The organism is Amycolatopsis albidoflavus (assembly GCF_039525725.1).
Classification (GTDB): domain Bacteria; phylum Actinomycetota; class Actinomycetes; order Mycobacteriales; family Pseudonocardiaceae; genus Amycolatopsis; species Amycolatopsis albidoflava.
On the sequence record NZ_BAAAHV010000015.1, the window covers coordinates 121,059 to 175,684 of the forward strand.

At 68.7% G+C, this 54,626-nt stretch carries 62 protein-coding genes (2 of these 62 cut by a window edge); 14 read left to right on the top strand and 48 right to left on the bottom strand.

Annotated elements, in window-relative coordinates; all coding sequences use genetic code 11:
- From ABD156_RS25190 to ABD156_RS25260, 15 genes are all read right to left on the bottom strand, one after another.
- Positions 1-317, bottom strand: partial view of an SRPBCC family protein gene (locus ABD156_RS25190; RefSeq protein WP_344278461.1) — the 5' portion only. It extends 73 nt beyond the left edge of the window; the window shows 317 of its 390 coding nt (coding positions 1-317); it begins with the start codon at positions 315-317; the stop codon falls past the left edge of the window.
- A complete protein-coding gene (locus ABD156_RS25195; RefSeq protein ID WP_344278464.1) occupies positions 317-502 on the bottom strand; it encodes a tautomerase family protein in 186 nt (61 codons plus the stop codon). The genes ABD156_RS25190 and ABD156_RS25195 overlap by 1 nt, the downstream gene beginning before the upstream one ends.
- A 12-nt stretch (positions 503-514) precedes the next feature.
- Positions 515-1,480, bottom strand: coding sequence for a 5-oxoprolinase subunit C family protein (locus tag ABD156_RS25200; RefSeq protein WP_344278467.1), 966 nt, complete (start codon positions 1,478-1,480; stop codon positions 515-517).
- Positions 1,470-2,360 (bottom strand): 5-oxoprolinase subunit B family protein, encoded by an 891-nt coding sequence (locus ABD156_RS25205; protein ID WP_344278470.1) that lies wholly within the window; start codon positions 2,358-2,360, stop codon positions 1,470-1,472. The genes ABD156_RS25200 and ABD156_RS25205 overlap by 11 nt, the downstream gene beginning before the upstream one ends.
- Positions 2,357-3,715, bottom strand: coding sequence for an acetyl-CoA carboxylase biotin carboxylase subunit (locus ABD156_RS25210; RefSeq protein ID WP_344278473.1), 1,359 nt, complete (start codon positions 3,713-3,715; stop codon positions 2,357-2,359). The genes ABD156_RS25205 and ABD156_RS25210 overlap by 4 nt, the downstream gene beginning before the upstream one ends.
- The gene (locus ABD156_RS25215) at positions 3,712-3,960 is read right to left on the bottom strand and encodes an acetyl-CoA carboxylase (RefSeq protein WP_344278475.1); all 249 of its coding nucleotides are present in this window, start codon (positions 3,958-3,960) and stop codon (positions 3,712-3,714) included. The genes ABD156_RS25210 and ABD156_RS25215 overlap by 4 nt, the downstream gene beginning before the upstream one ends.
- Before the next feature lie 44 nt (positions 3,961-4,004).
- On the bottom strand, positions 4,005-4,727 hold the full coding sequence (pxpA, locus tag ABD156_RS25220; protein ID WP_344278478.1) for a 5-oxoprolinase subunit PxpA: 723 nt from the start codon (positions 4,725-4,727) through the stop codon (positions 4,005-4,007).
- Positions 4,728-4,794: 67 nt separating this feature from the next.
- Entirely contained in the window at positions 4,795-5,130 is a 336-nt protein-coding gene (locus tag ABD156_RS25225; RefSeq protein ID WP_344278481.1) for a monooxygenase system ferredoxin subunit, read from the bottom strand.
- A 15-nt stretch (positions 5,131-5,145) separates the two neighbouring features.
- Positions 5,146-6,156: a 2Fe-2S iron-sulfur cluster-binding protein gene (locus tag ABD156_RS25230; protein ID WP_344278484.1), complete on the bottom strand. Its 1,011-nt coding sequence runs from the start codon at positions 6,154-6,156 to the stop codon at positions 5,146-5,148.
- Between the two features lie 7 nt (positions 6,157-6,163).
- Positions 6,164-7,150: a ferritin family protein gene (locus ABD156_RS25235; RefSeq protein ID WP_344278487.1), complete on the bottom strand. Its 987-nt coding sequence runs from the start codon at positions 7,148-7,150 to the stop codon at positions 6,164-6,166.
- The gene (locus ABD156_RS25240; protein WP_344278489.1) at positions 7,147-7,470 is read right to left on the bottom strand and encodes an MmoB/DmpM family protein; all 324 of its coding nucleotides are present in this window, start codon (positions 7,468-7,470) and stop codon (positions 7,147-7,149) included. The genes ABD156_RS25235 and ABD156_RS25240 overlap by 4 nt, the downstream gene beginning before the upstream one ends.
- A gap of 10 nt (positions 7,471-7,480) precedes the next feature.
- A complete protein-coding gene (locus ABD156_RS25245) occupies positions 7,481-7,735 on the bottom strand; it encodes a toluene-4-monooxygenase system B family protein (protein ID WP_344278492.1) in 255 nt (84 codons plus the stop codon).
- Positions 7,736-7,746: 11 nt separating this feature from the next.
- Positions 7,747-9,243, bottom strand: coding sequence for a YHS domain-containing protein (locus ABD156_RS25250; protein ID WP_344278495.1), 1,497 nt, complete (start codon positions 9,241-9,243; stop codon positions 7,747-7,749).
- Between the two features lie 21 nt (positions 9,244-9,264).
- Positions 9,265-9,972 (bottom strand): acetoacetate decarboxylase family protein, encoded by a 708-nt coding sequence (locus tag ABD156_RS25255; RefSeq protein ID WP_344278498.1) that lies wholly within the window; start codon positions 9,970-9,972, stop codon positions 9,265-9,267.
- 622 nt (positions 9,973-10,594) lie between these two features.
- On the bottom strand, positions 10,595-12,118 hold the full coding sequence (locus ABD156_RS25260; protein ID WP_344278501.1) for a PucR family transcriptional regulator: 1,524 nt from the start codon (positions 12,116-12,118) through the stop codon (positions 10,595-10,597).
- A gap of 181 nt (positions 12,119-12,299) precedes the next feature.
- On the opposite strand from ABD156_RS25260, the gene ABD156_RS25265 reads away from it, so the two are divergent.
- Both ABD156_RS25265 and ABD156_RS25270 read left to right on the top strand, forming a co-directional pair.
- Positions 12,300-13,253: a 5-oxoprolinase subunit B family protein gene (locus ABD156_RS25265; RefSeq protein ID WP_344278504.1), complete on the top strand. Its 954-nt coding sequence runs from the start codon at positions 12,300-12,302 to the stop codon at positions 13,251-13,253.
- Positions 13,250-14,230, top strand: a complete 981-nt coding sequence (locus tag ABD156_RS25270; RefSeq protein ID WP_344278507.1) for a 5-oxoprolinase subunit C family protein — start codon at positions 13,250-13,252, stop codon at positions 14,228-14,230. The genes ABD156_RS25265 and ABD156_RS25270 overlap by 4 nt, the downstream gene beginning before the upstream one ends.
- On the opposite strand, the gene ABD156_RS25275 is transcribed toward ABD156_RS25270, so the two are convergent.
- The 8 genes from ABD156_RS25275 to ABD156_RS25310 all read right to left on the bottom strand — a co-directional run bounded on the left by ABD156_RS25275 (position 14,214) and on the right by ABD156_RS25310 (position 20,907).
- Positions 14,214-14,957, bottom strand: coding sequence for a cysteine hydrolase family protein (locus tag ABD156_RS25275; protein WP_344278510.1), 744 nt, complete (start codon positions 14,955-14,957; stop codon positions 14,214-14,216). The genes ABD156_RS25270 and ABD156_RS25275 overlap by 17 nt on opposite strands.
- On the bottom strand, positions 14,941-16,281 hold the full coding sequence (locus tag ABD156_RS25280) for an MFS transporter (protein ID WP_344278512.1): 1,341 nt from the start codon (positions 16,279-16,281) through the stop codon (positions 14,941-14,943). Before ABD156_RS25280 ends, ABD156_RS25275 begins: the two co-directional genes overlap by 17 nt.
- A gap of 108 nt (positions 16,282-16,389) precedes the next feature.
- Positions 16,390-16,920, bottom strand: a complete 531-nt coding sequence (locus ABD156_RS25285; protein ID WP_344278515.1) for a flavin reductase family protein — start codon at positions 16,918-16,920, stop codon at positions 16,390-16,392.
- A 61-nt stretch (positions 16,921-16,981) separates the two neighbouring features.
- A complete protein-coding gene (locus ABD156_RS25290; RefSeq protein WP_037814846.1) occupies positions 16,982-17,326 on the bottom strand; it encodes a cupin domain-containing protein in 345 nt (114 codons plus the stop codon).
- Positions 17,323-18,783: a 4-hydroxyphenylacetate 3-hydroxylase family protein gene (locus tag ABD156_RS25295; RefSeq protein ID WP_344278520.1), complete on the bottom strand. Its 1,461-nt coding sequence runs from the start codon at positions 18,781-18,783 to the stop codon at positions 17,323-17,325. Before ABD156_RS25295 ends, ABD156_RS25290 begins: the two co-directional genes overlap by 4 nt.
- Positions 18,783-19,442, bottom strand: a complete 660-nt coding sequence (locus ABD156_RS25300; protein WP_344278523.1) for a DUF2848 family protein — start codon at positions 19,440-19,442, stop codon at positions 18,783-18,785. The genes ABD156_RS25295 and ABD156_RS25300 overlap by 1 nt, the downstream gene beginning before the upstream one ends.
- Positions 19,439-20,251, bottom strand: coding sequence for a carbon-nitrogen family hydrolase (locus ABD156_RS25305; RefSeq protein ID WP_344278526.1), 813 nt, complete (start codon positions 20,249-20,251; stop codon positions 19,439-19,441). Before ABD156_RS25305 ends, ABD156_RS25300 begins: the two co-directional genes overlap by 4 nt.
- A complete protein-coding gene (locus tag ABD156_RS25310; RefSeq protein ID WP_344278529.1) occupies positions 20,248-20,907 on the bottom strand; it encodes a GntR family transcriptional regulator in 660 nt (219 codons plus the stop codon). The genes ABD156_RS25305 and ABD156_RS25310 overlap by 4 nt, the downstream gene beginning before the upstream one ends.
- A gap of 827 nt (positions 20,908-21,734) precedes the next feature.
- Here ABD156_RS25310 and ABD156_RS25315 point away from each other — a divergent pair.
- Complete coding sequence (locus ABD156_RS25315; RefSeq protein ID WP_344278532.1) at positions 21,735-22,955, top strand: amidohydrolase family protein; 1,221 nt, start codon at positions 21,735-21,737, stop codon at positions 22,953-22,955.
- A gap of 236 nt (positions 22,956-23,191) precedes the next feature.
- Here ABD156_RS25315 and ABD156_RS25320 read toward each other — a convergent pair whose 3' ends face one another.
- The 4 genes from ABD156_RS25320 to ABD156_RS25335 all read right to left on the bottom strand — a co-directional run bounded on the left by ABD156_RS25320 (position 23,192) and on the right by ABD156_RS25335 (position 26,230).
- Positions 23,192-24,970 carry a glycoside hydrolase family 76 protein gene (locus tag ABD156_RS25320; protein ID WP_344278535.1) on the bottom strand — a complete coding sequence of 593 codons (1,779 nt, stop codon included), beginning with the start codon at positions 24,968-24,970 and terminating at the stop codon, positions 23,192-23,194.
- Positions 24,971-25,081: 111 nt separating this feature from the next.
- Positions 25,082-25,273 (bottom strand): hypothetical protein, encoded by a 192-nt coding sequence (locus ABD156_RS25325; protein WP_344278538.1) that lies wholly within the window; start codon positions 25,271-25,273, stop codon positions 25,082-25,084.
- A gap of 85 nt (positions 25,274-25,358) precedes the next feature.
- Positions 25,359-25,784 (bottom strand): DUF3237 domain-containing protein, encoded by a 426-nt coding sequence (locus ABD156_RS25330; protein WP_344278541.1) that lies wholly within the window; start codon positions 25,782-25,784, stop codon positions 25,359-25,361.
- A complete protein-coding gene (locus tag ABD156_RS25335; RefSeq protein WP_344278544.1) occupies positions 25,781-26,230 on the bottom strand; it encodes an ester cyclase in 450 nt (149 codons plus the stop codon). Before ABD156_RS25335 ends, ABD156_RS25330 begins: the two co-directional genes overlap by 4 nt.
- Positions 26,231-26,288: 58 nt before the next feature.
- Between ABD156_RS25335 and ABD156_RS25340 the strand changes: the two genes are divergently transcribed.
- Positions 26,289-26,885 carry a TetR/AcrR family transcriptional regulator gene (locus ABD156_RS25340; RefSeq protein WP_344278547.1) on the top strand — a complete coding sequence of 199 codons (597 nt, stop codon included), beginning with the start codon at positions 26,289-26,291 and terminating at the stop codon, positions 26,883-26,885.
- Here the strand turns inward: ABD156_RS25340 and ABD156_RS25345 are convergent.
- Positions 26,882-27,448 carry a TetR/AcrR family transcriptional regulator gene (locus ABD156_RS25345; protein ID WP_344278550.1) on the bottom strand — a complete coding sequence of 189 codons (567 nt, stop codon included), beginning with the start codon at positions 27,446-27,448 and terminating at the stop codon, positions 26,882-26,884. The two genes, ABD156_RS25340 and ABD156_RS25345, sit on opposite strands and share 4 nt — an antisense overlap.
- Positions 27,449-27,799: 351 nt before the next feature.
- Between ABD156_RS25345 and ABD156_RS25350 the strand changes: the two genes are divergently transcribed.
- Positions 27,800-28,645, top strand: coding sequence for a hypothetical protein (locus ABD156_RS25350; RefSeq protein ID WP_344278554.1), 846 nt, complete (start codon positions 27,800-27,802; stop codon positions 28,643-28,645).
- A 15-nt stretch (positions 28,646-28,660) separates the two neighbouring features.
- Here the strand turns inward: ABD156_RS25350 and ABD156_RS25355 are convergent, their stop codons facing one another.
- The 16 genes from ABD156_RS25355 to ABD156_RS25430 form a co-directional block, all read right to left on the bottom strand.
- A complete protein-coding gene (locus tag ABD156_RS25355) occupies positions 28,661-29,236 on the bottom strand; it encodes a dihydrofolate reductase family protein (RefSeq protein WP_344278557.1) in 576 nt (191 codons plus the stop codon).
- A 99-nt stretch (positions 29,237-29,335) separates the two neighbouring features.
- Positions 29,336-30,454, bottom strand: coding sequence for an FAD-dependent monooxygenase (locus ABD156_RS25360; protein ID WP_344278559.1), 1,119 nt, complete (start codon positions 30,452-30,454; stop codon positions 29,336-29,338).
- 13 nt (positions 30,455-30,467) lie between these two features.
- Positions 30,468-31,373 carry an MBL fold metallo-hydrolase gene (locus tag ABD156_RS25365; protein ID WP_344278562.1) on the bottom strand — a complete coding sequence of 302 codons (906 nt, stop codon included), beginning with the start codon at positions 31,371-31,373 and terminating at the stop codon, positions 30,468-30,470.
- The gene (locus ABD156_RS25370) at positions 31,370-32,752 is read right to left on the bottom strand and encodes an MFS transporter (RefSeq protein WP_344278565.1); all 1,383 of its coding nucleotides are present in this window, start codon (positions 32,750-32,752) and stop codon (positions 31,370-31,372) included. The genes ABD156_RS25365 and ABD156_RS25370 overlap by 4 nt, the downstream gene beginning before the upstream one ends.
- Positions 32,753-32,952: 200 nt before the next feature.
- Complete coding sequence (locus tag ABD156_RS25375) at positions 32,953-33,546, bottom strand: dienelactone hydrolase family protein (protein ID WP_344278568.1); 594 nt, start codon at positions 33,544-33,546, stop codon at positions 32,953-32,955.
- A 3-nt stretch (positions 33,547-33,549) separates the two neighbouring features.
- On the bottom strand, positions 33,550-35,175 hold the full coding sequence (locus tag ABD156_RS25380) for a thiamine pyrophosphate-binding protein (protein ID WP_344278570.1): 1,626 nt from the start codon (positions 35,173-35,175) through the stop codon (positions 33,550-33,552).
- Positions 35,176-35,188: 13 nt separating this feature from the next.
- Positions 35,189-35,977: an SDR family oxidoreductase gene (locus ABD156_RS25385; protein WP_344278572.1), complete on the bottom strand. Its 789-nt coding sequence runs from the start codon at positions 35,975-35,977 to the stop codon at positions 35,189-35,191.
- Positions 35,978-35,988: 11 nt separating this feature from the next.
- Positions 35,989-36,729, bottom strand: a complete 741-nt coding sequence (locus tag ABD156_RS25390; protein WP_344278575.1) for a 3-oxoacyl-ACP reductase family protein — start codon at positions 36,727-36,729, stop codon at positions 35,989-35,991.
- Positions 36,726-37,514, bottom strand: coding sequence for an alpha/beta fold hydrolase (locus ABD156_RS25395; protein WP_344278578.1), 789 nt, complete (start codon positions 37,512-37,514; stop codon positions 36,726-36,728). Before ABD156_RS25395 ends, ABD156_RS25390 begins: the two co-directional genes overlap by 4 nt.
- Positions 37,511-38,299 (bottom strand): aspartate dehydrogenase domain-containing protein, encoded by a 789-nt coding sequence (locus ABD156_RS25400; protein WP_344278581.1) that lies wholly within the window; start codon positions 38,297-38,299, stop codon positions 37,511-37,513. The genes ABD156_RS25395 and ABD156_RS25400 overlap by 4 nt, the downstream gene beginning before the upstream one ends.
- Complete coding sequence (locus tag ABD156_RS25405) at positions 38,287-39,213, bottom strand: VOC family protein (protein ID WP_344278584.1); 927 nt, start codon at positions 39,211-39,213, stop codon at positions 38,287-38,289. Before ABD156_RS25405 ends, ABD156_RS25400 begins: the two co-directional genes overlap by 13 nt.
- A gap of 16 nt (positions 39,214-39,229) precedes the next feature.
- On the bottom strand, positions 39,230-40,288 hold the full coding sequence (locus ABD156_RS25410; RefSeq protein WP_344278587.1) for a Rieske 2Fe-2S domain-containing protein: 1,059 nt from the start codon (positions 40,286-40,288) through the stop codon (positions 39,230-39,232).
- The gene (locus ABD156_RS25415; RefSeq protein ID WP_116204621.1) at positions 40,288-40,509 is read right to left on the bottom strand and encodes a recombinase-like helix-turn-helix domain-containing protein; all 222 of its coding nucleotides are present in this window, start codon (positions 40,507-40,509) and stop codon (positions 40,288-40,290) included. Before ABD156_RS25415 ends, ABD156_RS25410 begins: the two co-directional genes overlap by 1 nt.
- Before the next feature lie 71 nt (positions 40,510-40,580).
- A complete protein-coding gene (locus tag ABD156_RS25420) occupies positions 40,581-40,829 on the bottom strand; it encodes a hypothetical protein (protein WP_344278592.1) in 249 nt (82 codons plus the stop codon).
- 9 nt (positions 40,830-40,838) lie between these two features.
- Positions 40,839-41,777, bottom strand: coding sequence for a PDR/VanB family oxidoreductase (locus tag ABD156_RS25425; protein WP_344278595.1), 939 nt, complete (start codon positions 41,775-41,777; stop codon positions 40,839-40,841).
- A 12-nt stretch (positions 41,778-41,789) separates the two neighbouring features.
- Positions 41,790-42,308, bottom strand: coding sequence for a cupin domain-containing protein (locus tag ABD156_RS25430; protein WP_344278598.1), 519 nt, complete (start codon positions 42,306-42,308; stop codon positions 41,790-41,792).
- Between the two features lie 291 nt (positions 42,309-42,599).
- Here ABD156_RS25430 and ABD156_RS25435 point away from each other — a divergent pair, with 291 nt between their 5' ends.
- The gene (locus tag ABD156_RS25435) at positions 42,600-44,084 is read left to right on the top strand and encodes an aldehyde dehydrogenase family protein (RefSeq protein WP_344278601.1); all 1,485 of its coding nucleotides are present in this window, start codon (positions 42,600-42,602) and stop codon (positions 44,082-44,084) included.
- Positions 44,085-44,088: 4 nt separating this feature from the next.
- On the opposite strand, the gene ABD156_RS25440 is transcribed toward ABD156_RS25435, so the two are convergent.
- The 3 genes from ABD156_RS25440 to ABD156_RS25450 form a co-directional block, all read right to left on the bottom strand.
- On the bottom strand, positions 44,089-44,214 hold the full coding sequence (locus ABD156_RS25440; protein ID WP_344278603.1) for a hypothetical protein: 126 nt from the start codon (positions 44,212-44,214) through the stop codon (positions 44,089-44,091).
- Between the two features lie 300 nt (positions 44,215-44,514).
- Positions 44,515-45,093: a VOC family protein gene (locus tag ABD156_RS25445; protein WP_344278606.1), complete on the bottom strand. Its 579-nt coding sequence runs from the start codon at positions 45,091-45,093 to the stop codon at positions 44,515-44,517.
- Between the two features lie 394 nt (positions 45,094-45,487).
- On the bottom strand, positions 45,488-46,006 hold the full coding sequence (locus tag ABD156_RS25450; protein ID WP_116203116.1) for a MarR family winged helix-turn-helix transcriptional regulator: 519 nt from the start codon (positions 46,004-46,006) through the stop codon (positions 45,488-45,490).
- 73 nt (positions 46,007-46,079) lie between these two features.
- Between ABD156_RS25450 and ABD156_RS25455 the strand changes: the two genes are divergently transcribed.
- Positions 46,080-46,520 (top strand): VOC family protein, encoded by a 441-nt coding sequence (locus ABD156_RS25455; RefSeq protein ID WP_344278611.1) that lies wholly within the window; start codon positions 46,080-46,082, stop codon positions 46,518-46,520.
- A 188-nt stretch (positions 46,521-46,708) separates the two neighbouring features.
- Here the strand turns inward: ABD156_RS25455 and ABD156_RS25460 are convergent, their stop codons facing one another.
- Positions 46,709-47,176 carry an SRPBCC family protein gene (locus ABD156_RS25460; RefSeq protein ID WP_344278614.1) on the bottom strand — a complete coding sequence of 156 codons (468 nt, stop codon included), beginning with the start codon at positions 47,174-47,176 and terminating at the stop codon, positions 46,709-46,711.
- Between the two features lie 23 nt (positions 47,177-47,199).
- Here ABD156_RS25460 and ABD156_RS25465 point away from each other — a divergent pair, with 23 nt between their 5' ends.
- The 7 genes from ABD156_RS25465 to mmsA form a co-directional block, all read left to right on the top strand.
- Complete coding sequence (locus ABD156_RS25465; protein ID WP_344278616.1) at positions 47,200-47,808, top strand: TetR/AcrR family transcriptional regulator; 609 nt, start codon at positions 47,200-47,202, stop codon at positions 47,806-47,808.
- A gap of 260 nt (positions 47,809-48,068) precedes the next feature.
- On the top strand, positions 48,069-49,085 hold the full coding sequence (locus ABD156_RS25470; protein WP_344278617.1) for a LacI family DNA-binding transcriptional regulator: 1,017 nt from the start codon (positions 48,069-48,071) through the stop codon (positions 49,083-49,085).
- 108 nt (positions 49,086-49,193) lie between these two features.
- Positions 49,194-50,864 (top strand): ribulokinase, encoded by a 1,671-nt coding sequence (gene araB / locus ABD156_RS25475; protein WP_344278620.1) that lies wholly within the window; start codon positions 49,194-49,196, stop codon positions 50,862-50,864.
- Positions 50,864-51,541: an L-ribulose-5-phosphate 4-epimerase gene (locus ABD156_RS25480; protein ID WP_344278623.1), complete on the top strand. Its 678-nt coding sequence runs from the start codon at positions 50,864-50,866 to the stop codon at positions 51,539-51,541. Before araB ends, ABD156_RS25480 begins: the two co-directional genes overlap by 1 nt.
- Before the next feature lie 25 nt (positions 51,542-51,566).
- Positions 51,567-53,072: an L-arabinose isomerase gene (gene araA, locus ABD156_RS25485; RefSeq protein ID WP_344278626.1), complete on the top strand. Its 1,506-nt coding sequence runs from the start codon at positions 51,567-51,569 to the stop codon at positions 53,070-53,072.
- Positions 53,073-53,089: 17 nt separating this feature from the next.
- On the top strand, positions 53,090-54,196 hold the full coding sequence (gene chvE / locus ABD156_RS25490; RefSeq protein ID WP_344278629.1) for a multiple monosaccharide ABC transporter substrate-binding protein: 1,107 nt from the start codon (positions 53,090-53,092) through the stop codon (positions 54,194-54,196).
- On the top strand, positions 54,193-54,626 hold the 5' portion of the coding sequence (gene mmsA, locus ABD156_RS25495; protein ID WP_344278632.1) for a multiple monosaccharide ABC transporter ATP-binding protein. The gene runs 1,087 nt beyond the window's last position; 434 of the gene's 1,521 nt are visible here — the first part of the coding sequence; its start codon is at positions 54,193-54,195; its stop codon lies off the right edge, out of view. The genes chvE and mmsA overlap by 4 nt, the downstream gene beginning before the upstream one ends.

Genomic DNA, 54,626 nt, shown 5'->3' on the forward strand with positions numbered 1-54,626 from the left:
GGCGTGATTTCGGTGCTGTATACGACGATCGACCGGCCCGGGTCGATCTCCAGCACGTCTACGGTGCCGAGATGGGCGGTGATGGGGAGATCGCCGCCGGTTACCCGGTACTGCAGCCGCCGTTGGGCTGGGTCGTGGGTGACGACGGCTTCTTCCAGGACTGAGCCGTCCCCTAGGACCACAGCGCGGTGCTGTGGATCGCCGGTCGAGGACTTCATCGACGGGAACCACTCGGCGACCGACGCGACGTCGCCGATCACCTGCCACACCGCGTCGGCAGGGGCGTCGATGAGGACGTGAGAGCGAAGGGCGGCCATCAGCTGTCCGAGAAGAGCTTGCCCGCCCGCGCCCAGTTCGCGGTGTCGACGTCGGTGAACACGATGCCGACCGATTCCGGGGCGCAGTTTCCGATCCGGCAGATCTCGCGGGTCAGCACCTCGGCCAGCTCGCGTTTCTGTTCGGTGGTGCGACCGGGGAACCAGTCGATCTGAACGTGCGGCATGAGAACTCCTTGTCAGCTCAGGGAATCAGCGGCCTGCTGAGTGCGGGCACGGTAGTCGCGGCGAATCGCGAGGGCTTCGTCCAGGTCGACTGCCACGAAACGGGTCTTGGTATTCGGCGCGGACTGCGCCACCAGGTCCAAGTCTCCACTGAGGACGGTCCCGACCATCATGTACCCGCCGCCGGAGACCGCGTCTCGGTGCAGGATGATCGGTTCGACACCGCCGGGGACCTGGATCGAGCCGATCGGATAAGGCGCGTCCACGATGTTCGACGGGTCCTGCCCGGCGCCGAACGGAGGCGTGCGCGGCTTCGTTTCCAATTGCGCGCCCTGGTAACGGAAACCGACGCGGTCGGCGACCGGCGTGAGCGTCCAGTTGGTGTCCAGGAATGTCGCGCGCCCCGCGTCGGTGAGCACGTGGTCGTAAAGTCCCATCACCACGCGGACTTCGATTTCCTTCGACAAAGCCGGGCGCAAGGATTCCGGCAGCGAACGCCCTGGAACACCAGCGCCGGTGCCGACCGGGATGACATCTCCGGCAACCAATGGAGCACCGCTGATACCGCCGAGTTTGCCCAATCCGTAGGTGGATCGGCTGCCCAGCACCAAGGGGACATCAATGCCGCCGCTGACCGCGATGTACGCGCGAGCACCGCGTTTGCAGAACCCGAACGTGAGCACGTCGCCCGCCTTCACCGCGAACGCTTCCCACAGCGGCCGTTCCTCGCCGTTGAGCTTCGGCGGAAGCTCGGCGCCGGTGATCGCGATGACCGTGTCCTCGGTGAAGCGCAGCTCCGGTCCCAGGTAGACACATTCAAGTGCCGCCTCGCCGGGATCGTTTCCCACCAGGCGATTCGCGACCGAGTACGAGTACTGGTCGAGCGCGCCCGAGGGCGGGATGCCTACGTCGTAATAACCGTTGCGGCCGGCGTCCTGGATCGTCGTGGCCAGCCCGGGCTGGCGGACCTCAATCGGCATCGAGCACCTCCATCAGTCCCGCGGTGAAGCCGTCCGGATCGTCGAGGTACTCGCGCAGCCCGAAGTCGACCGGACGCGAACGGATCCGGAACGTCCCGGCCTCGACCTCCTTGACGCAGTCGTCGTAGGCGTCCCGGTCGATCGGCTTGAACCGCACGATGTCGCCGGGCCGGAAGAACACCATGAAATCGCCGAAGTCCGGAAGTTCCTGCGCCGGATCGTAAATCGGCGCGGGCGTGATGCCGAACATCTGATACCCGCCCGCCCCGCGAACCGAGTAAATACAACTGAAACAGCCGCCGTATCCGACTGTCTGCTTAGGAGTGTCCGTGCGCGGTCGCAGGTATTTCGGCACGACGATCTGCCGTTCCCGAGGCACCATCTGGTACATGAACGGCAGGCCGGCGACGAAGCCGACCATCGAGACGAACCACGGCGCACCGCTGTGTGCCGCGATGAATTCGTCGGCCCCGGCGTAGCCGTTGATCCGCGCGGCGTACTCGATATCGGTGGCATCCGGGTCCTGGTGCCGATCGCGGAATCGAATCAGCGTTTCGGTAGTCCACGGATCCTGGTACAGCACCGGAATCTCGACCACACGGGTAGCAAGGCTGAAGTCCGCCGCGTCGCCGACCTTCTCCTCGATATCGCGCAAATGCGCCATCAGCGTGCGCGGTTCGATGACGTCCGGGTTGTACCGGACCTGGTAAGACGCGTTCGCCGGGCAGATCTCCACGACGCCGTCCGGCCGGTTCTCGCGCAGCGACGTGGTGATCGCCATCGCGCGGAAGTTGGCCTGCAGGCTCATTTCCTCGGCCAGTTCGACGAAAATGTGCTCGTCTCCGCCCCAGCTGTAGCGGCCGGGCGTCGTGCCACTCATGCGCTCGCCTCCGCTCGCCGGCCGAGCCATTCTTCGAGCGTCCCGGTGGTGAACGCGCCGTCGGCGAACCATTGCTGCCCAAGGAGTTCGATGAGCAGCGTCGTGGTGGTGGGAACGCCTTCGACGACCAATTCGGACAGTGCCCGCTTCGCCCGGCGCAACGCGGTCGTCCGGTCGTCGCCCCACACAACGACCTTGGCCACCAACGAGTCGTAGAACGGCGGCACCTGACTGCCCGGGGCGAGCCACGTGTCGGTACGGACCCACGGACCGCCCGGAAGCCGCACGTCGCCGATTTTACCGGGTCCAGGAAGGAAATTCCGGTCCGGATCCTCGGCGCACACCCGGAATTCAACGGCGTGACCGCGCTTGGTCACGTCCGATTGCCGGAACCGCAACGGTTCCCCGGCCGCGATCCGCAATTGCTCGGCGACCAGGTCGATCCCGGTGATCAGCTCGGTGACCGGATGCTCGACCTGGATCCGGGTGTTCATCTCGATGAAGAAGAACTCGCCGGTGTCGTCGTCCACGAGGAACTCGCACGTGCCCGCGCTGCGGTAGCCGACCTCTTTGCACAGCCGCACGGCCGCGGACGTCATCTCGGTCCGGATCCGCTCGTCGATGCCCGGCGACGGCGCTTCCTCGACCACCTTCTGCCGCCGTCGCTGCAAAGAACACTCGCGCTCGAAGACGTGCACCGTCTCCGAACCGTCGCCGAGCACCTGCACCTCGACGTGCCGCGCGGCCCGCACGAACCGCTCCAGATACATCTGCCCGTCGCCGAAAGCGCTCGCCGCCTCGCCGGAAGCCTGCGGGAACGCGACCTTCAACTCGGCCTCGTCGGCGACGACCCGGATACCCCGGCCGCCACCGCCCGCCGCGGCCTTGAGCATGATCGGATACCCGATCTCGTCCGCCGCCGCGACCGCTTCGGCCACATCGGACACTCCGCCGGGCGTCCCGGGCACCGTCGGCACTCCGGCCGCCTGCGCGACTTGCCGCGCGCGGACCTTGTCCCCCATCTGCTCGATGACCGAGGCATCCGGGCCGACGAACGTCAGCCCCGCGTCCGCCACCGCGGCGGCGAACGACGCGCGCTCGGAAAGGAATCCGTAGCCCGGGTGCACCGCGTCCGCGCCGCTCTCCTTTGCCGCGGCGAGGATCGCGTCCGCCACCAGATAGCTCTTCGTCGCCGGGGCCGGGCCGATCGGGACGACCTGGTCGGCGAGCAGCGCGTGCGTGGCGCTGCGGTCCGCCTCGCTGACGACCGCGACCGTCTCGATCCCGAGGTCGTTGGCCGCGCGGATGATCCGGACCGCGATCTCGCCGCGATTGGCGATCAGCAACCGTTTCATGCGTCCACCTCGAGCACCACGAGCGACTGGCCCGCGTCCACGACCGCCTCGGGCTCGGCGGCGAACTCCACGACGGTCCCGGCCGTGCCGGCGGGCACCGGGTAGAAGGACTTCATCACCTCGACCAGCCCGACCGTGTCGTCCGCGCCGACTTTCTGGCCGGGCTTCACGAAATCCGGGCTGTCCGGATCGGGCTTGCGGTAGAAGACCCCGGGAATGGGCGAAACCACTTCGAGACGGGACATCAGCGTCACCTCGCGCTCGGTTCGGCAGGAACAGTCAGTTGAAATCAGGTCAGGTACGGAGTCAAGGCGTCGTGCACGCTTTTCGCCAGATCCACCGCGCCAGGAGTGTCGGAGTGCACGCAGATGCAGTCCGCGCGCATCGGGATATCCTGACCGTCCACAGAGGTCGCGAGCCCCTCGGTCACCGCGCGCACGGACCGTTCGGCGGCGATCGCCGGATCGTAAGCGACGTGCTCGCGGGTGATGATGAGCGAACCGTCGGCGCGGTAGTCCAGGTCGGTGTAGTACTCGGCGATGAAGCCCTGGCTGCGCTTGCCCCACACCTTTTCGTGCATGGTGTTGGCCATGCCCATCAGCGGCGCGTCGAAGACGTCGGCCGCCTCGGCGATCGCCCGCGCGACCGTCTCGTCCCGCGAGGCCAGGCCGTACAGCGCGCCGTGCGGTTTGATGTGGTTGAGCGGCATGCCGTGCTCGGCCAGGAATCCGGTCAGCGCGCCGACCTGGTACACGACCGCGGCGGTGAGTTCCTCGGGTTCCATCTTCAGTTCCCGCCTGCCGAACCCGTCGCGGTCCGGGAACGACGGGTGGGCGCCCACCTTCACCGAATGCTCGTGCGCCAGCGCGACTGTCCGCCGCATGACGACCGGGTCGGCGGCGTGGAAACCGCAGGCGACATTCGCGACCGTGATGTAGGGCATGATGCCCTCGTCGTCGCCGCAGCGATAGATGCTGTAGGCCTCGCCCATGTCGCAGTTGATGGCAACCATGAGTGCTTTTCCTTGTCTTTCAGGCGGTCTTTCAGGCAGTCTTTCGGGAGGTCTTCCGGGAGATCTGTCAGGAATGCGCGATCTTCGGGGTGTCCCCGTCGGGGTCGATGTAGACGTCGTCGCCCTCGAGCCGCACCGGGTACCGCGCGAGTCGCGCGTGGCCGGGGTTGATGCCCTGGCAGGTGGTGAGGTCGAACGTCCACAGGTGGCTTTTGCACATGAGGGTCTTCTTGTCCAGCTCGCCCTCGACCAGTTCGACCTGCTGGTGCGGGCAGATCGCCTGGGTCGCGACGACGTCGCCGCCGTCGAGGTGGGCGATCAGCACCTCCTTGCCCCCCACCTCGAACGACTCCATGTCGCCTTCCCAGACGTCGTCGAGGCTGCACACCCGCACGTAACCCATGCGGAAGCTCCTTTCTCAGCTGAACCGGTCGAAATGGAGCCGGTCGGCGGCGAGCCCGCCGTCCAGCACCAGCGCGCGGGCGAGCGCGTCGGTCATCGCGGGCGGCCCGGCGGCGTAGTAGGTGAAGTCCGTCAGCGTCTCGCCCAGCTTCGCGACCACGGCCTCGTGCACAAACCCTTGGTGCGATTCGGAATCCGCGCTGTCCGGTTCGGACACTGCAGTGTGGACATGGAGTGCGCGCAACCGGCGTTGCGCCATCGCCATCGCTTCCGGAATGTGCAAATCGCGCGGCGCACGGCCGCCGCAGAACAAATGGACGGTGCGCTCACCGGCGTCGGCCTGCGCGGCCGCGCCGAGCACGACGCTCGCCATCGCGCCGAGCCCGGAACCTCCTGCGACACAAACGATGTCACGGTCGTCGCCAGCGCGGTAGTACGCCTGCCCGTACGGGCCGTCCAGTTCGATCGTCTCGCCGAGGTCTAGCCCGTCGAACAGGATCGACGTCGCTTTCCCGCCTGGCGACCGCTTGACGACGAATTTCCATTCCCGCTGGCAGTTGCCGAGATTGCTCATCGAGTACGCGCGTTCGATGCCGCTGGGGAACCCGAGCATCGCGTACTGGCCGGCGCTGAACGCGGCGTGCTTTTCCGCGGTGAACACGAATTCGGCCATGTCGTGGGTGAGCCGGTGCACGTCGCGCAGCTGGGCGCGCTGCCGGATCGGCAGGTGCGGCGCGGGTTCCGGCACCGAACTCAGGTCGACCACGCAGTCGCTCACCGGTTCGCTCTGGCACGCCAGCCTGCGGCCCTTGCGCCGATCGCGGGCGCTGAGGCCGGGTGCGTCCGCCCAGCGCGTGCGGACGTCGCCCTCCAACAGTTCGTACCGGCAGCTTCCGCAGGCTCCGCTGTTGCACTCGTAGCTGAGACCGACCCCCGCGCGGAGGGCGGCACGCAGCAGCGTGTCGCCCTCCGCGCAAGGAAAGCGAACGCCGGTCCCCCGCAGGAGGACTTGGTGTTCGGTCGTCATGGCCGGTTCAGCCTCCGATGCCGAGCTGCCGCTGGAACGCCCGGACCGCGCCGATCGCGTTCTCCGCCGCTTCGGCGTTTTCCGCGACCTCCGCGCCGTACGCCTCGATCGCGGCGACCGCGAGCGGCTGCCATTTCGCGACCCACTCGCGCAGCTGCGCGACGTTCGAGTCCACTTCGGACATCTGGGTGACCAGCGCTTCGGTCCAGCGGCGCGAACGCTCGCTGTCCCGCAACGCCGATTCGGCCAGCAGCGCGTGCAGCACGTCGCCGTGCCGCCGGGCGCTGACGCCGAGCTGGCGCAGCACGATCTCGTCGTAGGCCGGCTTGGCCACCACGTTGAGCGCGACGAACGCCTCGGCCCAGTCGAAAGTGGTCAGCTGGCGTTCCATCAGCTCGCGGAACCCTTGCCAGGCAGGAAGTTCCTCCCACAGCTCGCGTTCGCGCTCGCCGAACCCGGCGGTCGGATGCGCCTGCCGCAGCTCCGCGGTGCGGTAGGCCACATTGGACAGCCAGCGCAGCGAGTCCGCGGCCTGGAACGCCGCGCAGTTGGCGATCGTGCTGGCCGGGGCCATGTGCACGAGGTACGCGCTGGCCATCTGAATGGTGTGCAGCAGGTACCGGCTCGGCGTGTACAGCTGCGCCAGCATCGCGACCCACTCCGGCGAGAGGCCGCGGTCGTGGCCCTCGGCGTCGTGCTGGTCGAGCAGACCATCCACATAGGACTCTTGGCCGTCCTGAAGGATGTTGTACGTCCGGTACACCAGCTCGTCCGGGTCGCGGAAGGCGTTCCAGTCCGGGTGGGTGATCGGGCTCTGGTTGCGGTAGCGGCGGTAGAAATCCGCCATGAACCCGGTGTGCCCGACGTCCCACGGCTGCTCGGGGTCGCGGGTGTGCCAGAGCAGGTTGGTGGAGACGATCTCGTACTCGCTCGGCTTGCGCCGGCGGGCGGCGAGGTGCCCCCAGGTCTTGAGCGGCTTGAGCGGGGTGCTCACGACAGGGCCTCCTTGCGGGCAGCGGTGCCCAGGTAGAAGCGGAAGACGTCGCCGCCGGTCTCGATCCGCCCGACGAACGAGGGCATGATCAGCTCCAGCTCGGACATCTTGAACGGGCGGCCGAGCTCCTCGGCGATGGTCTCGCGGCGCAGGACGCATTCCCCGCCCTCGACCTCGACCCGCACGTACGAACCGCGGTCGCGGATGTCGACCCGGCAGCCCGGGTTGTCGGTCACGGCGGCGTCGGCGACAGCGCGCGCCACCTCGCCGACCTGGAGGACCGGGCCGACCGGGTCGGCGATGGGTTCAGTGGTGCTCATCCGGTCCTCCTCACTCGAAATAGACTTCGACGCATTCGGTCGGCCCGAGACCGGCCGCCGCGACGGTGCTGGCCCGCTCGAACGGCTGCGCGTCGCCCTGGCGGCGCACCCGAAGCGTCCGGCCGGGCTGGTCAGGCACGTGGATGCCGACCGAGTTCTCGGCCGCCGCGGCGGCGAGTTCGTCCATCGTGTGCTCGCTGTCCGCGGGGAGCAGTTTGAGCACGAAGTCGCCGTCGAAATGCACGGCGAGCGGAATGGTGGCCATCAGCGTTCCTTTCAGCCAGCCTTGACGAGCTGCTTGCGGTAGGTGTCGACCCAGGCGAAGCCGTGCGCGTCGTCGCCGCCGGGGCCGACCGAGCCGAGGCCCATGTACTCCAGGACGCCGCCGAGGTCCGCGGGCTGGATCTCGCCGCCGAGGAACCGGTCGACGAGGTTCTTGTGGTGCCGGTAGCGCTCCGGGTCGTCCTCGAAGATCCACTTGTCCACTTCGGACGCGAAGTGGTAGCGCCGTCCTTCGTGGACCAGCGAAATGTCGCGCAGCGTCTGGGAAGGCGTGCCGACGATCGGCAGCTGCGAGACGTTGCAGATGATCGGCAGCGTGCCCGGCACCGTCTTTTCCGGACGGTCGTTGGCGAAGTTGTCGATCAGGACGTCCCATACCTTTCCGAAGGTGCCGTTCCAGCCGGGGTATTTCTCCTCCAGCCAGTCGCGCTCCTCCGGGCTGACGCCCGCCGCCGGGTCCCACCACAGCGTCGGCCGCCACGAGTAGGTGCCGAGGTGCTGGCCGTGGTGGTGCTCGGAGATGTCGCGCAGGAAAATGTCCCAGTACCACGGCTTGGAGAGGCCGAGGTCCTCCAGCGAACGCATGAACTGGGTGACGATCCACTCCTCCATGAATTCCTTGAAGGACGCCTCGCGCACGTCCAGCGGGACGTAGTAGTCCATGGGAATTCCGGAAAGAATGGTGAACAGCCGGTACGAGCGCCAGAACGCGATGTCGATCTTCTTCTGCGCGACGTCCTTTTGCCCGTTCTCGATCAGCATCTGCAGCAGCGGCGTGCCGAGCTGCGCGTGCCGGGCCTCGTCGGACTGGATGCTCTGGATCAGCTTGGAGAACGTGAAGTCGCCTGCCTTGGCGGCGTCGCCGGAAAGCCCGATGAACTGCAGGTTCGTGAAGCCGGTCTCGAAGGAGAAGTTCGCGAAAATCGAGGTGGAGACGGCGTCGCGGGTCATCATCACGTCGTCGAAGAAGTGCCGTGCGCCGAGGGTGACCCAGTTGTCGGTGAACATCGCCGCGTGCGACCACTCGAACTGGCGGTCCTTGTTCACGTACTCGTGCGGGAAGTACAACTGGATCTGGCCGTGCCGGATCTCGTCCAGCATCCCGAAGGTCGCCATGTTGCGCATCCCTGGCGCCTTCGACCACCTCACGAACCGAGACTCCTGGAACGACGCGCCGTACTCGACCAGCGCGACGGCCGCGTAGTGCTCCTTGAGAATGGAAATCCAACCCGGATCGGCTTTGTTATAAAGGTCCGCGCGCTCCAACGCGGCCTTGACCGAATACGCCCCGGCGTCCTTCTGCCGCTGAATGTCGACGTATTCGCGATAACTCACCTTGTAGGGTTCGTCATAAGTCGCCCACACCTCGTCAGGCAACCCCTCGCCGCCGGACAACTCCGGCGGGAACAGCTCCGCCTCGGTGACGTAACGCGGAGTCCATTGGGTGTCGCGGGCGATGTCGTACCACTGTGCTCGGTCCAGCAGAGCCATTGCCGGTGCTCCTTGTTGGTTTTAGCTGCCGTGCTCGGAACCCAGCGGCCCTTCGCCGCCGGGGTAGACGAAGGACATGGCCGGGGAGTAGAACCCGAACGTCACCTGCAAGGGTTGGGCAGGCCGCAACCGGTAGGTAGGGTGTTCTTTGTCGAGAAATTCGAAGGATTCGACCGCGAATTCCTCGGCGATGTCAGCGACATAGGCGTACCGCCCGCTGACGAATTCGCCACCGCGACTCGTGATATACCGCAACTGCCCGGTAACCCGCTGCGGCGTGCCGATCGCGAGACGCGCGGTAGTCCGGATAATCGGCCGCCCCTCAACGGAAGTGGTGGCGACAAGCCGATCCCCGTCGAGATCGAGCGTCGTCTCTCCCCGCGCACCCGCCGGAACGCCGTGCTCCCGGGCGTAACGAATCATCGGCTCGGAACTGTTGTGGTAATCGGTCCACCACCGCCCCGGAACGCCCGCCTCGGTGTCCAAGCCGGACAGATTCACTCCGAGATACGTCAGGGAGTACGAACCGAACGCGTCGTCCCCGTCGCTGGCCGACGTCTGAGCGTCCCCCTCGACCACGTACTGATTGATGTAGCAAGACCGATCGTCAGCCGGCGTAAGCCCAGCCGGAACCAGCTCCGCGACGCCGTCGGGATCCTCCGGCACCCAAACGAGGTAGAGAGTCCGAGACCCAGTCACCAGCTGCGGCGGATGCAGCGACGTGCCCATCGGGGCACCTCCAGTTCACCGTTGAACTTCTCCTCCGCTCCGGCCCTTTGAAGCGGTGCACAAAGACTGCGCGACGCACTCGCGACCGGGTAGTGCGCAAGTTGGACAACGACCCGCCCAGGGATGCCAAACCGGAGCACCCACCGCCATCACCGCAGGTCAGCAGCCCGTACAACGATCACCGCCACCGAATTCTGAATCCGTCAAGCCCCCGCGATGACGTGAGGGGAACCCTGAGGGACTCAGAGTCCCTCAGGGTTCCCCTCACGACCAGCATTCCCTCAAGGAGCCCCTCGAAGCCCCAAGACCCCGCCACCGCGACGCACCCAATGTGGCATTGGGTGCATCCCACGCACCCAATGCCACATTCGGTGCGTCACATGCACCCAATGCCACATTGGGGCGCTAGCCCCAACCACCCACCCAACCGCAGCCAGCGCACCCAACCATCGAGGCACCCACCCCAACCCCAACCCCGATACGAAGCCAAAAACACGGCGCGGGGGTGCTTGTCAAGGCATCTTTCCCGCCTTGACAAGCACCCCCGCGCCGTAGTCACAATCAGCTTCGGGGTGTGGGGCCCCCACCCGAGCGCAATGTCGCCGCCAGGCGACGAGCAGCTTCACAACTGATCATCCAACTGCAAAGCGATCCACAACTCCGCCCGAACAGCCGGATCATCCACCTCCCGCCCCAATGCCTCGGCCACCTTCCCCATCCGATACCGCAACGTATGCCGATGAATCCCCAACGCCGTAGCCGAAGCATCCGACTGCCCGTTGTGCGCCAGGAACGTCCGCAACGTATGCCGCAAATCGATCTTCGCCGCCCCAGTCTTATCGGTAACCGGCTCCAGCAACGCCCGAGCCCACCCCCGCACCTCGTCATTGTCGAGATACCGCATCAACCCGCTAGTAGCCACATCCCCAGCGCAAGTAAGCACCCCGGCGTCCCCAGGCGAACTGGTAAACACCGACCGCACCTGCTCCCAAGCAGCAGCCAACTCCTCAGGAGGAGTCGGATCGCTAACCGCCCCCCGAGCCAACGGAATCCGCCGCAACAACGCTTCCAACGTCCGCGTATCCCCTTCAGCAGGCGGCATCAACACCACCACCCGCCCCCGCTCCCACTCAGCCACCAACGCCCGAAGACTCCGCAACCCGTGATCCCCCTCGGCATGCTCGAGCAACTCCCGCTCGTACCCGGAAGGAACCCCCAAAATCGCCACCCGAAGATCCCCCTCCGGAAAATCGGTGTCCAATGCCTCCCCGATAGCCGTAGCCAGCCCGACATCCCCAGCCACCGCAGCCTTGAACACCGCCAACCGATGCTGCCGCTCGCTGTCGAGCACCCCCCGCGCACTGTGCAACTCAGCGCACAACAACGACACCGCAGTAGTAACAATCGCCTGCTCAGCAGTAGTAAGCGGAGTAGACCTCCCCACAACGAGAAAACCCTGCACCCGCCCCCGCACCGCGAGCGGCAGCACCACCACGGACTCCCCCGCGATAGTCATGCTGAGACTCGCTGAATTGGCCCGATCCCGAAGCCGCGGCAATTCGATCCGCACCCGCGCCACATGCATCCGCGCCGCAGGCACCCCGGCCCGGAACCCGCCGGCAGCGTCCAGCAGCAACGTCCACCCCCGCACCGCCTTGGCCAACCGCTCCGCGATCGCCCGCGCCGAGTACGGCGACAACGACGCCCGAGTCAAATCCCGCTGCGCCGAAACCGCGTAATTCAACTCCCGCTGCCGCTCGTCGGACAGATGCCCCGCGACAAGCCGGCTCAGCGCCGCGAACCGCGTAGTCGCGGGCACCGCCAGCACCGGCAACCCCGCCTCGCCAGCAGCCTCGACCAGCGCCCCAGGCACATTCTGATAGAACGAACTGGCCCCGAACCCCAGCGCCACCGCCCCACCGGCAACGAGCCGGCCGACATACTCCCGGCTGGCCGCCTCCCCCAGCGCAAGCCGAGACCCGGTGGTAAGCACGAGCTCCCCGCCCTCGAGATACGGCGACGGGTCCGGCAGCTCGCTGATCAACGCCCAAGTAATCGCCTTCTCGAGCGCACCAGGCGCACCCTCGGCGGCGAGTTCGAGACCGTGTTCGCCGCGTTCGAGCAGCATCTGGACGGTAAGCGGCATGATGTCTCCCGGGGACGGATCGGGCGGCCGGAAGTGTAACCGGCGGCCCGCCTCGCTGCCGGGCGATCGCCACCCGGACGAACCAACGTTCTGGACAAAACCCGGCGCCGGTGGGTAGAAACCGTCCCGATCGGACTTCCCCGCCCGCGGATGTCCGGCGGCACAACGGAAAGAGATCTCGATGCCCGCACCCGCCCCGGCCCGGCCGGACGTCACGTACCGGACCGCGGGCGATCGCGCGCTGCTCGTCGAGTACGGGCCGCCGCTTCCGGTCGACCTCGGACTCAATTTCTTCGCGCACGCCTCCGCGCGGCGCCTGGAGGAAAACCCGGTGCGCGGCGTGCTGGAAGTCGCGCCGGGACTGCGTTCGCTGCTCGTGCACTACGACCCGGAAACGATCCAGCACGACGCCGTGATCGCCGCCATGGACCGGCTGCACCGGGAAATCCCCGAGCCCGGCTCGCTCGTCCTGCCGAGCCGCCGCGTGAAACTCCCGATCGCGTTCGACGATTCGACCTCGCGCGAAGCCGTGGAACGCTATCAGATCACCACGCGCCCGGACGCGCCGAATGTCCTCGACGGCAACAACGTCGACTATCTCGTGCGCTCCAATGGCCTGCCGAACCGCGAGGCGCTGTATTCGCGGATCCTGGATTCCGAGTGGTGGAACGCGTTCACCGGCTTCTACCCCGGCCTGCCTTCGCTGCTCCCCCTCGACCCGCGTTCCGAATTGGTAGCCCCGAAATACAACCCGGCACGCTCCTGGACGCCCGAAGGCGCCGTCGCTTTCGGCGGCCCGTGCCTGGTCGTCCATCCGATCGAATCGCCCGGCTCGTACCAGCTTTTCGGCCGGACGCTGCCGATCTGCGACCTCGTCCGCCGTCCGCGCGCACACCGCGCGGACCCGATCCTGATCCACCCCGGCGACCGGATTTCCTTCTACCGCGTCGAAGAGGCGGAACTGATCGAATTGCGCAGGCAGGTCTTCGAGGGCCGCTACGACTACGACATCGAACCGGGCCGGTACGCGGTCGCCGACCACCTCGCCGTCCAAGCCGATCCGGCCATCGCCGCCGAGGCGGCCAAACGGCGCGCGGACCGCGTCGCCGCGCAGGAACTGGTGAAAATCCCGTGACTCAGACCGCGGCGTTGGAAGTGCTGGAACCCGGCCTGCAAACCACCGTGCAGGACTACCCGGGCCGGCGCGGCAGGCAATCACTGGGTTTCTTCCCTTCCGGCCCCGTCGATTCGCTCGCCTTCCGCCTCGCGAATCTTCTAGTCGGCAACCGCCCCGGCGCAGCCGCTTTGGAGATCCCGCTCGGTCGATTCCAAGCAGGTGTTCTCGCGCCCGGCCGAATCGCTGTCACCGGGCCGGAAACCACCGTCACGCTCAACGGATCCCCCATCCCGCAATGGGAATCGGTCCCCGTAGAGACCGGCGACGTGTTGGGCTGCGAGGTACTGCGCGGCCCCGGACACCGGTTGTACCTGGCGCTGTCCGGCGGCATCGCCGTGCCCGAGGTATTCGGCTCGCGCTCGACCTTCCTGCTCGCCGGAATCGGCGGCCTCGACGGCCGAGCCCTCGAACGCGCGGACATCCTCGACGCTTTCCCGTCGACTCCTTCCCGCCCGCGCCGCCTCCCGGTCTCCCTGCGCCCGGCCTACCCGACAGCCTGGGAAATCGAAATCCTCCGCGGCCCGCACGCCGACCCGGATTTCCTGACCGCCGAAGACTTCGCCGACTTCCTGGCCGCGTCGTGGCGCTGCGACCTGAGCTCGGACCGGGTGGGCATCCGGTTCAACCCGCACCGCTTCCGCTGGGCCCGCCCGTCCGGCGACGCGGCGGGCGGGCACCCGTCGAACCTCCTGGACTCCAGCTACCCGCCCGGCGGCATCCTGGCCTACGGCGACGTGCTCACCGTGCTGTGCCCGGACAGCAATACCTCGGGCGGGTTCGCGGTGATCGCCACTGTCGCGTCGGCCTCGCTGTGGAAGGTCGGGCAACTCCGGCCTGGCCGGGATACGGTGACGTTCCGGGAGATCGATCTCGACCAGGCCGCGGCGCTCACCGCGCATGTGAATCAGTTGCTGGATGTCAAGGCGCTGTCTTGAGTTTTGCTTCGTGGTGAAGGGTGTCGCCTTCGCTCAGCGCGGTCATGATCGCTTGGTGATCCATTACGCGGCCGAAACCGCGTCGAATGGTGCGGAGGGTGGCGCGGTGTGCTTCGGCGTTGTCGGTCGCGTTGACGTCCGAACCGAACACGATGTGGTAGCCGAGGAAATAGCCGGTCCGGGCGGTGGATTCGCAGCAGAAGTTCGTGAGTGTGCCGCATACGATCAGTGTCCGGATTCCTTGGCATCGCAACGCGTAGTCGAGATCCGTGCCCGCGAAGGAATCGTAGGTGTGCTTCGCGGAAATCACGCGCTCGTCGTCGCGCGGCTTCAACCCGTGATACAGCTTCGCTCCAGGCGTTCCCTCCGCGATCGCACCGTTCGCGATCGGCGGCCAGAAGGCGGGGAAATCGTGCGCGACATCCTGAGCGATGGTGTGCTCGGTGTACAGCACCGGCACCCCGGCCGCCCGGCACGCCTCGATCAGCGCCTGCACCCGCGGCAGCTGCCGGTACGCCTCCGGCACCCGCATCGGCCCGTCCGGGCGGACGAAATCCTCCTGGAGGTCCACCACGATCAGCGCGCACTCCTCGGGCTTGATCTCGAACGCCCAGTGTTTGTCCGTGTCGTAATCGGCGTCGGCGGCCGCGATCTGCTCGCGCTCACCGTCCAGAAGGTCCTCCTCGCCACGACCGTAAATGTCCAGATACTCATTCAACGGGTGCACGGACTTCCTCCTTCGTTTTCCCGTCCACCGAACCAAGATCCACCGACTTCGTCTCCTTGGCCAGCAACGAAGCCACGAGCGAAATCAACCCCATCACCGCCAGATAGACCCCGATCGCATACCCGGTGCCGAACTTCGCGCACAACCCGATAGCGATGATCGGCGCGAGCGAGCCCGCCAGCACCGACGCCAGGTTGTAGGCCAGCGAAACCCCGGAGTACCGCACCTCAGTCGGGAACAACTCCGCGAAGAACGCCCCGATCACCGAGCTGTACGCGGCGAAGATCAGCAACCCGCCGGCCACCGCGACCGTGATCAAGCCCGGATTCCGCGTGTCGACCAGCGCGAAGAACACGAACGCCCACACGATCGTCGCCACCGAAGCCACCACGTAGATCGGCCGTCGTCCGATCCGGTCGGCCAGCAGGGCGAACAGCGGGATCGTCACCACCGCGCACGCCTGCCCGACCAGCACCGCCGTCAACCCGACCGAACTGTCCATTTTGAGCACAGTCGTGACGTAAGTGATGACGAACAGCGAGAACAGATAGAACCCGGCATTCTCCCCGAACCGCGTCGCGGCAGCGAGAAGCACACTGCGCCAATGCTTGCGGACCACCACACCGGCAGGCAGGCCCTTAGGCTTCGGAGCATCCTTGAACAACGGAGTCTCCGCGACATAAAGCCGCAGCCACAACCCGATCAAAACCAGTACCGCTGACAGTCCGAACGCGATCCGCCAGCCCCACGAGAGGAACTGCGCCGAGGGCATCACCCCGCCGAGCACTGCCAGCACTCCGGCAGCGAGCAGGTTTCCCAGCGGTGGCCCGACATTCGGCCACGAAGACCAGAAAGCCCGACGCGCACTGCCGCCGTGCTCGGACACCAGCAGCACCGCTCCGCCCCACTCGCCGCCGAGCGCAAACCCTTGCACCAGACGGCAAACGACGAGCAGCAGCGGCGCAAGGACGCCGACCGCCTCGTAGGTGGGCAGCAGAGCGATCAAGAAAGTCGACGCACCCATCAGCAGCAGGCTGGCGATGAGCGTCGACCGCCGTCCCTTGCGATCGCCGAGATGGCCGAGCACCACCGCGCCCAGCGGCCGGGCGAGGAAGCCGACCGCGTAAGTCGCGAAGGCGAGAACCGTGCCGACCAATGGGTCGTGCGAAGGAAAGTACAGTTTGTTGAAGACCAAAGTGGACGCGGTGCCGTACAGAAAGAAGTCGTACCATTCGACGGCGGTGCCGGCGAGACTTGAGGCCGCCACCACCCCCAGCCGCGTGTGCGGGCGTTTTCTGTTACGTTCGCGAGAGGTATCGGCCATTTCGGCTCCTGTGGTCGGAGGGTCCGTGACGCGGATGAAGTGCTGGTACCGGAAGCCTCGGTGGCTGTTGGCGCAGCCACCGAGGCGGGTTCCCCCCTGGGAACTGCTTCAGAAGAACCAGTGCACGGGCTCGTTGGCCCGGTCGGCGAGGTCCGCGAACCGTCCCCCGTGGAACGCCAGCGGTTCGCCGTCGCGCTCGCACACGCTGCGCACGTGCCCGAACACGACCACGTGGTCGCCGGCGACGAGATGGCGCTCGACGTCGCATTCGAGGTGCGCGAAGGCGTCCGGGATCACCGGAACGCGGTGGCGGCCCTCGGTCACGTCCAGCCCGGCGAAGTGGTCCTCGCCGCGGCGGGCGAAGCGGAGCGCGAGCTGTTCCTGGCGCGCGGACAGGATGTTGACCGCGAACCGGCCCGCCTCGATGACCGCGTCAGTGCTGCGCGCGCCGGTCGTCAGGCACACCAGCAGCAGCGGCGGGTCGAGCGAAACCGACGTCAGCGAGTTGACGGTCATCCCGTGCGGCACCCCCGCCGCCCGGGTGGTGACCACCGCGACGCCGGTGGCGAAACGCCCCATCGTGCGGCGCATCGTCATCGGGTCGACCTCGGCCGAGGAAGTCGACGAAGTGGTAAGCATGGGAGTTCTCCCTTGAGAGGGTCTCGTGGGCGCTCACCGCGGCAAGCGCCCACGAGCGGGTTCAGGCGGGGTAGCGGACCTCGAACGTGACGACCCCCTCGTCGGTCCGCCACGGGCCGTGCGGCATGCCCGGCGGACGGCAGGCGTACATCCCCGCGGTGAACGTGCGGCCGAGCGTGAGGTCGGTGAACGAGCCCTCGAGAATGTAGACCTCCTCCCAGAAATCGTGTTTCTGCACGCCCATCGGCGTCGAATCGGCACCCGGTTCGTAACGCAGGATCCGGGTGGCGACGCCGGTTTCCGGGTCCTTGGCGAGAATCCGCTCGGTGATCTTCGGGTCGTCGCCAGGGCACACCGTGAAAGCGACGTCGGTCACCGGGAAGAATTCGTGTTCCGGTTTGTTCATCGGGTGATCGCTCCGTCGAGGTCGTAGCTGGAGAGGAAGGCGTCGATGTCGGCGAGCGCGCCGTCGAAGCCGTAGTTGCGGTAGGCGTAGCCCTTCACCACGAACGGCGCGCCGGCGTAGAACATCTCGTACTGGTGATGGCGTCCGGCGAATTCGCTGCCGACGACGTCCCAGGCGAGCTTGAACAGCTTCACCCGCTCCTCCGCGGGCGCGGACGGGCTGTAAATGTATTTGTCGATATCGGCGCGGGTCTCCGGGTTCGTCAGGTCCGCGACGCTGGAGGGCACCTGCAGCACCCCGCCGCCGACCAGGTCGCGCAGGATCGCCAGCAGCCGCGGGTACAGCTCGGCCTGCAGCCCCATCGCGCCGTACACTGCGCGAGAGCCGGGCCGCCACATGCCGTTGCTGTCCGGTTCTGCGGTGTACTCCGCGGCCAGCACCGCCGACTCCACAATGGACGCGAGACTCGCCAGCTCGCCGAGCTTCTCGACCACGCCGGGAAACTTGTCGACTCCGTTGACCGCCGCGACCTTGCGCGCGAGCCCGGCGATGAACTGCGTCTTCACCATGAACCGGATCTGCGCCTGCCAGTTGCCGAAAACGTGCGCTCCGGTGTCGAAGAACTGTCGCCGCAATCCCGCGACATCCCGGTAGACGAACACGCGGTCCCACGGAATGAAGACGTCGTCGAAGACCACCAGCGCGTCGGTTTCGTCGTAGCGCGAGGTGAGCGGGTAGTCGTATTCACTCGTGGCGGCCGGGGCGTACGGACGGCGGCAGTAGAGCTTAAGGCCTTCCGCGTCAACGGGAACCGCGAAGCCGAGCGCGAAGTCGGCGTCCTCCGGCCCGAGCGGCTTGATGCAGGACACGAAGATCTCGTCGGCCACCGCACCGCCGGTCGCGAGCATCTGCGCGCCGCGGATCACGATGCCGTCCTCGCGCTCCTCCGCGACGCCGGCCTGGATCAAGTCGCCTTCCCAGGCGTGCGCGGTGGTCGCCCGCGAAACCTGCGGCGGAATGATCGCGTAGGAGACGTACAGATTCTCCTCCAGCACGCGCTTGTGGTACGCCGCGATGTTGGCGGAAAAGTCCCGCTCGCCTTGCGAGAATGCCTCGGGGTGCGCGGAGAACGCCGCGACGAACGCGCCGACGTGGTCCGGGCTGCGGCCGACCCAGCCGTGCGTGTGCCGCGCCCAGGTGGTCGCCGCTTCACGGTATGCCTTCAGGTCTTCGCGGCTGCGCGGCGGCGTGAAGAGCCGGTTCACTGTGGACCCGGTCGCCGGGTCGGTGACCGAGATGCCGGACTCCGGGTCGGCCGCGAGGTCGAACAGTTCGGCGATGGTCTTCGCGATCGGCGCGAACGCCGGGTGGTGGGCGACGTCCTCGACCGGCGCGCCGTCGAGGTAGATCCGCCGGGGGCCTTTCAGTGCGGCCAGATAGTCGGCTCCGCTGCGCATCACTCGCTCCTCTGTTTCGTTTCGTACGCGTGGGTCAGGGTCGGACCGCCGGGCAGTTCCAGGTGGACGCGCCAGTACGCGCCATAGGTGAACTCGCCGCCGAGCAGCGGCAGAGTGCCGCAGTACAGCGCGAAATCGCCCTCGACCGGACCGAGCCGGTCGAGCAGATCCGCCGGATGCCGCAGCGCGGCCAGTTCCCCCTTCTGATACGGGCAACCGTCCACACTGGAGTCCGCGACGACGTGGTCCCAGTCCGGAATGGACACTTCGGACCCGATCTCGGCGACGACTTCCCCGAGCGGCTTCGGACAGGCCGCTTTGGACAGTGCGACGCCGTCCCGCTCCAGGTCGCGGTCGGTGTGATCGGACCCGACCCCGAGGAAATACCTGCCCTGATGCCGGATCAGCACCGGCTCGACCTCGCCGGACGTCCCCGGCGCGCCCACACCGACCACCGGTTCGGTCGTCAGCAATTCCGGGTCAAGGTGATAGAACGCGGGCACCGATTCCGGCCGCGGCACTCCGATCGCCGCCAGCTCGGCGATGTGCTCCTCGACCGCGGCCTCGTCGCTTCCGGTGTACCCGGCCACCACCAGCCGCGCCGGAGCGAACGCCAGTTCCTCCCCGGTTCCCGCGACGTGCAGCACAATCGTGGTCATACTCCCGCTCCCGTGAAGTCTGCTGTGGACACCGGCCATCGCCGATCGGCCAGCACCGGGAACTCCGCCCGCACCGTGTCCACAATGGATTGATCGATTTCGCAGCGCAGCACTTCCTCGCCGCTGCCCGCCTCCGCCAGCACGGTGCCCCACGGATCGACGATCCGGCTGGTACCGGCCAGCTCGACGCCGCCGCGCTGCGTGCCGGCCGCGTTCACCGCGATCACCACGACCTGCTCTTCCACCGCACGGCACGAGGTGAACATGCGCCAGTGCTCGCGCCGCGCCGCCGGCCACGCGGCCGGAACCACGACCGTCTTCGCGCCGCGGTCCACCAGCCCGCGCCACAACTCGGGAAACCGCAGGTCGTAACAGGTCGTCGCGCCGATCGGCCCGAGTTCCGTTGCCGCGACGCTGAGTGTTTCGCCCGGCGTGAGCAATTCCGCCTCGCGCGAGGCATAGCCGAAGACGTGCACCTTGCGATAGGTATGCGCGATCGTGCCGTCCGGCGCGAGCAACACCGCGGTATTGAACAGCCGCCCGGCGGCGTCCCGCTCCACCAGGCTGCCGAGATGCACATACGCACCCAGCCTGCGCGCCCATTCGCGCCCCGCCGTGACCGTCGGCCCGTCTAGGGTTTCCGCCTCGTCCGGATACGCGTCGAACGAGAAGTACCCAGCAGCCCACAACTCCGGCAGCACGACCAGTTCGGCCCCGCGCGCCGACTCCACCAGCTGCCCGGCCCGCACCCGGCGGTCCGCAGCCGTCTCGTCCGGCGGGCTGGCCAGCTGCACCAGCGCGACCTTCACAGCCGCTCCCCGACCCGCAACGCCGTCATCGTGCTGGACAAATGCTTCGCCAGCGCTTCTCCGGCCGCCGCCGGCTCGCCGCCGCGCAAGGCTTCGACGATCGCCGCGTGCTCAGCCAGCACCGTTTCGGCGCGGGTTTCACTGCCCGCCACCGCGCGCAACCCCATCCGAACCTGCCGGTCCCGCAACGATTCGTAGAACTCGGCCAGCACCGGATTTCCCGCCCGCCGCACGATCGCGCGGTGGAACGCGCGGTCGAACTCGATGAACCGCACCGGTTCGTCGACCACCTCGCGCTGCTTCGCGAGAATGTCGTCCAGCTCGGCGAGGAAGGCCTCGTCGACGCGCTCGGCGAGCTTGCGGACGCACGAATCCTCGACGAGCTCGCGCGCCTCCATCACCGCCCGCACCTCCGCGTCGGAGATCGGCGGCACGAACGCGCCCTTCTTCGGCACGATCTCGAGGAAGCCCTCGGCCTCGAGCCGCAGCAGAGCCTCCCGCACCGGAGTACGGGACGTCCCGGCCGCCTCGGCGACCTCCGATTCGGTGAGGAAAGTCCCGCCGTCGCGCGGGAGCTCGGCGATGCGCTGCTTGAGGAACCGATAGGTGACGTCCTGCGCGGAACCGGCCCGCCCAGCCTGTCGTACACTGCTCATGGACAAGATGTATACATCACGCATGGCAGGCGGGCAAGGGGTGTTTGCCGAGGTTGAGCGGTTGTGCCGGGTGGTGAGGGTGGCCGGGGGTGCGGTTGGTCGGCGGGCTTCTCGGGCTGAGCGAGTGAGGCCGGGGACCGTCGGGCGAGCCAGCGGGGGGCGCGACTGACCGGCGGGGATCTCTCGGGCTGAGCGAGTGAGACCGAGGACCGTCGAACGAGCCAGCGGGCGCACGGCGATCGGCAGGGATCTCTCGGGCCGAGCGAGTGAGGCCTAGGACCGCCGGACAAGCCAGCTGGGCCGCGACTGACCGGCAGGGATCTCTCGGGCCGAGCTGAGACGGATAGGTCAGCGGGGATAGTGCTTCTCCCCTTGCGGGCGGCTCGCTTGGAACCGCGCGCACCGGACGCGTCACCTAGGTGCACGGCACTACCGCCGCGAACCGGCCTGACGTGGATCGCGCGGGGCGAGATGGCCGCCGTCGCGGGAGAGCACCTTTACGCTGGCAACCACGCCAGGGGCGGAATTGTCTTCTCAGCACACTTCCTTCGCGATCATCCGGCATTCCACAGTGGACTTTCCGACGAAAGGGCTTCTCGACGCCAAGGACAGCGGGACCATCGAGGTTGTCCGTTTCGCTCTGCGGAGATGCCACAGTCGAAAGCACCCGCGCGGAATGCGCCCATCAGACCGAAACCGCTTCTCCTGATTGACCTTCCCGGTTACCCGGACCTCACCAGCTACCCGAAAAGTGCCTTCTTGGCACCAAGATCATCGCCGCTTACGGTTCCGGAATCACCACCGCATACCCCTGCCGGGAGGTCTCCGTGAATCACTTCGTCATCACTGGCGCACGCGTCTTCGACGGCGAGAACTCGCTCGGGATCGTGGACGTCGAGGTCGCCGACGGCAGGATCGCGAGCGTCGGCGGTGCCCGCCCCGACGGCGTCGAGCTCATCGACGGCACCGGGGCCACCCTGCTGCCCGGCTTTATCGACGCGCACACGCACACCGACGCGCCGTCGCTCCGGCAGGCGCTGACGTTCGGGGTCACCACAGAATTCGACATGCTCTCCATGCCGGAGCAGATGATTCCGTTGCGCCGCAAAGCCGCGGCCTCGAATGATTTCGCCGACGTGCGTTCTCCCTCCATCGGGCTCACCCCCGAAGGCGGGCATCCGCACCAACTGCGGAAGGGCGAAGGCGACCCGCCGTGGCCCACCGCGACTCGGGCGGAGGAGATCGCGGCGTTTGTCGAGGCCAGGATCGCCGAGGGGGCCGACTACCTCAAGGTCCTGGTGGAGGACGGCCAGCTGTTCGGGAGCGAAACCCTGCCCCGTCTGGCTCCCGAGCTGGTCGAGGCGACGGTCCGCGAAAGCCACCGGCGCGGGAAGATGGTGCTGGCGCACGCGATGACCGTTGAGACGGTGGAACAGGTCGTCGACGCGGGAGTCGACGGGCTCGCTCATCTCTTCGCCGATCGCCCGCCCACTGCGGAGTTGATCGAGAAGATCGCTGCCCGCGACACCTTCGTGATTCCCACCTTGACGGTGCTCGCGTCGATCACCGGCGAGCCCGTCGGGCACCGGCTCGCCGAGGACCGGCGGGTTTACCCCAAGCTGACGCCGGAGTGGCGAGAGAATCTGTCCGGCACGATGTCCGCCAGTCCCCGCAAGCACTTCGACTACGCGCTGGAAACACTCGCCGCGCTCAGGGAAGCCGGGGTCGACCTCCTCGCAGGCACGGACGCGGCGCATCTCGGCGCACCGGGAATGGCCCACGGCGCCAGCCTGCACGGCGAACTGCGACTCCTCACAGAGGCAGGATTCGCCCCGCCGGAAGCCCTCCGAGCCGCGACCTCCCTCCCGGCGAAGCGCTTCGGACTGACCGACCGAGGCCGGATCAAGCCTGGTCTCCGCGCGGACCTCACGATGGTCACCGGCGATCCGACGGTCACCATCGCGGACACGCTCTCGATCCGGCGCGTGTGGCGCAACGGAATCTCCCACGCGGCGGCAGCGATCAACGGCTCCGATCCGGACGCGTGAGCCCACCAACCCACCACGCTCGCCCTATCACCTGTGGCGCAACGGAACCTCCCGCGCGGCAGCGGCGATCAACATCCCCAACCCGGACGCGTGAGCCCGCAACACAACGTTCGACCCCAGCACGAGCGTGGCGCAACGGAACCTACCGCGCGGCGGCAGCAATCAACGCCTCTGACTCGGACGCGTGAGCCCACCAACCCACCACCCTCGACCCAACACGAGCGGCACAACGAAACCTACCCCCCAGCAGCAGCGATCAACGCCTCCAGCCCGGAAGCCTGAGTCCGCCAATCCACCACGTTCGACGCACCGCCATCCCACCGCTCGCCGAAACGGTTCAGCGAGTCGCGATCACGCGACCACACCGAATCCGCCTGCTGCCGCACGAAATCCTGATACACCGACGGCCCGGCGGCAGCGGCGAAATCGCCGAAATACCGCAGGAAAATACCCTTGAATTGCTTCTGATTGTCATCGCACGAGCCGGTATCACACGATTCTACCAGCACCCCGCCCGAAGTGAGGCCGGTCATCGCCGCGTCCGCCAACCGGCGGGAGGCGTCCAGATAGGACTGATCGCCGGTCGCCCGCCAGAGTTCGGTGAAGCCGCCGATGGCCAGGCCCTGGTTGTAGGTCCAGACGGTCTGGCCGTTGTTCGCGCAGCCCGAGGTGAGGCCGTCGTTGACCAAGCCTGTCGAGTTGATCAGGCCGCTGCGCAGGTACCAATCCCCCGCTTCACGGGCGCGCGCCAGCCATTCGGTGTCACCGTCCAGGCGACGGTGCAGGGAAGCGGCGAGGCGAAGGTAGAGCCCACTGGTGACGGCGTTTTTGTACGTCCGTTCGCGATCCCACCACACTCCCCCGCCGCAGGTGCCGGTGTCCCAGAAGCCGTGCACATAGTCGGCGATTTTCGTGGCTTCGGCGAGATATCGCGCATCGTGCGTGCGGTCGTACGCCGCGAGCCAAGCCAGGCCCCACCATGCGGTGTCGTCGACGGCTCGGCTGATGAAGTCGCCGTCGATCGGGTCGGAGCTGCGCGCGCCGGCTGGAAACGCCGCCCGGTTCACGTCGAAAATCCTTGCCAGGACTGGGTCCAGGCCGGAAACTCCGGAATCTGCCAGCGCGGTGACCGCGACTGCCGAATTCCACCAGCTCGACGGCCACCAGGCGCGGTAAACGTCGTGCGACCACAGCAGGGCGTCGACGCCCGCGGCGACCCGCGACTGGGCGGGGCGCGCCCACGCGGTGCAGGCGCCTTCCTGATGAGCGGCTTCCCGGCCGCACGCTCGAACGGCGCCGCCGTTCATCCGTCCGCGTGGATCTCGAGCGGCGAAGGTCGCGGTCTGTGTCGCGGTCGCACCAAGGGGGACGCTCGTGCGGCCGAGTGACGAGCCGTCCGGCCAGGTCGCGCCTTCGTCCCAGGACCGGTCCAGCCAGATCTCGTCGCCGGTGCCGCCGGAATCGATGCTGGCCCAGGACATTCCGCGGTCGTCGAAGTGCAGCCGGACGGATCGGCCGAAGATGGTCGCGGGTCCCACTGGCTGGTTGTCGCCGGTGCCGGGGGCGGAACCGTCGCAGGCGGCGTCGCAGACGGTCGGGTAGATCCAGGCTGTGCACGCGACGGCTTGCGCGTCTCCGCAGGCTCGGAGCAGGCCGCGGCGGTGGCCGACCGGGTCGGTGAGGTTGTACATGAGCGTGCGGGTTCCGGTCCACGTGTCCGGAATGCTCGCTTTGCCCAGCAGACCGTCCCAGGTGCCGCCGCCGTCCCACGACCGGTCGAGCCACACCGCGTCGCCGGTGCGGCCGTTGTCGATGCTGGCCCAGGCCATCCCGTCGGAATCGGAGACGTGCAGGCGCAGCACTCGGCCGTTGATGTCCTTGTCCGGCAAGGGAAACGTCTCTTGCGCGGCCCGCGACGGATCGAGCTGGTCACAGGAAAGCGCGCAAACGGCAGCGGTCGCGCGCGGGACGGTCAACGAGGCGAACACGAGCAGCACTACGAGCACGGTCCGCATGGACTCGTCCCCTCGCCTGGGTGAATTTCCGCCCAGGATAAGAACTCGCGCGGACGCCGGTGAAGGGCCGCGCGCGGTTCTGTCCCGTTCCGGACAGCCGGGTTAACCCGATCAGCCGCCGCTGCCCTGGCGCCGTCCCACCGAACGGCCGATGAAATAGCCGAGGACGAGCCCGACGATCAGGCCGATCGCGACGAAGAAGATGATGGTGGCGGCGGCGATCTTGCCGACCGTGCCGAGGAATCCCTTGGCCTCGAGCTCGGTCGCGATCGCCACGGACTGGGTCAGCGCGTAGTGGGTCATGCCTCCCAGGATGGCACCGAGCCGCGCACGCTGCCGAGATGACGCGCGGGAGGGCGGCGTTGACGAAGCTCACCGGCCCGCGCCGCTACAAGACCTCGGCGATCCGATAGGCGACCCCGCCGTCCACCAGGTAGCCCGATCCCACGCCGACGACGTCGTTGAGCCACGCGTACTGCTCCGCCCCGGTTTCGAACAGCGGATTCGTCCGGAAGTACGTGCCCGAGCTGGTACGGCGGCCGCGGTAAGTCAGGTGCAGCAAGGCACCGTCGTGGGTGCGCAGCGCGAGCCGGACATCCAGCGTCATCGTGCCGTCCGGCCGGAATACCGCCCAGTCTCCGCCGCCCGGAAGCACTTCGCCGTGCAGCCGCGGCCCGTGGAAGGTGCCGCCGGCGGAAGCGAAGAACACCCGCCCGTCCCCGAATTCCACCCGCGGGCTCAGGTCCACGACCAGGTCGAACAAGTACCGGGTGGCGATCTCGCCGACGTCCCGCACCCGCGCGTCGAGGTTCATGCCGCGACTCCGAACAGGGTGCGCCGGACCGCGTCCGTCGAGACGCCCGACTGCGCACACAGCTCCGCCAGGTCGAAGAAGAACCGTTCGCCCGCGATCAGCCGGTCCTGGAAGGAGAACTGGATGAACACCGGCAGTTCAGCGCGAGTGCCGTCCGGGCGGACGCCGAACCGCTCCCCGGTCATCGTCATCCGCGCCGTTCCCCAGCAGACCAGCGTGCCGTCGTTCGCGGCGTGGCCGTGCAGCGCGACCTGGTAGTCCGGGAACGACGCGAAGAACCGGGTCAGCGCCCGTTCGTTCTCCGCGAGCCCGCGCGCTTTCGTGCCGAAGGCCGGTGTCTCCAGCAGCATCCCGGGGTGCATCAGCCGAAGCGCCGCGGGCACGTCCCGGCGGCTCTTCGCCACGGCCAGCTCGCGGGCCAGCTCAACCATCCATGAGTCGGTCATAAACTAAACATACGGTCGTACGTATTTATTGACAAGGGCCTGTGGCAGGATGATTCCGGTGAGCGAGGGCGAACAAGACGGACGGTTGCTGCGCGGAGCACGATCCCGGCAGACGGTCGTCCGGCACGCGGTCGACGTCGCGTCGGTGGACGGGCTCGACGGCCTGAGTTTCGGCAGGCTCGCCGCTGACCTCGGAATCAGCAAGGCGGGCATCCAAACCCTGTTCGGCACGAAGGAAAACCTTCAGCTCGCGGTCGGCGAGGGCGCGCGCGAACTCTTCGCCGAGGCCGTGCTCCGCCCCGCGGCGAACCAGCCGCCGGGCCTCTCGCGGCTGACCGCGTTGATCGAGCGGTGGCTCGATTACGCCGGGAAACCGCTCTTCCCGGGCGGTTGTTTCTGGGCGGCGAATCTCCCGGTCTTCGACAGCAAACCGGGCCCGGTGCGGGATCTTCTCGTGCGCCAGCAGCAAGCCTGGCGCGAGCTGCTCGCCGGGGAATTGCGGCACATCGCGGAAATCGACGCCGAGATCACCGCTTTCCAGATCGACGCGGTGCTCACCGCCGCGAACATCGCACTGCGGCTCGGCGACCACGCTGCCGCGGACACTGCCCGCCGCACCGTCGAGCGACTCCTCCCGGAACGAACAGCCGGCTAGGGATTCGCGCCCCGGACAAGCAATTCCGCCACCGCGCGGGCAGCCGCTTCGACGTCGTCACCGACGTCCGCGGGCAGCGCGCGCTGCAGCCACAGCGTCGCGAACCCGTGCACGAGCGACCAGGCCGCCGCGCCGGCGACCACCGGATCGACGCTTCCGTCCCGGAACCCGGCGATCGCCCAGTCCATCGCCTGGTTGCTGCGCTCCTGCGCGGCCCGCAGGTCCGGATCGTCGGCGCGGAGCAATTCCGGGCGGAACATGACCTCGAAGTGCGCCCGGTGCTCGACCGCGAACGACACGTACGCGACCCCGGCTTCGAGCAGATCCGACGACGGCGGCAGCTCCTCGAGGGTGTCCGCGAGCAGGTCGAACCCCTGCGCGGCGACCGCGGTGAGCAGCCCGGACCGGTCGCCGAAGTGGTGCGCCGGGGCGGCGTGCGAGACCCCGACCCGGCGGGCGAGGTCGCGCAGGTTGACCGCGGCCGGACCGGAGTCGCCGAGCACCTCGACAGCCGCGGTCAGCACCGCCTGCCGCAGATCGCCGTGATGGTAACGACGGGCCATGGCATCGAGTATGCCACCGACTTGTCAGTGACTAGTTCCGACGGCGGACCGCCCGGCGGCGCGTCCTGATCTCGTGGAAATCGCTCTGCCGGGCAGAGGAATTCGACACATTCGCCCGGTGCCCGCGACGCCGGACAGGGGCGGCGGAGACACGGTCAGCAAGAACCGGTTCCCGCGACCACCGGTCGAGGTCTTCCGGACAGCACCTCTCGCCGAGCGGAATCCCCGCGGCGCGTCAGCGGGGCGAGCACCCGGTCCGCCCTAGCGTGCCGTGCCCGCGCACCGGCACGATGGGCACGTGAGCGAACGCCGAGGGGGACGTCGAATGCTGTCCAGGTCGGGTGCGTCGTCGTGAGGCGGAAGCGGCGGGACCGGCCGCAGGTGTCCATCCGGGTCCGGCAGATCTGGGAGATCGTCACGACCTCGGTGGCGCTGCTCGCCGGGGTGTACCTGATCCTCGTCACGATCGAGCCGACCCGGCTGGTGATCGAGCGCTACGTCGGGCGGCTCGAGCTGTCCGGGCTCGTCGCGTTGATCGGGGTGATGCTGGAGGTCACCACGATCGCCGTCTACCAGCTGGGGCGCGAGGTCCGGGGCTTGCGGACCCGGCTGGCCGGCGTCGAGCGCGAAGCCGTCACGCATTCGCTCACCGAGGTGCTCTCGTCGCTGGAGAACGCCGCGACCGGACGGCGGCAGCGTCGTCTTGAAGTGCTCGGCCTGACGTTGAACACCGTCTGGCCGGTGCTCGCCACCTGGCTCACCTCGCACGACCGGCCCACCGGCTGGCGCATCACGCTGCTGTGCCTCGACCCGGACTTCATCGACCGGGCGGGCGAGCTTCCCGGGGAGTGGGCCGCGGAGGCCCGCCGCACCACGGCGAGGATCCGGTCGTTCCTCGACCAGGAGGCCGAGGACCTGCACCGGCGAGGCATCGTCGTCGAGCTGAAGTCCTACGCTTGCGTGCCGGTCGTGCACGGCTTCCGCTTCGGCGACGGCACCGTGTTCGCCTCGTACCTGCAATGGACCGAAGGCGACCGGATCCGGCCCTTCGAGTTCTACGACCGGTTGTCGCCGGACGACCGGTCGCCGCGCACCGCGCATTACCGCGACCTGTTCGACAGCTGGTTCGCCCGCGCCGCCACGATTCGCGGCGTGTCCGACGCGGGCGCACCAGGCAAAGAAACCCCGGTGACCTGACCACCGTGCGGCCGCTCAGCGGACGAATTCGAAGATCTGCTTCTGAATCCCGTTCGAGTAGGTTTCGCTTTCGACCAGCTTCAGCGGCTGCTTGTCCTTGTCGGTTTCGCTGAACAGCCGCTTCCCGGCGCCGAGCAGAACCGGGAAGACCAGCAGGTTCAGCCGGTCGACCAGCCCGGCGTCGGTCAGCTCGCGGACGAGCGTCGCGCTGCCGTTGACGATGATCGGACCGCCTTCGGTTTCCTTCAAAGCGGCGACCTCGTCAAGCGAGCGAAGAATGGTCGTTTCGCCCCAGTTCGTCACGAGGTCCTCGTCGCGCAGCGTGGTCGACACGACGTACTTCGGCATCACCTTGTAGTGCGGGAATTCCTCGGTCATGTCCGGCCACACCGGCGAGAACGCCTCGTAGCTGACGCGGCCGAGCAGCAGCGCGGCCGCTTCCTCCTGCTCGGCGCCCTTGAGCGCGTAGGCGGCGGGGTCGAACTCGATGTCCTTGAACGTCCAGCCCGCGTTCCGGTAGCCGGCCTCGCCGCCGGGGGCTTCGACGACGCCGTCGAGGGACACGAAAGCGGTGGCGATGAGGGTGCGCATGAGATCAGCTCCTGGTTCGGGATGGTGCCTGTTCACCTAAGCGTCGAACGGACCCGGCCCGATCAGACACGCCACCCGGAACCCTGATTATGACCTGGGTCACACCGCAGTGTGCCAGGCGTCGTACCCGTAGATCGCGTCCGCGGCGGTCGAGCTGGTTCCGCTCTGTTTGAGCCAGCTGTTGTTCCGCGAGGCCAGCTGCACCTCGCGCGTCCGGTCCAGCCGGGCCGCCTGGTACGCCTTCAGCGCGACCTCCGTATTCGGGTACGCCGCCAGCGCCCGCGACAGCACCACACTGTCCTCAATGGCCATTCCCGCCCCTTGCGCCATGAACGGCATCATCGGGTGGCACGCGTCGCCCAGCAGCGTCACCGGGCCGGCGGACCAGGTCGGCAGCGGATCGCGGACGTACAGCGCCGATTGCAGCACCGATTCGCACGCCTCCAGCAGCGCGCGGGCCTCGGGGTGGAAGCCGCGGTACGCCTCGCGCAGTTCGGCCACGTCGCCCGGGGTGGTCCAGGATTCGTGCCGCCACTGGCTTTGCCGGGTCGTGGCGAAGACGAATACGTCCTCGCCGCGGTTGAGCGGGAAAACCACCAGCTGAGTGTCCGGATCCGGGCCCCACCACTTGGTGAAGGAGTCCAGGTTCGGCACGTCCACCGAGCCCGCGGGCAGTACCGCGCGGTACGCGACGACACCGGTGAACTCCGGGTGTTCCTCGCCGAACAACGCTGTGCGGACGGCGGAGTGGATGCCGTCGGCGCCGATCACGACGTCCGCGGAAGCCTCCGAAGAACCGAAGTCCAGCGAAACCGAGTCCGTTGTGGACAGTCCGGTCAGCTTGTGTCCCAAGTGGACAACACCGTCGGGCAGCGCGCGTTCCAACGCGGCGAGCAGGTCCGCGCGGTGCATCGTCAGCTGCGGCGAACCGTAGCGGCGTTCGGCCTCGTCGCCCATCGGCAGGCGCGAAGTCTCCTCGCCGGTGTCCCAGGTGCGGCTGATCCGGTACTTCGGCCGCGCCGCGGTTTCGCGCAGTTCGTCGCCGACGCCGAGGCCGTCGAGGGCGCGGACGGCGTTGGGCGTCAGGTTGATGTCCGCGCCGACGCGGCCGAATCCGCCCGCCTGTTCGTGCACGACCGGCGAGAATCCGGCCTTCCGCAGGGCGACAGCGGCGGCCAGGCCGCCGATCCCGCCGCCGACGATCGCGATTTCCGGCACAGCGAAAGCTCCTTTAGACAGTCTTTGAGACAGCGAGGTCAAGCAGATCGTGGCCGACGACGACCGGGCCGGAATAGTGCGGACGGACTCGCCGGAGCCAGCCCTCGTCGTCGAGGCGGGCGAGGTCGGCGGGGCCGAGATGCGACAGCGCGACCCGGCGAGCTCCGGCCGCCGCGGCGACCCGGCCGACGTCCGCCGGCGAGGTGTGCGAGGCGGCGAGGAAGTCCAGCAGTTTCGGCGAATAGCCGATGCTGCGGTAGAAATCGGGCTCCATCGCTTCGTGGACCAGCAAATCGGCGCCCGCGGCCAGCTCGCCGACCGCGTCGCTGCGGGCGGTGTCGCCGGAGAAGGCGACCACGCCGTGCTCGGTCTCGAACCGGTAGCCCAGCGCCAGATGCAGCGGCGGATGCGGGACGGCCCGAGCCGTCACGCGCACCCGATCGTCCTCGTGCACAACGGTTTCCCCGGCCACCGAGACGTCGGTGGCACGGATCAGGCCGGCCAGCCGCGGCCGGTCGCTGGTCCGCTGCCGCACCGCGACGTCCTGTCCGAACGCGGCGAGATTGCCCGCGATCAGCCCCGTCGTGCCCGCGGCGGGCGGGCCGGGGTCGGTCGGGTCCGGGCCGGGGCCGTAGACCGGAACCGGATCGACGACGCCCTGATTCGCCGGGCCCCAGCCGAGCAGGAAAAGCGTGAACAGCTCGGCGACGTGATCGGAATGCAGATGCGTCACGAACACCGCGGCCAGGTCGCGCAGGGACAGCCCGGCGGCGACGTACTTGCCGAGCGTCCCGTAACCCGCGTCGACCAGGTAGACGCGCCCGCCGACCACCACCGCGTTCGCGCAGCCCTGCCGGCCCGGCGCCGGGTACGGCCCGGCCGCCGTGCCGAGCAGGACCACGCGGAGCGGGTCCGTCACGGCGAAACCTCTTCGAGCGTGCGGCCCTTGGTCTCCTCGGCGAAGAACCCGGCGACCAGCGCGCCGACGAGGCAGATCCCGCCGAGCACCAGGAACACCGAGGCGAGTCCGCTGCCGCCGGCGTACAGCGCGCCGACCAGGATCGGGCCGAGGATCAGGCCGAACCGGTTCATCACGCCGCCGAGGCTGACACCCAGCGCGCGGCTGCGCGTCGGGTACAGCTCCGGCGTGTACAGGTACAGGCAGACGTTCACCGCGAAGTTGAACATCGCCGCGAGCGACGACCACACCAGCAGCTGCAACGGAGTCCCGGCGCCGAGCGCGCCCAGCACGACCAGCATCGCGGTCGTCCCGCCCAGGCCCGCGGCCAGCACGACCCGCCTGCCGAGCTTGTCCACGACCAGCGCGGCGATCAGGCAGCCGACCAGACCGGCGACCGACGTGGCCGTGCTGTACCAGAGCGCCTGGCCGATCGAGAGGTGGAACGAACCCTTGTACAGCGTCGGCAGCCACGAGGTGATGCCGTAGTTGGCGAGGTAGCCGACGAACCAGATCGTCCACACCATCAGCGTGCGCCGCCGGTAGCGGCCGGCGAACAGGTCGCGGAACGAGCCGCGCTTCGCGGGCGCCGCCGCCGGTGCCGCGGCGGCCTCGGCGGGCGGAGGCAGCGGACGGCCGAGGGATTCCTCGACCCGGCGCTCGATCAGCGCCATCGTCTGCTCGGCCTTCTCGGTGTGCCCGTGCGCGGCGAGCCAGCGCGGCGACTCCGGAATCCGCAGCTGCAGCAGCACCGCGGCGAGACCCGGGACGGCGGCCAGCGCGAACAGCGGACGCCAGCCCCAATGCGGGATGACCCAGGCCGCGACCAGCGCGCCGACCGCGAGACCGGCCGGGAAGACGATCTCGTACATCAGGACGAAGCGGCCGCGGCGGCGGGCCCGGCTGATCTCCGCGATGTACGCGGCCGCGGTCGGCACTTCCCCGCCGATCGCGAGACCCTGCACGAACCGCAGGATCAGGAACGGCAGCAGCGCGGTGCACAACGTCATCGCCAGGCTGCACAACGCCGTGACGGCGACGCACAGCGTGATCACCTTGACGCGGCCGATCCGGTCCGCGGCCCAGCCGGACGCCAGCGCGCCGAGCAGCATGCCGATGGAGCCGATGGTCAGCGTCGCGGTGCTGGACGCGGTCGTCATGTGCCATTCGCGGCCGATGACCGGCAGGGTGTAGGCGATCAGCAGCTGGTCGAACGCCTCGAAGAACGTGACGATGCCGATGATCAGGCGAATCGAGACCTGCCATCGCGACATCGGGAGCCGTTCCAGCCGGGCGGCGATGTCCCGCTGGGTCACCTCGGGGGTGGCGGCGATACTCATGGGCCCTCCTCGGAGCCGGAGCGTGCAATCGATCGTAGGGGGTTCAGGCGGCCGGAAATCAAGGCGGTGCTGGGCAGCTGCCGTCGCGGCCGGGCAGGGAGCGGGGTTCGCGCCCCAATGTGGCATTGGGTGCATGTGACGCACCGAATGCCACATTGGGTGCGTCTGACGCACCCAATGCCACATTGGGGCGGGCTTCGTCACGGACCTGAGGGCGTCGAGTCCGGCAGCGCGGCGTCCAGGAACCGGACCAGGTCGTCCGCGGCGGACGGTCCGGCGGGCAGCACGAGCCGATCGGGCGCATGCGGGTCGAATCCGGGCGTACCGGGCCAGGGTGGCGGCTCGGGTCCGAGAGCGGCGGCGAGGTCCATGCCGGCCAGTTCGGCGAGGTGGGCGGCGGAGCCGAAACCGGCGGCGGCCACGCGGTGGCGCGGCATTCCCAGCCGGGTGCCGAGGTAGTCGAGCGCGCCGGCGAGGTCGGCTTCGAGGTCGGAAAGCTCGAGCGCGGCGAACGCGGCCTCCGCTTTATCCGGACCGAAGGTGTGGCCGCCGGTCTCGTAGTAGAACAGCGGCGCGACGGTGACGTAACCGCAGCTCGCGAGCGTGCGGCAGGTGGTCTCGACGGGTTCGTCGAGACCGGCGGCCCCGTGCAGCACGAGCACCGCGCCGCGCACGCGGCCGGGCGGATGCCGCACCAGCAGCGGCGCGGACGTCCGCACCACCCGTCGGCGGCGGTTCGCGGGTCCGTGCCCGTGATGGTGGTGGACTTCGGCAGCTTCGATGATGCCTCCCACGGCTCAGCTCTCCGGAACCGGCACCGGCGGCACGAACGGCCGCGGCGTCGCGGGCAGGGCGGTCACGTCCACCTCGATGACGAACGGCCCCTGCTGAGCCACCGCCTTCGCCAGCGCGTCGGCGAACTGGCCCGGCTTCGACACCAGCTCGTGCGGCAGGTCCAGCGACTGCGCCATGCGCGCGAAGTCCGGCGTGTACAGGTCGACGCCGGCGCGCTGGCCGCGGTGGTGGTCCTGCATGTTGCGCAGCACGCCGTATCCGCCGTCGTTGAACACGACCAGCGCGAGCCACGGCCGTTCCTGCGCCAGCGTGCACAGTTCGCCGAGGTGCACCGCGAGGCCGCCGTCGCCGGCCATCACCAGGGTCGGCGCGTCCGGCGTCGCGAGCGCGGCCCCGATGCCGGTGGCGAGGCCCTGTCCGATGCCGCCGCCGACCGGGAACACGTTGGTGCGCGGGTCGTGGATGTCCAGCAGGCGGTTGCCCCACTGGCTGGACGGGATGGTGACGTCGCGGGCGATCACGGATTCGGCCGGGAGGCCGTCGCGCAGTGCGGCGCAGATCTCCGCGTACGGGCCGATCGCCTCGTTCAGCTTGTCCCGCACGGCTTTCCGGGTCGCGACGACGCGTTCGCGCCAGCCAGGCTCGGTGCCGGATTCCACAGTGGACAATGCGTTCAGCACCGCCGCCGCATCGCCTTGCACTCCGAGGGTGGCCGGGTAAACGCGGCCCAGCGCGTCGGCGTCGACGTCGATCTGCAGGTGCCGTTCGGGCAGCGCCAGGTGGTAGTGCTTGGTTTCGTTCGAGCGGAAGTGCGTGCCGACCGAGACGAGCAGATCGGCGTCGGCGAGCAGTTGGGCCGCCGACTCGTGTGCGGCGAAGTTGCCGACGACCAGTTCGTGGTTCTCCGGCACTGTGCCGCGACCGGAGTTGCTGGTGAACACCGCTGCACCGAGTCGTTCCGCGAGCGCGCGCACCTCGTCGCGCGCACCGGTCGCGCCTCCACCGAGCCAGAACACCGGACGGCGTGCGGCGGCAAGCAATTCTGCTGCTTCCGCAAGGGCGACGGCGTCGGGCGGCGGGATCGGGGTCGACTCAAGCGAGCCAGGACGGAATTCGTGTCGCGAGTATTGCAGGTCGATCGGCCACTCGACGCTGGCCGGACCGCTCGGCACCGACAGCGCGTGCCGAATCGCCGCGCGCAGGGTGTCCTCGGCGGTCTCGACCGACGTGATCGTGGCCGCGTGCTTGGAAATCGCGCTCAGCATGCCGATCTGGTCGCGCGTCTCGTGGATTACGCCGCGGCCGCTGCCGAGGAATTCGGAGTCGATCTGGCCGGTCACGTGCAGCACGCGACTGCCCGCGGTGAGCGCCTCCACCAGCGCGCCCGCCGCGTTGCCCGCGCCGGTACCGGTGCTGGTGATCGCGACGCCGAGGCCGCCGCTGGCCCGGGCGTACCCGTCGGCGGCGTTCACCGCGGCCGCTTCGTGCCGCACCGGCACGAACCGCAGATGCTGCGAAACCGCTTCCACCAGCGGCAGATTGTGCACACTCACCACGCCGAAGGCGGTGTCCACTCCGGCTTCGGACAGCAGGCGGACGAGAAGCTCGCCTCCGTGACCGTGATTCATGGGTCCGTCCCTTCTAGACATAACGAGCGATGCCGCCGCCGACGTCGATCGTCGCGCCGGTCACGTAGGAGGCACGCGGCGAAAGCAGCGTGACGATGGGGAAAGCGACCTCTTCGGCGGTGCCGAGCCGTCCCAGCGGGATTCCGCGATCCGCGGCCAGTTCGGCTGACCAGTCCACAAAGGACAACTCGCTGCCGGAGGCCTCGTACCGGCGTCGCCACTGTCCGGTGTCGACCAGACCGAGGCAGACGGAGTTGACCCGCACGCCGTCCTGAGCCAGTTCGGTCGCGAGTGTCGTGGAGAGATTGAGCAGCGCCGCCCTGGCCGCTGACGTCGCCGCCAACCGGGGTTCGGGCTGGCGGGCGAGGATCGCGTTCACGTTCACCACAGCGGGATTCGCCGCTTCGCGCAGCCACGGCAACGCAGCCCGGACGACGTGCAGCACCGAGAAGATCTTGAGCTGCAACTCTTCCCGCCACTGCTCGTCGGTCGTCTCGGCGAGCCGCGCCATCAGCGACCGGCCCGCGTTGTTCACGATCCCGGCCAGTCCGCCCAGCTCGCGGGCGGCGTCGGCGACGAAGGTTTCCACCTGCGCCTCGTCCAGCACGTCGCAGGACGCGGTGTACAGCCGGGCTCCGTCGGCGCGGGGCAGATCGGCGAGGGCCTTCTCCAGCCGGACGCCGTCGCGGGCGCAGGCGGCGACGTGCGCGCCCTCGGCCAGCAGCGCGGCGGCGGTCGCGAGCCCGACGCCGGAGCTGGCCCCGGTGACGAGCACCGCGCGGCCCTTCAATCCCAAATCCACGGGTTTTCCCTTCAGCTGCAGACGAATCCGCCGTCGACCACGAGGGTCTGGCCAGTGATGTAGGAGGCCGCGTCGGACAGCAGGAACGCCACCGAACCGACCACGTCCTCCGGCTGTTGCGGCCGGGACAGCGCACGATTCAGCGCATACAGGTCGTGCCGCTCCTGCGGAATGCCCGCGGTGGCTTCGACCTCGGTCAAACCAGGCGCGACCGCGTTGACGGTCACGCCGTCCGGGCCGCCGTCGCGGGCCATCGCGCGAGTCATCGCGATCACCGCGCCCTTGGAGGCCACATACTGGACCAATCGCGGCGAGCCGTACAGCGCGGCGTCGGAGGCGAGGTTCACGATGCGGCCGCCGGTCTGCGCGAGCTGCGGATACAGCGCGCGGGAGACCAGCCACGGGCCGCGAGCGTTGACGGTCATCAGCGTGTCCCACGCTTCGACGTCCAGCTCAGCGAAATGCTTGCCGCCCACGCCGTCCGCCATCGCCGCGTTGTTCACCAAGCCGTGCAACGGGCCGAGCTTCGCGACCGCGTCCGCCAAGGCCGCGACGGAATCCGGATCCGCGACATCCGTGTCGATCCGATGCACCTCAACGCCTTCCGCCTGCAACCGAGCGACGCCGTCCGCCGCGCGATCCGGAGATCGTTCGGCGACCACGACCCGACCGCCTTGACGGCCGATCTCGCGGGCAATCGCCCAGCCGAGACCGCGGCCCGCGCCGGTGACTACATACAGCCGGTCCTTCATCGCGCCACCACCGCGTCCACTTCGGACAGAAAGTCCAAGACCTCGGTGGAAAACCGGCGCGGGGACTCCTGATTCGCCGCGTGCCCGCCGGGGAGTATTTCCAGCCGCGCACCCGGGATCGACGCGGCCAGCCGTCGCGCCTCGGCGACACCGGTGACCTGGTCGTGCTCGCCCACGAGCACCAGCGTCGGCACCGAAATCCGGGACAGCCGCGGACCGTGATCCGTCTCGGCCATCGATTCCGCGGCGGAGGTGTACCCGGGCAGCCGGATGCCCGCCATGATGTCCTCGACCCGTTGCGCCACCGCGGGATCCGCACCGGGCGCGAGCAATCGAGGCGCGCGACGGCGGGCGAATTCCGCCGCTCCGACCCGGTTCAGCTCGCTCGGCCGGGCCCGCATCACCGCGGCCCGCTCGGAGTCGATGCCGGAGCCGCGCGTCGAATCGGCCAGCACCAGCGACCGCACGACCTCCGGGTACTCCAGCGCGACGCGGGTCGCGATCACGCCGCCCCACGACACGCCGACGAGGTGCGCGGGCACCGCGTCCAATGAGGTCAGCAGACGGCCGACGAGCGCGGCGTATCCGGCCATGCCCAACGGCTTTTCCGGGTCGGCCGAACCGCCGTAACCCGGTGCGTCCCAAGCCAGTACGCGGTGTTTCGGTGCCAGACCAGCGAGCTGCGCGTCGAACGAAGCGCTCGAACCGCCGATGCCGTGCAGCAACAGCACCGGGCTGCCGTCGCCAGCTGTCCGTACTTGCACACCGTCCACAATGGAAGTCATCGGAACACCGCCCTCGGCGTCGCCAAGGCTTCCAGCGCGGACAGCACCGCGTACGGCACAACCTGGCTAGATGTCGGTGTCTGCGGCGACGGCCGATTCTTGATCTCGAACCGGTACTCCCCCGCCGGGCCGACCGCGGTGATCACGTGCGAGGTCAGCGGCGCGGCCGGGTCAGCGATCACTGCCGCCTCCACGACGTCCCAATCCCGCACCGCCAACGCCACCGACGCGGCCACATTCGCCGACTTCGGGAACGCCGCGGTGATCTCTCGCGCAGGACCGCGCCGCAACTCGACCGGCGCGGTCGCCTGCCGCAACTCCTCCGCTTCCGCAGCCGACATCCACGGCTGGACCAGCGAAGACGCCTTCTTCGTCGTCTCGATGACCACCCGCTCGAACGACCCGAGCAACGCCGCCGACCGCAGCAGATCGAGTCCGCCGATCGCGCCAGTCGACAAATGGACCGCGCCCGGCCCGGCCGCGAGCAACTTCTCCAGCAACCCGTCCGCCGCCAGCGCGCCGACCGAAACCACCAGCAGGTCACAGCCCGCCGACAGCACCTGCGGCCCGGCGTCGGTCAACGCTCGCTGGCCCGCGGCCTCGACCACCAAGTCCGAAGTGGACAGCAGCTCCGGCAACGCGCACATCGGCAGCCCCGCCGGGGAAAGCGCCGGATCGACGACCCCGGCCAGCTCCGCGCCCGGCACCTTTCCGTCGCGCAGAGCTTCCGCGACGACCGACCCGATCGACCCCGCGCCCAGCACTCCTACCTTCACGACTGCCACCAAGCCGAGTAACCGGGGTCCGGCACGCCGCGCATGTGCGAGCGGACGTCCTTCGACGGCGGACCCGCGGTGCCCCACAGGTCCGACAGCTCCGGCGTGCGCCGCCACACCCGGCACAGCCACGCGTCTTCCTCGACCTGCGCGACCTCGGAGGTGTACTCGCAGACGAGCCCCGCCGGGTCGGCGAAGTAGCCGAAGGTGTTGCTGCCCGGACCGTGTCGGCCAGGACCCCACAGCGGCGTGACGCCGTTGTGCTTGAGCCGGCCGATACCGCGCATGAAGTGGTCGATCGAGTTCATCTCGTACGCGATGTGGTTCACCGACGCGAATTCGGCCTGGTTGAAGGCGATCACGTGGTGGTCGGCGTTGCAGCGCAGGAACGCCATCTGGTGCTCGGACCAGTCGGAGATCCGCATGCCCAGCACCCGCGTGTAGAACTCGCAGGCCGCGTCGATGTCGACCGTGTTGAGCACGACGTGCGCCAGCTTCCGCGGCACCGCGGCGCGCCCGTACGGATCGCCCGGGACGACCGCGTCGACCTCGGCGGACAGCTCCACCAGGCGGCCTTCCGGGTCGGCGAAGCGCAGGCCGTACCCGCCGCCGACCTGGTCGAGCTTGCCGGGTTCGGTGACCAGCGGGACACCGTGCGCGGCCAGCCGGGCGGCGGCCGCGTCGACCTCGCGCGGGGAGGCGAGCGCGAACGCGATCTTGCCCAGCGCGTTCTGGTCGGCCTGTTCGAGCTGGAGCACGTGGTGCTCGTCGCCGGAACCGCGCAGCCATACGGCGCCGCGGTCGGCTTCGACCTGCTGCAGCCCCCAGACTTCGCGGTAGAACTCGCCGGAATCGGCGCACTGCGTCGAACGCAGCGTCACCGCGCGCAGGGCGCGGAGCCGTGCGATGGGTTCGGCGGACATCGGGCCTCCTGAAACTTCAGCGGGTCGGGGCGGGCACGGGCGCGGCCGGAGCCGGTGCGGCGGGCGGAGCGGCGAGCGCGGCGGCTTGGCGGCGGGCTTCCGAACGCAGCAGTCGGCGCATCCGGACGAGCGCGATGTCGTGCTGGTACAGGTTTTCCCGGTCCCACGCGTCGAGTGGCATCGCTTCGGCCATCTCGCGGTCCTGCTCCAGCACCGCCCAGTGCCGGGCTTCGAGCCGGTTGCGGTAGAGGATGCGCCAACTGTCGCGTTCCCAGCCGGAAACCTTGCGACAGCGCCAAAAGAACGCCGCGTGCTGCGTCTCGTTGATCGCGCACAGCGCGGCGACGATGGTGAACGCGCCGCCCGGGCCGGCGGTGTCCGGGTACGGGATGTCGAGCGTGACCCACTGCGCGCCGGCGTCGGTGAGCTGCACCCAGTCGAAGTTCACGCCGCGCTGGTCGGTCTTCTCGAAGACGAATCCGTCGTCGATCGCGCGGATCTGGAAGACGGCCTCGCGCTTGCCGCCGAACATGGTGTGGCTGTTGCGGTGCAGGAACGCGCCGTGCATCGGGTCGAGCAGGTTGTCCAGGGAGTAGCCGTAGGGGGCGTCCCATTCGACGTAGCAGAGGAAGTTGTCCCACTCGCCGCCCGCGATCGGGTCCGGCACCTGCAGCGGCGTCGGTTCGGCGGACTCGTCCAGGCCGAACCAGGCGAACACCGCACCGGCGTGTTCCTGCGCGGGGAACGTCCGCAGCGCGGGACGACCCTCCAGCGCACAGCCCGGGCTGCCGGGCACCGACACGACGACGCCGTCGCCGTCCACCTGCACGCCGTGGTAGTTGCACGCGACCCGATCGCCCATGTGCACGCCCAGCGAAAGCCGCGCGCCGCGGTGCGGGCAGCGGTCTTCCTGAACGTGCACGATGCCGGCGGAGTCGCGCCAGAGCAGCAGCTGCTCACCGGCCCGTTCGATGCGGGTCAGCTCGCCGCGCTTGACGGTGCCGGACGGGCACAGCGGGTACCAGCGGTCGCGCAGGCCCAGTGCCAGCAGCTCTTCGGCGGTTTTGGTCGCCATCACGCCTCCCCTGCCAGCCGAGCGAGTTCGGCGGCGAACGTCTCTTCGGTCCAGTCGGCGCCGTCCGCCGGGCGCAGGCCGCCCGCGTTGAGCGCGGAGACCACGCCGGGCAGGTCGTGCACGCCCCGGCCGTAGACGGCTTCCAGCTCGTCGGCCAGCGCGTTCTCGTAGCTCGTCGGCGGGGCGGTGCGGCTTTGCACCGGCCGCAGCTGCAGCGGCATCGGACGTTCCCTTCGGTTCGTGGTGGTCAGGCCTCGTGCGCGGTTCTCACCGGGATCGCCGCGCCCGGGCCTCAAGCGGCGGCGGTCGGGGCGAGCGCGGCCTGCCCGGCGGCGGTGAGCACCGCGGGCACCCGCAGCCCCGGTCCGCGCGGAGCGGCCGGTTCGGGGGCGAGCAGCCCGGCCAGCTGGTGCCCGAGGGTCGGGTCGCAGCAGGCGAGGCCGTCGACGTAGAGGTGCGGTTCGCGGCTGCACGTCATTTCCACGTGCCCCGCGGCGGCGGCGCGCAGCACGGCGAGCTGCCGGTGGGTGTGTCCGGCCATGGCCGGCTCCTAAAGATCCAGAACGAGTTCGGCGGACCGGCACCGGGACACACACAGCATCATGGTTCCGGCGATCGCTTTCTCGTCGTCGTCGAGCACGAAATCGCGGTGGTCCGGCTCGCCGGAGAGCACCTTCGTTTCACAAGTCCCGCACACGCCCTCGCGGCACGAGGTGGGCACGGAAATCCCGGTGCGCCCCAAAGCGTCCACAATGGACTCGTCGGCGGCCACCGAAACCCGGGTACCGGAACCGGCGCACACGACGTCGAATCCCGTTCCCGGCGCGGCTGCCGGAGCCTCGGGGGCCCGGAAGCGTTCGACCCGCAAGGTCGCCGTTTCCGGCAACGCCGCCTCGACCGCGCGCAGCAGCGGTTCCGGGCCGCAGCAATGCACGACCGTGCCCGGCGCGAGCCCGGCCAGCCTCGCGGCCAGATCGGGCGGGCCGCCGTGCTCGTCGTCGGCGTGCACTTCCAGCCGGTCCCCGGCGAGCCCGGAAAGCTCGCCCAGGAAAGCCATCCCGCCGCGCGACCGTCCACAGTAGAGCATGGACCACGACGCGGACCCGTCGGCGAGTTTCCGCGCCATCGCGAGGATCGGGGTGACGCCGATGCCGCCGGCGATGAGCAGGTGCTCCGGAGCGTCGTGCAGTTCGAAGGTGTTGCGCGGGCCTTCGACGGGAATGACGCTCCCCGCGGTGAGCCGCTCGTGCACCCACGCACTGCCGCCGCGCGAGGATTCCTCCCGCAGCACCGCAACCGTCCACGCGCGGGTGTCGGCCGGGTCGCCGCAGAGGGAGTACTCGCGGACCAGCCCATTCGGCAGGTGCAGGGAAAGGTGCGCTCCCGGCTCCCAGCCGGGCAGCGGCTTTCCGTCCGGATCGCGCAGTTCCACCTGCGTGACCCGGTCGGCCAGCCACGTCGTCCGGTGCACCCGCAGCATCGTCGGCATCGCGGTCTCTTCTCAGCGGGTGACGCCGTGCATCGGCGAGGTGGGCGGGTAGGTCGGCAGCTGCGGCTTCTGCGCGCCGATGATCACGCAGAACAGCGCGTCGGTGTCGCCGGCGTTGCGCAGGCTGCGCGGCACTCCGGCGGGCACGCGGATCAGGTCGCGGTAGCCGAGGGTGCGGGTGGCGGTCTTGGTGCCGTCCTCGACGTCGTGCACGGTCACCTCCAGCGTGCCTTCGAGGACGAAGAACGCCTCTTCCACGTCGTGGTGGGTGTGCTCCGGGCCGATCGCGCCGACCGGAAGCCGCATGTTGGAGAAGGTGAAGTGCTCCGAGGGCAGCTGGCGGGCGTCGCCGTCGTGGTTGCCGGTCGCGCCGGAGCCGATGTAGCGGATCTGCGCGCGGCGGAACTCGTCGCCCTTCGCGGCGGCCTGGAAGCCGAGGGTGTCCCAGTCCTCGTACCGCGTCTCGCGAGCGGCGATGCACGAGTCGATGAGCTCCTCGAGGGGCTGGTGCTTGCTTTCGGTGGTGGTCATCGCGGGGCAACTCCTCCGGTGGTCCTCGGCGGGCTCGCCGCCGAATGCCTTAGGTCTAAGAGATTTACTGGTAAGGGTTGTACCCTGCGGGCTGTGATCCGCACAACCCCTTAGGCCTAAAATTCTTTCCGGCGCCCTCCCGGCGGCTCGCGGGCCGTGAAGGACCCCTCGAGGGAATCCGATTCCTTCAAGGAGCCCTTCACGGACCTTCGCCGGGCCAGGTCTTGACGAAATCTTAGGTCTAAGGTTTCCTCGGTCGCACCCCGTCACCCGCGCCGAGAGGACCTCGCCATGCAGCCCTTCCCCGTCCCGCCCGACGAAATCCCGGTCGGCGGCGGCTGGCAGCGCGGCGGCGGTCCCGCGTCCGCGTGCGTGGATCCCGCCGACGGTTCGACAGTCGCCTCGATCCACGCCGCCGACTCTTCCCAGGTCGACGCCGCCGCCCGCGCCGGCGCCGAAGCCGCCGCGGATCCGGCGTGGCGCGACCTGCTGCCGCACCAGCGCGCCCGCCTGCTCACGCGTGTCGCCGACGCGATCGAGGACCAATCCGAGCAGCTCGCGCTGCTGCAAACCCGCAACACCGGCAAGGCCCTCGGCGAGACCCGCGCGCTGGTCGCGAGCGCCGCCGGCACCTTCCGCTACTACGCGGCCGCGCTCGAAACCCTCGAAGGCGAACTCCCGCCGAGCCGCGGCGCGCACCTGACGATGAGCGTGCACGAACCGATCGGCGTCGTCGGCGCGATCACGCCGTGGAACTCGCCGATCGCCAGCGACGCCCAGAAAATCGCCCCCGCGCTGGCCGCCGGGAACGCCGTTCTGCTCAAACCGGCGGAAGCCACTCCCCTGGTTTCGCTGGCGCTGGCCCGTCTCATCCACGACGCCGGCGTCCCGCCCGCGCTGCTGTCCGTCCTGCCCGGCCCGGGCTCGGTCGTCGGCGACGCCCTCTCCCGCCATCCGCTGGTCGGCAAGCTCGCCTTCACCGGCGGCACGACCACCGGTCGCGTGCTGGGCCGCATCGCCGCGGACCGGATCATCCCGGTCACCATGGAGCTGGGCGGCAAATCCCCGACGATCGTCTGCGAGGATGCCGACGTCGAGGAGACCGTCGCCGGAATCCTGTATGGAATCTTCTCGTCGACCGGACAGAGCTGCATCGCCGGATCGCGGATCTTCCTGCCCCGCGAGCAGTACGACGCCTGGGCCGCCCGCCTGGTCGCGGCCGCTTCGGCACTGCGACTCGGCCCCGGAGTCGATCCGGCCACCCAGGTCGGACCGCTGGCGACCTTCGCGCACCGCGACAAGGTGGCCGCCATGGTCGACCGCGCCCGCGAAGAAGGCGCGAATGTCCTGTGTGGCGGCCAAATCCCTTCTGATGAACGTTTGTCGCGCGGCGCTTACTACGAACCCACCCTGCTCGACGGTCTCGCCCCGGACGCGAAGACGTGCCAGGAGGAAATCTTCGGCCCGGTCGGCGTCCTGCTGCCCTACGACGACGAGGAGGACCTGGTCGCCCAGGCCAACTCAACCGTCTACGGCCTGGCTTGCGGCATCTGGACCGCCGACTACCGCCGCGCGCTCCGTCTGGCCCGCCGCGTCGACGCCGGGACGGTGTGGATCAACACGTACAAGCAGTTCAGCATCTCGACGCCGTTCAGCGGCACCAAGGAAAGCGGCCTCGGCACGGACAAGGGCCGCACCGCGATCCGCAGCTACCAGCGGCAGAAGAGCCTGTACTTGAGCTTGGCGGACGAACCGATCCCGTGGGCGCGCGGCTGATCCGTCAGCAGGTGCGGACCTTGCTGGCCGGCGCTACGTACGGTTCGGCGACGTAGCCGGTGGTCCCGGTGGCGTTGTCGATCAGGGAGAAATACGCGTAGTTCCCGGTTTTCGGCGCGAGGCAACGCACCGTCGCGGGGTGGCTGCGCGCGGCTGACGGTCTTCTGCCTCGCGCTCCGCGCCCGCCGCGAGTGGAATATTCCCACCGACGACCTGGAACGGCTCATTCTCGCGTGCTATCGGCGCCGTCCGAAGAATTCTTCTCCGCACGACGAGCAGAATTGACACTGGGCCAACGCCTGGCCCTGGCGTGGCGCATCCTGGGAGGCAACGGCTTTCCTTACGCCACACTGCGCTGCTGGCTGGGGCGCCGGCCGATTGCCGCGATCCCTGTGCAGCTTCACTTCACGACCTGCGACCCCCGAGGCGGTCAGGCCCCTTCGATCCGTTCCGCCAGCTCGTCGCAGAACTCCCGCGCCGCCCGAAACTCCGGTTCGTCGCCGGTCGCCCGCTTCAACGCGCCTTCCAGGATCTTCAGCGCCTGGCGTTCGGCGCCGTGCGAATCCGCCTGCCTCGCGGCGTTCTCCATGGCTTTCGCGAGCTTGGTCCGCGCCTCGGGTTCTTTGGCGGCCTGGTTGATCCGGATCCAGTTGCCGCCCGGATCGACGACGGTGAACCCGGTGTAGCGGTCGTTGCGCAGCCGCGGCCGGGTCATCCGCGGGATGCCGGAGACGAGCAGTTTTCCGTGCACGGACCGCATTCCCGCCGCGAAGGCCTCGAACAGCTCGCCGGTGTCCGCCACGATGACGAGGCACGTGCTGTACGACTGCGCCGGGTCGTAGCCGTCCATCCCGAAAAAGTGCAGATTGAGGTCTTCCCGGCGCACCGCGAGGTGCGAGTACGGCCGGTCCTGCCGGGAGGTGACCTCGAAGCCGAGCATCTCGTAGAACGGCGCGACGTCGTCGATGGAGCGACAAGGCAGGAGCGGAATGGTCAATTCGTTAGCCATTGCCCGAACCTAAGCCCGGATCCGCCGAAACGACACGGAGCTATTTGCTTATGCGAACAGCCGGGCGGTCACGGTGCCCGGCGAAGCCGCGGCGGTGCGGTGGGGTGCGGCAGTGCGGCGGTGCGGCGGTGCGGCGGCGGTGCGGTGCGATGCGGCGGCGGTGCGGGGCGGGGCGGGGCGGGGCGGGGCGGGGCGGGGCGGCGGTGCTGTGCAGCTCGCCGTCAGCCGCCAACCGCCCTGGCAACATCAGCGACATCAGCGACATCAGCGACATCGCCGCAGCTTTCCACGCCCCAGCCGCCACCCTGGCGACACCAGCGACATCGCCGCAGCCTGCCGCGACCCCCGGCCGCCACCCAGTGCGAGCCCCCGAACTGCTCGCGCAACCCGAAGTTCAGTCGCCGAACTCAGCCTGGTCCAGCGATCGCTCCAACCGCCCCAGCAGTTTCGCCAGCTGCGCCCGTTCCGCCGCGGTCAGCCCGGCCAGCATGCGGTTCTCATTGGGAAAATGCTCGTGCACGACCTTGTCCGTGGCCGCGAGCCCTTCCTCGGTGAGGCCGATGAACACGACGCGCCGGTCGTCCTCGTCGCGTTCGCGGCGGACGAGCCCGGCCTGCACCAGCTTGTCGACCCGCTGCGTGATGCCGCCGGTGGTCAGAAGATTCGTGTCGGCGAGGTCGCCGGCCGTGCGCCGGTAAGGCGCGCCGCCCCGGCGGAGCGCGGCGAGGATCCCGAAGTCCGCGACCGTGATCCCGTGCCGGGCGAACACGCGCGTCAGCTGCCGCTGATACCGGTCGAACGAACGGTGCAACCGCCCGAACACCGCCAGCGGCGACGTGTCGACGTCCGGCGTCTCCGCGCGCCACTGCGCGAGCATCTCGTCGACCTCGTCCGGCTCGGTCCGCTTCGGCATCCGGCACCCCCGTGAATAGCTTTGCGCTAAGAATAGCATTACTAAGGTTTTCCGGGAGGGCTACGGTGACCGCATGGCAGTCAAGCGGATGGACAACGTCCTCATCGTCGTCGAGGACCTCGACGCGGTCATCGCGTTCTTCGTGGAACTAGGCTTGGAGCTGGAGGGCAAAGGCCCGCTCGACTGGAGCGGTGCGGAACGGGTGGTCGGACTGAAAGACGTCAAGCAAGACGTCGCCATGCTGCGCGTCCCGGACGGTCCCGGCCGGATCGAACTGGCGAAGTTCCACCAGCCGAAGGCCAACGCCCCGCAGCCGTGGAACGCTCCGGCGAACACCCTGGGCATCCGCCGGATGATGTTCGCGGTCGACGACCTCGAGGACACCCTCGCCCGCCTGCGCGCGCACGGGGCCGAACTAGTCGACGAAGTGGTGCAGTACGAGAACATCTACCTGCTGTGCTACGTCCGGGGACCGGAAAACATCGTCGTCGGGCTCGCCCAAGAACTGGGCTGAGACGCGGCGGAAGCGGTGCCGGGCGGAATTAATCCACAGTGGACACATCGCTCGGAGCGAACCGAGCAGCGAACCCGGCATCGCCGTCGCGCGGGCAGTGCCGATCGTTCGAGAGTGGACTGACGCTTCCGAGGAAACCTCCGCGGCGGCATTCCCCCGGTTCGCCTTCGGCTGAGCTGCTGTCTCATTCAGGACCGGTGGGCCTCCAGCGCTGCCTTGGCCTGCCGCATTTCGTCCTCGACGTCCGGCCGCAGCGTGCGGCGCAGAATCGGTTCCGCCAACCACTTCATCGGACCCTTGAACCCGCAGCGCAGCGTCCGCGTGACCGCGGTCTGCCCGCCCGAGGCGACGCACACCCAGCTGGCACTGAACTCGGACACGAGACGAGCCAGCCGATTCGCCGGAATTGGCGGCAGCCGCACGTCCACCCGTTCGCCCGGGGTCCGGCTCATCCGCGAAACAATCTTCGTCGCCGGACCGGGCAGCCCCGGAAGCTTGCTGCCGAACCGGAATTCAGTCACGTCCCCGTCGCGCCGCACCCAGTCGATCGCGCCGATCTTGCGGTCGACCGCGGCATAGGCACGGGGATCCATCACGAACTCGAGCACGCGGTCCGCCGGGCAGTTGATCGTCTCAGTCACCTGAACCTCGATCATACGAAAGAGAGTACTCTCTCACTATGGCGCGTTCAACTCCCGGAGTGACCCGGCAGAATCTGGTCGCGGCAGCCACCCGGCTGTTCTCCGAACAGGGTTTCGGCCAGACCTCGACCGCCGACATCCAGCGCGCCTGCGGGCTCAACCCGGGCTCCGGGGCGCTGTACAAGCACTTCCCGTCGAAGCGGGCGCTGCTGGAGGAAATCGTGCGGCAACACCTCGCGGGGGTCAGCGAGAGCAGCCGGCAAGCGGCCGCGCTTCCCGAAGCGCCGGACGAGGCACTGCCGGCAGTCGCGCGGCTGGTTTGGGACAGCATGCGCCGGGACCGTGCGGCGCTGCGCATTATTTTCCGGGAGCTGGAGCCGTTTCCGGACCTGCTGGAGCAAATGTGGCACGGCGTGCTCGGCTCGGTCTACACGGTCGCGACGGAGTGGATCGCGTCCGGTGTGCGGCGTGGGGAGTTTCAGGTCGAGGATCCCGAGTCCACCGCGTCGGTGTTGCTCGCTTCGCTGACGTACTACCCGATTCTCGAAGCGCTCGTGGGGCACACTCCGGGGGATGTGGGCGAGGAAGCGTTTCTGGCCGCGTGGACGTCGCAGGCACGGGTTTCTCTCGGGCTCAAGGCGCGATAACCGAGCGGATTCCGCCCGGGAGCATCGCCGCGATCGTCCGCGCTGCCGTCAACCCCAAGCGGCACCCGGAAGTTGCCGCTGCCGCCCAAAACCCGACATGACGGAACGCTGCGACGAACCGCCTCCACGCAGACGTACTCCCCCGCCGCGAGCGCCGCGCTCGGCGAACGGGGCGCCCTGCTGAAAACAAAGGCTTGACCTGGCCGCTGTTATCGCTAACATTGCCATGCTCGAACCCGCCGGCCCAAGGAGGTGCGGGGATGCCCATCGACGGGTCTTCAGCCAAACGTCAGCCGGGGCTTGCCGAGGTGGCGGCGATGGCCGGGGTTTCGCACATGACGGTCTCGCGGGTCGTCAACGACACCGGGCCTGTCCGCGCGGAGACGCGGGCGCGGGTGCTCGCCGCGGTGGAGCAGCTCGGGTATCGGCCCAACTCGGCGGCCCGGACGTTGGCGACCGGCAGGTCGAGCGTCCTCGGCGTAGTGGCGCTGGAGTCCAATTTGTACGGTCCGGCGAGCACGCTGTACGGGATCGAGCACGCCGCCCGCGAGGAGGGCTACGGGGTCACGATTTCCAGCGTCAGCCGTCCTCGGCGGTCGTCGTTCGCGGAGGCGGTGGACAATCTGCGGCGGCAGGCCGTCGGCGGGATCGTGGTGATCGCGCCGCACGTCGCGGCCGGCGAGGCGTTGCGGCAGGTGCCCGCGGACGTGCCGATGGTGGCGGTCGGCGGCGGCGAATCCGTTCCGGTGCCGGTGATTTCCGTCGACCAGTACGACGGGGCCCGCCGGGTGACCGAGCATCTGCTGTCGCTCGGGCACGAGACGGTGTGGCACGTCGCCGGACCGGAGGACTGGCTGGAATCGCTGGAGCGGGAACGCGGCTGGCGCGAAGCGCTCGAGCGGCGCGGCGCACCGGTGCCGCCGCCGTTGCGCGGGGACTGGAGTCCTCGTTCCGGCTACGACGCGGGCCGTCGCCTGGTCGCTGAAACACGACCCGACGCGGTGTTCGTCGCGAACGACCAGATGGCCTTGGGCGTGTTGCGCGCGTTCGCCGAAGCGGGCATCGCGGTGCCGGGACAGGTTCGCGTCGCCGGATTCGACGACGTGCCCGAGGCGGCGTACTTCAGCCCGCCGCTCACCACCGTCCGGCAGGATTTCATCGAGGTCGGGCGGCGGACTTTCCGGTTGCTCGTCGAACGCATGGAAGGCGGCGATCCCGGCATCCGGCACCTCGTCGCCCCCGATCTGATCGTCCGGGACAGCACCGGGCCTCGGTAAACAGCACGGCTACCCCCGGCGAGACACAGCACCCTTCAAATGTTAGCGCTAACAGTACCGCGCAACTGACCCGTCGCGCGGCGCGGAACCCGGAAGGAAATTCCTCCAGTGCCAGCAGATTCCCTCGTCGTCGGCATCGACTTCGGCACGCTTTCCGGACGCGCGGTCGTGGTCCGGGTGCGCGACGGCGCCGAACTGGGAAGCGCCGTGACCGAATACCGGCACGGGGTCGTCGACGACCGGCTTCCCGCCACCGCCGAGGAGCTGCCGCCCGGCTGGGCGCTGCAGGTGCCGTCCGACTACGTCGACGTCCTGCGCACCGCCGTGCCCGCCGCGCTCGCCGAAGCGGGCGCCGACCCACGGGACGTCATCGGGCTCGGCACAGATTTCACGGCCTGCACGATGATCCCGACCACCGAGGACGGCACTCCGCTGTCCGAACTTCCGGAGTTCACGGGAAACCCGCACGCGTACGTAAAGCTGTGGCGCCACCACGCCGCACAGCCGCAGGCCGATCGCATCAACGCGACAGCCCGCGAGCGCGCCGAGCCGTGGCTGCCGCGCTACGGCGGGCTGATCTCGTCCGAGTGGGAGTTCGCCAAAGCGCTGCAGGTGTTCGAGGAAGCCCCCGAGGTTTACCTGGCCATGCGGCATTGGGTCGAGGCGGCGGACTGGATCGTCTGGCAGCTGACCGGGACCTACGTCCGCAATGCCTGCACGGCCGGTTACAAGGGGATCTACCAGGACGGCCGCTACCCAGACCGGGAATTCCTCCGCCGGCTCAACCCCGGATTCGAGTCCTTTGTGGACGAGAAGCTCGATCATCCGATCGGACAGCTGGGCTCCCTCGCCGGAAAGCTCAGCGCTCAGGCGGCGGCCTGGACCGGGCTGCCCGCCGGGATCGCGGTCGCCGTCGGCAACGTCGACGCGCACGTCACCGCCCCGGCCGCGCAGGCGGTCGAGCCGGGCCAGATGGTCGCGATCATGGGCACGTCGACCTGTCACGTGATGATCGGCGCGGACCTGCGCGAGGTCCCGGGCATGTGCGGAGTCGTCGACGGCGGCATCGTCCCCGGCCTGTGGGGCTACGAAGCGGGCCAAAGCGGCGTGGGCGACATCTTCGGCTGGTTCGTCGAACATTGCGTGCCAGCGTCCTATTCGGACACTGCGAGCGCGGAAGGCCTCCACAAATTCCTGTCCCGCCTCGCGGCGCAGCAGGAGATCGGCGAGCACGGCCTCATCGCACTCGACTGGCACAGCGGGAACCGATCGGTCCTGGTCGACCACGAGCTGTCCGGCGTGCTCGTCGGGCAGACCTTGAGCACCCGGCCCGAACACGTCTACCGCGCGCTCCTGGAGGCCACCGCGTTCGGCACCCGCAAGATCATCGAGACGTTCGAGACCGCCGGAGTTCCGGTCACCGAGCTGATCATCGCGGGCGGCCTGACCAAAAACCCGCTGCTGATGCAGATCTACGCCGACGTCACCGGCCTCCCGCTCTCGCTGATCGGCTCGGCGCAAGGACCCGCGCTCGGCTCGGCGATCCACGCCGCGGTCGCTGCCGGCGCCTATCCCGACGTACGCACGGCCGCGGCGGCGATGGGTTCGGTCCAGCGGATGGCGTACCAGCCGGTGCTGGCGAACGTGTCCGCCTACGACGAGCTCTACGCGGAATACACCGCGCTGCACGACTACTTCGGCCGCGGCGGCAACGACGTCATGCACCGTCTCGCCGCGCGCCGCCGCGAGCTAGCCACTGTCGCGAAAGGACAGAACTGATGACGCTGACCGCACAAGCGCGCGGGACGATCGCGGAGCTGAGGGAATCCGTCGCGCGGTTGCACAGCGAGCTGACACGCAACGAGCTGGTGGTCTGGACCGCGGGCAACGTCTCGGCGCGAGTGCCCGGCGAGGACCTGATGGTGATCAAGCCGTCCGGCGTGTCCTACGACGATCTGACCGCCGACACGATGGTCGTCACCGATCTGCACGGCAACCTCGTGCACGGCGAACTCGCGCCGTCGTCGGACACCGCCGCGCACGCCTACGTCTACCGGCACCTTCCGGAGATCGGCGGCGTCGTGCACACGCATTCGACTTACGCCACCGCCTGGGCCGCGCGCGGCGAGCCGATTCCGTGCGTGCTCACGATGATCGCCGACGAGTTCGGCGGCGAGATCCCGGTCGGCCCGTTCGCCTTGATCGGCGACGACTCGATCGGCCGCGGCCTGGTGGAAACCCTTCGTGCGACCCGCTCCCCCGCCGTGTTGATGCGCAACCACGGCCCGTTCACCGTCGGCGCCACCGCCCGCGACGCGGTGAAGGCCGCGGTGATGGTTGAGGACGTGGCCCGCACCGTCCACATCGCACACCAGCTCGGCACGCCCGCCCCGCTGTCGGGAACCGACGTCGACCGCCTGCACGCGCGCTACCAGAACGTCTACGGGCAGCGCTGAAACCCTGATCCAGCAAGGAGAAAAGATGACCTCCGCGACCAAGCCGCAGGTGTGGTTCCTCACCGGCAGCCAGGCGCTCTACGGCGAGGAGACCCTCGACCAGGTCGCCGGGCAGTCGCTGCGGATCCGGCAGCTGCTGGCCGATTCCGGCGGCCTGCCGTGCGAACTGATCGGAAAGCCGGTGCTGACCGAGTCCGCCGGGATCCGGCAGGTGCTTCAGGAGGCCAACGCCGACCCCGCCTGCGTCGGCGTGATGGCGTGGATGCACACGTTCAGCCCGGCGAAAATGTGGATCAGCGGCCTGGACGCACTGCGCAAACCGTTGCTGCACTTGCACACCCAGCTCGACGCGGCGCTGCCGTGGGCCAGTCTCGACATGGACTACATGAACCTCAACCAGGCCGCGCACGGCGACCGGGAATTCGGGTTCGTCCAGACCCGGCTCGGGATACCGCGCAAAACCGTCGCCGGGCACGCGGCCGACCCGGCGGTGGTCGCCCGCATCGACGCCTGGGCGCGGGCGGCGATCGGTGCGGCACATCTGCGGAATCTGAAACTGGCCCGGTTCGGCGACAACATGCGCGACGTCGCGGTCACCGAAGGCGACAAGGTCGAAGCTGAGCTGCGCTTCGGCGTCTCGGTCAACACCTACGGTGTCACCGAACTCGCCGAACGAGTCGACGCCGCGTCCACTGTGGACATCGAGGACCTAGTCTCGCGATACACCGACGAGTACCGCCTCGCGCCCAAACTGGCCCGTGGCGGTGAAAGGCACGATTCCCTCCGGTACGCGGCACAGATCGAGATCGGCCTGCGCTCGTTCCTCACCGACGGCGGATTCGGTGCGTTCACCACGAACTTCGAGGATCTCGGCGGGCTCCGCCAACTGCCAGGACTGGCCGTGCAACGGCTGATGGCCGACGGCTACGGCTTCGGCGGCGAAGGCGATTGGAAGACGTCCGCACTGCTGGCCGCGGTGAAAGCGATGGGCCACGGTTCGGCTCGCGGAACGTCCTTTATGGAGGACTACACCTACCATTTCGGACCCGGCGAACCCAAGATCCTGGGTGCGCACATGCTCGAAGTGTGCCCCAGCATCGCCGCGGACACGCCGTCGTGCGAGATCCACCCGCTCGGCATCGGCGGCCGCGAGGACCCCGTGCGGCTCGTCTTCAACGCCGCGCCCGGCCGAGGCGCGGTGCTGGGCCTGACCGATCTCGGCGACCGGTTCCGCTTGGTAGCCAACGAGATCGAGGTCGTTCCGCCCGACGCGCCGCTGCCCAACCTGCCGGTGGCGCGTGCCGTGTGGAAGCCCGCGCCGTCGCTCACCACGTCCGCCGAATCGTGGATCACCGCGGGCGGCCCGCACCACACGGTGCTCACCCAGGCGGTCGGCACCGAGACCCTGCGGGATTTCGCCCGCATGCTCGACGTCGAACTGCTGGTCATCGACGAGCACACCACCACTTCCGATTTCGCCGACCGCATCCGCTGGAACCAGGCCTACCACCGGCTCGCCCAGGGCTTCTGAAAGAAGGAGAACGAACAATGAAGTTCACTCGAGGAATCCGCGCCGCCGCCGCGGCAGCCGGGGCCGCCGTGCTCGCACTCGGCGTCGCCGCCTGCGGGTCCAGCGCGAAAACCGCCGACCAGCAGGCAGGCGGGTCCGAGGGCGCGCTGGTCGGCGTGACGATGCCGACCAAATCGTCCGAACGCTGGATCCACGACGGCGACAACATCAAGGCCGCGCTGGAAAAGCTCGGCTACAAGGTCGACCTGCAGTACGCCGAGAACGACATCCCCACCCAGGTCAACCAGATCGAGAACCAGCTGACCAAGGGCGCGAAGCTGCTGGTCGTCGCCTCGATCGACGGCACCGCGCTGACCACCCAGCTGCAAGAGGCCGCCGATCGCAAGGTCCCGGTGATCGCCTACGACCGGCTCATCCGCAACTCGCCCGCCGTCGACTATTACGCCACCTTCGACAATTTCAAGGTCGGGGTCGAACAAGCCAACTCGCTGGTCAAGGGCCTCGGCGACGGACCCGGCCCGTTCAACATCGAACTGTTCGGCGGATCGCCCGACGACAACAACGCGACGTTCTTCTTCAACGGAGCCATGTCCGTGCTCAAACCGTTGATCGACAGCAAGAAACTGGTCGTGAAGAGCGGCCAGACCGCCTTCGCCACCACCGCGATCCTGCGCTGGGACCCGGCCACCGCGCAGCGGCGCATGGAAGACCTCCTCACCAAGACCTACACCGGCGGCGCGAAGGTGCAAGGCGTGCTTTCCCCGTACGACGGCCTGTCGATCGGCATCCTGTCCGCGCTCAAGAGCAACGGCTACGGTTCGGCCGGACAGCCCTACCCGGTGGTCACCGGACAGGACGCCGAAGTCGCCTCGGTCAAGTCGATCATCTCCGGCGAGCAGTACTCCACCGTCTTCAAGGACACCCGCAAACTCGCCGACGTCACGGTGAAAATGGCCGACTCCGTCCTCAAGGGACAGAAGCCCGCGGTCAACAACACCACCGATTACGACAACGGCAAGAAGGTCGTCCCGGCCCAGCTGCTGCAGCCGGTCGTGGTGGACAAGTCCAACTACCAGAAGGAACTGCTCGACTCCGGCTACTACACGGCGGGCCAGCTGAAATGACCGAACTGCTCGGCATGCGCGGGATCACCAAGACCTTCCCCGGCGTCACCGCGCTGTCCGACGTCACGCTCTCGGTGCGGCGCGGGGAAATCCACGCCGTCTGCGGCGAGAACGGCGCCGGGAAATCCACCTTGATGAAGATCCTGTCCGGCGTTTACCCGCACGGGAGCTACGAAGGCGAGATCGCTTTCGACGGCGAGGACTGCGCGTTCGGGTCCATCCGCGACAGCGAACGTCGCGGCATCGTGATCATCCACCAGGAACTCGCGCTGTGCCCGCAGCTTTCGGTCGCGGAGAACATTTTCCTCGGCAACGAGCGGGTCAAGCGCGGCTGGGTCGACTGGAACCGGACGAACCACGAGGCTGCCGAACTGCTGCGCCGGGTCGGGCTGCGCGAGAACGCCGTCACGCCGGTCAGCGAACTCGGCGT

Excerpts from the sequence above, each read along its gene's own strand:
- ABD156_RS25250 (WP_344278495.1), bottom strand. The coding sequence starts at position 9,243 with ATGGCTCTGCTGGACCGAGCACAGTGGTACGACATCGCCCGCGACACC.
- pxpA (WP_344278478.1), bottom strand. The coding sequence starts at position 4,727 with ATGGTTGCCATCAACTGCGACATGGGCGAGGCCTACAGCATCTATCGC.
- ABD156_RS25480 (WP_344278623.1), top strand. The coding sequence starts at position 50,864 with ATGACGCTGACCGCACAAGCGCGCGGGACGATCGCGGAGCTGAGGGAA.
- ABD156_RS25200 (WP_344278467.1), bottom strand. The coding sequence starts at position 1,480 with ATGCCGATTGAGGTCCGCCAGCCCGGGCTGGCCACGACGATCCAGGAC.
- ABD156_RS25260 (WP_344278501.1), bottom strand. The coding sequence starts at position 12,118 with ATGCCGCTTACCGTCCAGATGCTGCTCGAACGCGGCGAACACGGTCTC.
- ABD156_RS25300 (WP_344278523.1), bottom strand. The coding sequence starts at position 19,442 with ATGACCACGATTGTGCTGCACGTCGCGGGAACCGGGGAGGAACTGGCG.
- ABD156_RS25460 (WP_344278614.1), bottom strand. The coding sequence starts at position 47,176 with ATGATCGAGGTTCAGGTGACTGAGACGATCAACTGCCCGGCGGACCGC.
- ABD156_RS25435 (WP_344278601.1), top strand. The coding sequence starts at position 42,600 with ATGCAGCCCTTCCCCGTCCCGCCCGACGAAATCCCGGTCGGCGGCGGC.
- ABD156_RS25280 (WP_344278512.1), bottom strand. The coding sequence starts at position 16,281 with ATGGCCGATACCTCTCGCGAACGTAACAGAAAACGCCCGCACACGCGG.
- ABD156_RS25465 (WP_344278616.1), top strand. The coding sequence starts at position 47,200 with ATGGCGCGTTCAACTCCCGGAGTGACCCGGCAGAATCTGGTCGCGGCA.
- ABD156_RS25470 (WP_344278617.1), top strand. The coding sequence starts at position 48,069 with ATGCCCATCGACGGGTCTTCAGCCAAACGTCAGCCGGGGCTTGCCGAG.
- ABD156_RS25410 (WP_344278587.1), bottom strand. The coding sequence starts at position 40,288 with ATGGCGACCAAAACCGCCGAAGAGCTGCTGGCACTGGGCCTGCGCGAC.
- ABD156_RS25390 (WP_344278575.1), bottom strand. The coding sequence starts at position 36,729 with ATGAAGGACCGGCTGTATGTAGTCACCGGCGCGGGCCGCGGTCTCGGC.
- ABD156_RS25425 (WP_344278595.1), bottom strand. The coding sequence starts at position 41,777 with ATGCCGACGATGCTGCGGGTGCACCGGACGACGTGGCTGGCCGACCGG.
- araA (WP_344278626.1), top strand. The coding sequence starts at position 51,567 with ATGACCTCCGCGACCAAGCCGCAGGTGTGGTTCCTCACCGGCAGCCAG.
- chvE (WP_344278629.1), top strand. The coding sequence starts at position 53,090 with ATGAAGTTCACTCGAGGAATCCGCGCCGCCGCCGCGGCAGCCGGGGCC.
- ABD156_RS25205 (WP_344278470.1), bottom strand. The coding sequence starts at position 2,360 with ATGAGTGGCACGACGCCCGGCCGCTACAGCTGGGGCGGAGACGAGCAC.
- ABD156_RS25285 (WP_344278515.1), bottom strand. The coding sequence starts at position 16,920 with ATGCTTACCACTTCGTCGACTTCCTCGGCCGAGGTCGACCCGATGACG.
- ABD156_RS25430 (WP_344278598.1), bottom strand. The coding sequence starts at position 42,308 with ATGACCACCACCGAAAGCAAGCACCAGCCCCTCGAGGAGCTCATCGAC.
- ABD156_RS25225 (WP_344278481.1), bottom strand. The coding sequence starts at position 5,130 with ATGGGTTACGTGCGGGTGTGCAGCCTCGACGACGTCTGGGAAGGCGAC.
- ABD156_RS25295 (WP_344278520.1), bottom strand. The coding sequence starts at position 18,783 with ATGCGCAGCGGAGCCGACTATCTGGCCGCACTGAAAGGCCCCCGGCGG.
- ABD156_RS25210 (WP_344278473.1), bottom strand. The coding sequence starts at position 3,715 with ATGAAACGGTTGCTGATCGCCAATCGCGGCGAGATCGCGGTCCGGATC.
- ABD156_RS25450 (WP_116203116.1), bottom strand. The coding sequence starts at position 46,006 with ATGCCGAAGCGGACCGAGCCGGACGAGGTCGACGAGATGCTCGCGCAG.
- ABD156_RS25455 (WP_344278611.1), top strand. The coding sequence starts at position 46,080 with ATGGCAGTCAAGCGGATGGACAACGTCCTCATCGTCGTCGAGGACCTC.
- ABD156_RS25420 (WP_344278592.1), bottom strand. The coding sequence starts at position 40,829 with ATGGCCGGACACACCCACCGGCAGCTCGCCGTGCTGCGCGCCGCCGCC.
- ABD156_RS25230 (WP_344278484.1), bottom strand. The coding sequence starts at position 6,156 with ATGACGACCGAACACCAAGTCCTCCTGCGGGGGACCGGCGTTCGCTTT.
- ABD156_RS25310 (WP_344278529.1), bottom strand. The coding sequence starts at position 20,907 with ATGAGCAGTGTACGACAGGCTGGGCGGGCCGGTTCCGCGCAGGACGTC.
- ABD156_RS25320 (WP_344278535.1), bottom strand. The coding sequence starts at position 24,970 with ATGCGGACCGTGCTCGTAGTGCTGCTCGTGTTCGCCTCGTTGACCGTC.
- ABD156_RS25330 (WP_344278541.1), bottom strand. The coding sequence starts at position 25,784 with ATGAACCTCGACGCGCGGGTGCGGGACGTCGGCGAGATCGCCACCCGG.
- ABD156_RS25415 (WP_116204621.1), bottom strand. The coding sequence starts at position 40,509 with ATGCCGCTGCAGCTGCGGCCGGTGCAAAGCCGCACCGCCCCGCCGACG.
- ABD156_RS25240 (WP_344278489.1), bottom strand. The coding sequence starts at position 7,470 with ATGAGCACCACTGAACCCATCGCCGACCCGGTCGGCCCGGTCCTCCAG.
- ABD156_RS25215 (WP_344278475.1), bottom strand. The coding sequence starts at position 3,960 with ATGTCCCGTCTCGAAGTGGTTTCGCCCATTCCCGGGGTCTTCTACCGC.
- ABD156_RS25445 (WP_344278606.1), bottom strand. The coding sequence starts at position 45,093 with ATGGCTAACGAATTGACCATTCCGCTCCTGCCTTGTCGCTCCATCGAC.
- ABD156_RS25245 (WP_344278492.1), bottom strand. The coding sequence starts at position 7,735 with ATGGCCACCATTCCGCTCGCCGTGCATTTCGACGGCGACTTCGTGCTC.
- ABD156_RS25290 (WP_037814846.1), bottom strand. The coding sequence starts at position 17,326 with ATGAACAAACCGGAACACGAATTCTTCCCGGTGACCGACGTCGCTTTC.
- ABD156_RS25355 (WP_344278557.1), bottom strand. The coding sequence starts at position 29,236 with ATGCGCACCCTCATCGCCACCGCTTTCGTGTCCCTCGACGGCGTCGTC.
- ABD156_RS25405 (WP_344278584.1), bottom strand. The coding sequence starts at position 39,213 with ATGTCCGCCGAACCCATCGCACGGCTCCGCGCCCTGCGCGCGGTGACG.
- ABD156_RS25395 (WP_344278578.1), bottom strand. The coding sequence starts at position 37,514 with ATGACTTCCATTGTGGACGGTGTGCAAGTACGGACAGCTGGCGACGGC.
- ABD156_RS25335 (WP_344278544.1), bottom strand. The coding sequence starts at position 26,230 with ATGACCGACTCATGGATGGTTGAGCTGGCCCGCGAGCTGGCCGTGGCG.
- ABD156_RS25265 (WP_344278504.1), top strand. The coding sequence starts at position 12,300 with ATGCCCGCACCCGCCCCGGCCCGGCCGGACGTCACGTACCGGACCGCG.
- ABD156_RS25370 (WP_344278565.1), bottom strand. The coding sequence starts at position 32,752 with ATGAGTATCGCCGCCACCCCCGAGGTGACCCAGCGGGACATCGCCGCC.
- ABD156_RS25195 (WP_344278464.1), bottom strand. The coding sequence starts at position 502 with ATGCCGCACGTTCAGATCGACTGGTTCCCCGGTCGCACCACCGAACAG.
- ABD156_RS25380 (WP_344278570.1), bottom strand. The coding sequence starts at position 35,175 with ATGAATCACGGTCACGGAGGCGAGCTTCTCGTCCGCCTGCTGTCCGAA.
- ABD156_RS25325 (WP_344278538.1), bottom strand. The coding sequence starts at position 25,273 with ATGACCCACTACGCGCTGACCCAGTCCGTGGCGATCGCGACCGAGCTC.
- ABD156_RS25345 (WP_344278550.1), bottom strand. The coding sequence starts at position 27,448 with ATGGCCCGTCGTTACCATCACGGCGATCTGCGGCAGGCGGTGCTGACC.
- ABD156_RS25255 (WP_344278498.1), bottom strand. The coding sequence starts at position 9,972 with ATGGGCACGTCGCTGCATCCGCCGCAGCTGGTGACTGGGTCTCGGACT.